44 protein-coding genes (2 of these 44 only partly in view) are annotated in these 57,671 nt (G+C 64.3%); 11 read left to right on the top strand and 33 right to left on the bottom strand.

Translation table 11 applies throughout. From position 1 onward, the window contains the following. Positions 1–309, bottom strand: partial view of a flagellar motor stator protein MotA gene (gene motA / locus ACNJX9_RS10175; protein ID WP_439408656.1) — the start only. 588 nt of this gene lie to the left of the window's left edge; only the first 309 of its 897 coding nucleotides appear in the window; its start codon is at positions 307–309; its stop codon lies off the left edge, out of view. 153 nt (positions 310–462) lie between these two features. Between motA and ACNJX9_RS10170 the strand changes: the two genes are divergently transcribed. The 4 genes from ACNJX9_RS10170 to ACNJX9_RS10155 all read left to right on the top strand — a co-directional run bounded on the left by ACNJX9_RS10170 (position 463) and on the right by ACNJX9_RS10155 (position 4,933). After that, positions 463–1,254, top strand: coding sequence for a DUF1217 domain-containing protein (locus tag ACNJX9_RS10170; protein WP_439408655.1), 792 nt, complete (start codon positions 463–465; stop codon positions 1,252–1,254). A 3-nt stretch (positions 1,255–1,257) separates the two neighbouring features. Next, a complete protein-coding gene (gene flgF / locus ACNJX9_RS10165; RefSeq protein ID WP_439408654.1) occupies positions 1,258–1,986 on the top strand; it encodes a flagellar basal-body rod protein FlgF in 729 nt (242 codons plus the stop codon). 48 nt (positions 1,987–2,034) lie between these two features. Continuing rightward, positions 2,035–3,360 carry a flagellar protein export ATPase FliI gene (fliI, locus tag ACNJX9_RS10160; protein WP_439408653.1) on the top strand — a complete coding sequence of 442 codons (1,326 nt, stop codon included), beginning with the start codon at positions 2,035–2,037 and terminating at the stop codon, positions 3,358–3,360. Positions 3,361–4,297: 937 nt separating this feature from the next. Continuing rightward, the gene (locus tag ACNJX9_RS10155) at positions 4,298–4,933 is read left to right on the top strand and encodes a MarR family winged helix-turn-helix transcriptional regulator (RefSeq protein WP_057742816.1); all 636 of its coding nucleotides are present in this window, start codon (positions 4,298–4,300) and stop codon (positions 4,931–4,933) included. 1,207 nt (positions 4,934–6,140) lie between these two features. Here the strand turns inward: ACNJX9_RS10155 and ACNJX9_RS10150 are convergent. Then, positions 6,141–7,205, bottom strand: a complete 1,065-nt coding sequence (locus ACNJX9_RS10150) for a ketopantoate reductase family protein (protein WP_439408652.1) — start codon at positions 7,203–7,205, stop codon at positions 6,141–6,143. A 358-nt stretch (positions 7,206–7,563) separates the two neighbouring features. On the opposite strand from ACNJX9_RS10150, the gene ACNJX9_RS10145 reads away from it, so the two are divergent. Further along, the gene (locus tag ACNJX9_RS10145; RefSeq protein ID WP_439408651.1) at positions 7,564–9,075 is read left to right on the top strand and encodes a helicase HerA domain-containing protein; all 1,512 of its coding nucleotides are present in this window, start codon (positions 7,564–7,566) and stop codon (positions 9,073–9,075) included. Between the two features lie 5 nt (positions 9,076–9,080). Here the strand turns inward: ACNJX9_RS10145 and ACNJX9_RS10140 are convergent, their stop codons facing one another. From ACNJX9_RS10140 to ACNJX9_RS10095, 10 genes are all read right to left on the bottom strand, one after another. Next, positions 9,081–10,103: a HoxN/HupN/NixA family nickel/cobalt transporter gene (locus ACNJX9_RS10140; RefSeq protein WP_439408650.1), complete on the bottom strand. Its 1,023-nt coding sequence runs from the start codon at positions 10,101–10,103 to the stop codon at positions 9,081–9,083. Positions 10,104–10,316: 213 nt separating this feature from the next. Next, positions 10,317–11,057: an ABC transporter ATP-binding protein gene (locus ACNJX9_RS10135; RefSeq protein ID WP_439408649.1), complete on the bottom strand. Its 741-nt coding sequence runs from the start codon at positions 11,055–11,057 to the stop codon at positions 10,317–10,319. Further along, entirely contained in the window at positions 11,054–11,902 is an 849-nt protein-coding gene (locus tag ACNJX9_RS10130; RefSeq protein WP_271621283.1) for an ABC transporter ATP-binding protein, read from the bottom strand. The genes ACNJX9_RS10135 and ACNJX9_RS10130 overlap by 4 nt, the downstream gene beginning before the upstream one ends. Continuing rightward, complete coding sequence (locus ACNJX9_RS10125; RefSeq protein WP_439408648.1) at positions 11,902–13,725, bottom strand: ABC transporter permease; 1,824 nt, start codon at positions 13,723–13,725, stop codon at positions 11,902–11,904. The genes ACNJX9_RS10130 and ACNJX9_RS10125 overlap by 1 nt, the downstream gene beginning before the upstream one ends. 53 nt (positions 13,726–13,778) lie before the next feature. Further along, complete coding sequence (locus tag ACNJX9_RS10120) at positions 13,779–14,930, bottom strand: ABC transporter substrate-binding protein (RefSeq protein ID WP_439408647.1); 1,152 nt, start codon at positions 14,928–14,930, stop codon at positions 13,779–13,781. Positions 14,931–15,000: 70 nt separating this feature from the next. Beyond that, positions 15,001–15,579: an alkylhydroperoxidase domain protein gene (locus tag ACNJX9_RS10115; RefSeq protein ID WP_057742801.1), complete on the bottom strand. Its 579-nt coding sequence runs from the start codon at positions 15,577–15,579 to the stop codon at positions 15,001–15,003. A 15-nt stretch (positions 15,580–15,594) separates the two neighbouring features. Beyond that, a complete protein-coding gene (locus tag ACNJX9_RS10110) occupies positions 15,595–16,194 on the bottom strand; it encodes a CMD domain protein (protein ID WP_439408646.1) in 600 nt (199 codons plus the stop codon). Positions 16,195–16,226: 32 nt separating this feature from the next. Further along, positions 16,227–17,261 (bottom strand): putative FMN-dependent luciferase-like monooxygenase, encoded by a 1,035-nt coding sequence (locus ACNJX9_RS10105; RefSeq protein WP_057742796.1) that lies wholly within the window; start codon positions 17,259–17,261, stop codon positions 16,227–16,229. 127 nt (positions 17,262–17,388) lie between these two features. Then, positions 17,389–18,183 carry a MetQ/NlpA family ABC transporter substrate-binding protein gene (locus ACNJX9_RS10100; RefSeq protein WP_439408645.1) on the bottom strand — a complete coding sequence of 265 codons (795 nt, stop codon included), beginning with the start codon at positions 18,181–18,183 and terminating at the stop codon, positions 17,389–17,391. Between the two features lie 144 nt (positions 18,184–18,327). Beyond that, entirely contained in the window at positions 18,328–19,770 is a 1,443-nt protein-coding gene (locus tag ACNJX9_RS10095) for an MATE family efflux transporter (RefSeq protein WP_439408644.1), read from the bottom strand. A gap of 146 nt (positions 19,771–19,916) precedes the next feature. Here ACNJX9_RS10095 and ACNJX9_RS10090 point away from each other — a divergent pair, with 146 nt between their 5' ends. Then, complete coding sequence (locus tag ACNJX9_RS10090; RefSeq protein ID WP_439408643.1) at positions 19,917–20,492, top strand: TetR/AcrR family transcriptional regulator; 576 nt, start codon at positions 19,917–19,919, stop codon at positions 20,490–20,492. 29 nt (positions 20,493–20,521) lie between these two features. On the opposite strand, the gene ACNJX9_RS10085 is transcribed toward ACNJX9_RS10090, so the two are convergent. Further along, a complete protein-coding gene (locus tag ACNJX9_RS10085) occupies positions 20,522–22,843 on the bottom strand; it encodes a molybdopterin guanine dinucleotide-containing S/N-oxide reductase (protein WP_439408642.1) in 2,322 nt (773 codons plus the stop codon). Between the two features lie 454 nt (positions 22,844–23,297). Here ACNJX9_RS10085 and ACNJX9_RS10080 point away from each other — a divergent pair, with 454 nt between their 5' ends. Both ACNJX9_RS10080 and ACNJX9_RS10075 read left to right on the top strand, forming a co-directional pair. Then, the gene (locus tag ACNJX9_RS10080) at positions 23,298–25,088 is read left to right on the top strand and encodes a peptide ABC transporter substrate-binding protein (protein ID WP_439408641.1); all 1,791 of its coding nucleotides are present in this window, start codon (positions 23,298–23,300) and stop codon (positions 25,086–25,088) included. Positions 25,089–25,616: 528 nt separating this feature from the next. Next, positions 25,617–31,853 carry an AAA family ATPase gene (locus tag ACNJX9_RS10075; RefSeq protein ID WP_439408640.1) on the top strand — a complete coding sequence of 2,079 codons (6,237 nt, stop codon included), beginning with the start codon at positions 25,617–25,619 and terminating at the stop codon, positions 31,851–31,853. A gap of 20 nt (positions 31,854–31,873) precedes the next feature. On the opposite strand, the gene arfA is transcribed toward ACNJX9_RS10075, so the two are convergent. From arfA to ACNJX9_RS10020, 11 genes are all read right to left on the bottom strand, one after another. Next, positions 31,874–33,418: an arabinosylfuranosidase ArfA gene (gene arfA / locus ACNJX9_RS10070; RefSeq protein ID WP_439408639.1), complete on the bottom strand. Its 1,545-nt coding sequence runs from the start codon at positions 33,416–33,418 to the stop codon at positions 31,874–31,876. A gap of 23 nt (positions 33,419–33,441) precedes the next feature. Further along, on the bottom strand, positions 33,442–34,284 hold the full coding sequence (locus ACNJX9_RS10065) for an ABC transporter ATP-binding protein (protein ID WP_057742780.1): 843 nt from the start codon (positions 34,282–34,284) through the stop codon (positions 33,442–33,444). Next, entirely contained in the window at positions 34,281–35,312 is a 1,032-nt protein-coding gene (locus tag ACNJX9_RS10060) for an ABC transporter ATP-binding protein (RefSeq protein WP_057742777.1), read from the bottom strand. Before ACNJX9_RS10060 ends, ACNJX9_RS10065 begins: the two co-directional genes overlap by 4 nt. Continuing rightward, positions 35,312–36,175, bottom strand: a complete 864-nt coding sequence (locus ACNJX9_RS10055; protein WP_439408638.1) for an ABC transporter permease — start codon at positions 36,173–36,175, stop codon at positions 35,312–35,314. The genes ACNJX9_RS10060 and ACNJX9_RS10055 overlap by 1 nt, the downstream gene beginning before the upstream one ends. Further along, the gene (locus ACNJX9_RS10050) at positions 36,175–37,179 is read right to left on the bottom strand and encodes an ABC transporter permease (RefSeq protein ID WP_439408637.1); all 1,005 of its coding nucleotides are present in this window, start codon (positions 37,177–37,179) and stop codon (positions 36,175–36,177) included. The genes ACNJX9_RS10055 and ACNJX9_RS10050 overlap by 1 nt, the downstream gene beginning before the upstream one ends. A gap of 65 nt (positions 37,180–37,244) precedes the next feature. Further along, on the bottom strand, positions 37,245–39,146 hold the full coding sequence (locus ACNJX9_RS10045; protein WP_439408636.1) for an ABC transporter substrate-binding protein: 1,902 nt from the start codon (positions 39,144–39,146) through the stop codon (positions 37,245–37,247). 776 nt (positions 39,147–39,922) lie between these two features. Continuing rightward, positions 39,923–40,990, bottom strand: coding sequence for a branched-chain amino acid ABC transporter permease (locus ACNJX9_RS10040; RefSeq protein WP_439408635.1), 1,068 nt, complete (start codon positions 40,988–40,990; stop codon positions 39,923–39,925). Between the two features lie 5 nt (positions 40,991–40,995). Then, positions 40,996–41,865: a branched-chain amino acid ABC transporter permease gene (locus ACNJX9_RS10035; protein WP_439408634.1), complete on the bottom strand. Its 870-nt coding sequence runs from the start codon at positions 41,863–41,865 to the stop codon at positions 40,996–40,998. A 1-nt stretch (position 41,866) separates the two neighbouring features. After that, positions 41,867–42,568, bottom strand: a complete 702-nt coding sequence (locus ACNJX9_RS10030) for an ABC transporter ATP-binding protein (protein WP_271621269.1) — start codon at positions 42,566–42,568, stop codon at positions 41,867–41,869. 3 nt (positions 42,569–42,571) lie between these two features. Next, the gene (locus ACNJX9_RS10025; protein WP_057742761.1) at positions 42,572–43,288 is read right to left on the bottom strand and encodes an ABC transporter ATP-binding protein; all 717 of its coding nucleotides are present in this window, start codon (positions 43,286–43,288) and stop codon (positions 42,572–42,574) included. 22 nt (positions 43,289–43,310) lie between these two features. Then, positions 43,311–44,639: an ABC transporter substrate-binding protein gene (locus ACNJX9_RS10020; protein ID WP_439408633.1), complete on the bottom strand. Its 1,329-nt coding sequence runs from the start codon at positions 44,637–44,639 to the stop codon at positions 43,311–43,313. 138 nt (positions 44,640–44,777) lie between these two features. On the opposite strand from ACNJX9_RS10020, the gene ACNJX9_RS10015 reads away from it, so the two are divergent. The 3 genes from ACNJX9_RS10015 (at position 44,778) to ACNJX9_RS10005 (ending at position 47,821) form a co-directional block, all read left to right on the top strand. Next, positions 44,778–45,587, top strand: a complete 810-nt coding sequence (locus ACNJX9_RS10015; protein ID WP_057742757.1) for an IclR family transcriptional regulator domain-containing protein — start codon at positions 44,778–44,780, stop codon at positions 45,585–45,587. 104 nt (positions 45,588–45,691) lie between these two features. After that, positions 45,692–47,278, top strand: a complete 1,587-nt coding sequence (locus ACNJX9_RS10010; protein WP_157083389.1) for a 4-hydroxyphenylacetate 3-hydroxylase N-terminal domain-containing protein — start codon at positions 45,692–45,694, stop codon at positions 47,276–47,278. Between the two features lie 57 nt (positions 47,279–47,335). Continuing rightward, positions 47,336–47,821, top strand: coding sequence for a flavin reductase family protein (locus ACNJX9_RS10005; protein WP_057742755.1), 486 nt, complete (start codon positions 47,336–47,338; stop codon positions 47,819–47,821). A 150-nt stretch (positions 47,822–47,971) separates the two neighbouring features. Here ACNJX9_RS10005 and ACNJX9_RS10000 read toward each other — a convergent pair whose 3' ends face one another. The 9 genes from ACNJX9_RS10000 to ACNJX9_RS09960 form a co-directional block, all read right to left on the bottom strand. Continuing rightward, complete coding sequence (locus ACNJX9_RS10000; RefSeq protein ID WP_439408632.1) at positions 47,972–49,759, bottom strand: FAD-dependent oxidoreductase; 1,788 nt, start codon at positions 49,757–49,759, stop codon at positions 47,972–47,974. Between the two features lie 35 nt (positions 49,760–49,794). Further along, on the bottom strand, positions 49,795–50,697 hold the full coding sequence (locus tag ACNJX9_RS09995; RefSeq protein ID WP_439408631.1) for an intradiol ring-cleavage dioxygenase: 903 nt from the start codon (positions 50,695–50,697) through the stop codon (positions 49,795–49,797). A 25-nt stretch (positions 50,698–50,722) separates the two neighbouring features. Continuing rightward, positions 50,723–51,847, bottom strand: coding sequence for a maleylacetate reductase (locus tag ACNJX9_RS09990; protein WP_439408630.1), 1,125 nt, complete (start codon positions 51,845–51,847; stop codon positions 50,723–50,725). Positions 51,848–52,015: 168 nt separating this feature from the next. After that, a complete protein-coding gene (locus ACNJX9_RS09985) occupies positions 52,016–52,879 on the bottom strand; it encodes a helix-turn-helix domain-containing protein (protein ID WP_439408629.1) in 864 nt (287 codons plus the stop codon). Between the two features lie 100 nt (positions 52,880–52,979). After that, positions 52,980–54,182, bottom strand: a complete 1,203-nt coding sequence (locus tag ACNJX9_RS09980) for an ABC transporter substrate-binding protein (RefSeq protein ID WP_439408628.1) — start codon at positions 54,180–54,182, stop codon at positions 52,980–52,982. Between the two features lie 146 nt (positions 54,183–54,328). Then, positions 54,329–55,267, bottom strand: coding sequence for an SDR family oxidoreductase (locus tag ACNJX9_RS09975; protein ID WP_439408627.1), 939 nt, complete (start codon positions 55,265–55,267; stop codon positions 54,329–54,331). A gap of 149 nt (positions 55,268–55,416) precedes the next feature. Then, entirely contained in the window at positions 55,417–55,716 is a 300-nt protein-coding gene (locus ACNJX9_RS09970; RefSeq protein ID WP_057743158.1) for a DUF1330 domain-containing protein, read from the bottom strand. A 104-nt stretch (positions 55,717–55,820) separates the two neighbouring features. After that, on the bottom strand, positions 55,821–56,897 hold the full coding sequence (locus ACNJX9_RS09965) for an alpha/beta hydrolase (protein ID WP_439408626.1): 1,077 nt from the start codon (positions 56,895–56,897) through the stop codon (positions 55,821–55,823). Between the two features lie 18 nt (positions 56,898–56,915). Further along, positions 56,916–57,671: the 3' portion of an acyl-CoA dehydrogenase family protein gene (locus ACNJX9_RS09960; RefSeq protein ID WP_439408625.1), read on the bottom strand. It continues 495 nt past the right edge of the window; only the last 756 of its 1,251 coding nucleotides appear in the window; its start codon lies beyond the right edge, outside the window; the stop codon is at positions 56,916–56,918.

The raw sequence follows: 57,671 nt of genomic DNA, 5'->3' as shown, positions 1-57,671 counted from the left end.
ATCGTCGATATGCGCCTCGACCTCATTGCGGCCCTTGCCGCGCAACTCGCGCATCAAGGCATGAAGCGCGCCGAGCAGGTCAAGGTAATAGCGCTGGCCGGGCACCGCGCCGGTGACGGCCTGCATGCAGGCGACCCCGGTGTCGACGACCGTCTTCCAGGGATTGGCCACGATGAAGGTGCCGACCGCGGTGCCCATGATGATCACGAACTCCCACGGCTGCATCAGCACGGCCAGGTGCCCGCCCATGGCGGCAAATCCGCCAAGCAGTGCTGCCACCGTGATGACAATCCCCACGAAACTGCCCAACGCGCCGCTCCATCACCGATCCCATCGGGAACATCTAGTCGGCCACGCTTGCGCGAAGCTGGCTTGGGCGTCCTTTCGGCCGCGCCAGCCCCGCGCAAGCAACTCGCGGCAGCTTGCGACGAGGTCGCAGCGGCGACCAGAGGGGCGCGTGCCATGCTATCCACCATCGCGGATTACACCAGGCTGACGACGGACATGAGCAAGTCGCTGACTCAGGTCGAGCAGCAGCCGGACGTGAGCCGCGACACCGCCTATTATCTTGCCAATATCGGCAAGGTGAAAAGCATCGACGATCTCCTGAACAACTATAGGCTCTACTCCTACGCGATGAAGGCTTATGGCCTCGACGACATGATCTACGCCAAGGCGTTCATGCGGAAGGTGCTGACCGAGGGCATCGCGACCTCCAACACCTTCGCCAACAAGCTGAGCGACAGCCGCTACCGGGAGTTCGCCGCCGCCTTCAACTTCGCAGCACTCGGCGCCGCCGCGACCCAGAGCACAGCGGCCACATCAGGCACGACCAGCCATTATGCCACCCAGACGCTGGAGCAGAACGCCGGCGACCAGAATGAGGGCCTTCGGCTCGCCCTGTATTTCACGCGCAAGGCTGCCTCGATCACGAGCCCCTACCAGATCCTCGCCGACAAGGCCCTGACCCAGGTGGTGCAGACCGCAGAGGGCTGGTCGTCGACGATCAGCTCGTCCGACATCGACATGCAGGCCAAGATGATCACGGACAAGATCAACCTCGCCGATTTCAAGGACCCGGCCAAGGTCACCAAATTCGTGCAGCGCTTCGCGGCGATGTGGGACGCGACCCGGGCCCAGAACGACAGCTCGACCAACCCCGCGCTGGTGCTGATCACCGGCGCCTCGACATCGTCGGCCAGTCTCGACACCGATATGCTCACGACGCTTCAGAATATCAAGTTCAACAGGTAAGCCATGCAATCGGCCCTCTATGTCGGATTGTCGGCGCAGGTCGCGCTCGAGAAGCGCCTCCAGACGATCGCCAACAACGTCGCCAACGTCAACACATCCGGCTTCCGCACCGATGTCGTGAAATTCGAGACGGTGCTCTCCAGGGCCGGCGCCAACCCGGTCGCGTTCTCCTCGCCCGGCGACAACATCATCTCCCGCGAGGCCGGCAACATCACCGAGACCGGCAACCCGCTCGACGTCGCCGTGGTCGGCCAGGGCTGGATCGCCTTCGCCGGCCCCAACGGCACGGTCTACACCCGCGACGGCCGCCTGCAGATCGCCGCCAATGGCGACCTCCAGACGGTGTCGGGTTTCCCCGTCATCGATTCCGGCGGTGCGCAGCTCACGCTCGACCCGAACGGCGGGCCGGTCTCGATCTCGCGCAGCGGTGCGATCACCCAGGACAACAGCGAGATCGGCACCATCGGCCTGTTCAATATCCCTGTCGATGCCACTCTCGATCGCTACGGCAATTCCGGCGTCACGCCCGACCGGCCAGCGACTGCCATCGCCGATTTCAGCCGCGATGGCTTCAAGCAGGGCTATGTCGAGGGCTCCAGCGCCAATCCGATGATGGAATTGACCAAGCTGATGTCGGCCTCGCGCGCCTTCGACAGCACCAACTCGCTGATCGACGGCACCGAGAGCACGCTCCGCAACGCAATCCAGACGCTGGGCGATCCTGGCAAGTAGACTTGAGAGGCGGCTTGCGCGTCGCGCGTAATTGGGTGGATGGTTTCCTTGAACGCTCTTCGGCAACTTGAGTGGGCGCTGCTCGAGCTCGAGCAGAGCACGCCTCTGGCAAGCGTCAGCGGCGCGATCTCCGAGATCGCGCCGACGCATTTTCGTGTCTCCGGCCTGTCGCGTTCGGTCAAGCTCGGCGAGCTGATCGGCGTCAATACCGGGGCCAAGCCCCAGATCGGCGAGGTGGTGCGGATCGACAGCGAGGGCATCGTGGCCAAGCCGTTCGACCGGCACTTCGCCGGCGGGCTCGGCTCGGTCGCCTATCGCATGCCGCCCCTGTCGTTCGCGCCGGATCCGAGCTGGAAGGGCCGCGTCATCAATGCGCTGGGCGTGCCACTGGACGGAATGGGGCCGCTCACGCCGGGGTCGAGGGCCGTTTCGGCCGAGGCGGAGGCGCCGCCTGCGATGAAGCGGGCGCGCGTCCACAAGCCGCTGCGCACTGGCGTGCGCGTGATCGACCTGTTTGCGCCGATCTGCGCCGGCCAGCGCGTCGGCATCTTTGCCGGCTCGGGCGTCGGCAAATCTACGCTGCTCGCCATGCTCGCCCGCAGCCAGGGCTTTGACAGCGTCGTGCTGGCGCTGGTCGGCGAGCGCGGCCGCGAGGTGCGCGAATTCATCGAGGACGTGCTCGGCAACGACCGCAACCGCGCCGTCACCATCGTCTCGACGGGCGATGAAAGCCCGATGATGCGACGGCTGGCGCCGAAGGCGGCGATGGCGGTGGCCGAATATTTCCGTGACCGCGGCGAATCGGTGCTTCTCATCGTCGATTCGATCACCCGCTTCGCCCATGCCGCCCGCGAGGTCGCGCTGGCGGCCGGCGAGCCGGCGGTGGCCCGGGGCTACGCACCGACCGTCTTCACCGACCTGCCGCGCCTCCTGGAGCGCGCCGGGCCCGGCGAGGACGGATCCGGCACCATCACCGGCATCTACTCCGTGCTGGTCGACGGCGATGATCACAACGAGCCTATCGCCGACACCATCCGCAGCACACTCGACGGGCACATCGTGCTCTCCAGGCACATCGCCGACCAGGCACGCTATCCGGCCGTGGACGTGCTGGCCTCGGTCTCGCGGCTGGCGCACAACGTGTGGGATCCCGAGGAGCGGGAATTGGTGAGCAAATTGCGCACCCTGATCGCCAAATACGAGGACACGCGCGATCTTCGCCTGATGGGCGGGTACCAAACCGGGCGCGATTCGGGGCTCGACCAGGCCGTCGACATGGTGCCGCGGATCTACCAGGCCATGCGCCAGGACGCCTCGGCGCCGCCGAGCGCCGATCCGTTCCGCGAGCTCAGGGATATGCTCAAGGGCGACTAAAGCCCGATGAGATCAGGATGAATCCTCATCGCGCTTTAGGTTATTGTTTGAGCATGATCTTTTCGGAAAACCGCTTCGCACTTTTCCGGATCATGCTTTAGCGGCACGGCGTGCTGCCCGCGCCGGGTCAGCGCCCCTCGCTCCTGACGAGGTGCTCCATGTCGTGGCACAAACTGCACAGGCGTTTGTGCGCTGGCGGTGTTAGCCGCCAATCTCAGCCGTCGGGATGAGATAGTCCTGAAAGACGACAAGCAGATGATGCTCCCCGCATAGTCTCAGCAACAACCGCCACGTGCACTCTCTGCAAGTTCCCCTGTTGCTGTCTTGGCAATTCCCGAAGCAGATCGCGGAAGTTGTGGATGACTCTCGTGGTGCACATCACCCGTCCTGCACAAGCTTCGATCAAACTGCACCAACGACAGACAGCAATATGCGTGCAATCCGCCCTGCGTAGAACTACGTGCATCCGGCTTGTTTGACTGTGTATTACGTTCACCTTCATGGGTCCCGACCAGCAGATTGACTTGAACAATACATTGGTCTGCAGCGACATCCGCTCTCGAGTAGTCTCACTACTTGATTTTGTTGAGAAGCTCATTCATCGTTTCGACGGAACAAAAGAAACGTCTGCGTGTGACTTGAACTCAGGGGCTTCGGTTGAGCAATTCCGATCCATCGTCCAAAGGTGACGGCAACTCGGGCTTGCGTTCGACGACCTTGTGGTTGGAATGGCATCGGCGGCACCGTTTCTTGCGCAGCATCCTGCGACGCTCATTGGTCCTGGGCGAATATCTCGCCATCCAAGCCTTTGTGTTGGGCATGAGGCATTCATCGGACACGGCTGAGCATCCGGCTTTGCGCGAGATATTCGTGCGCCATGGTGGAAAGCGGCTTCGGGGCGCCGCACACGCGATTCCCGGGGTGAGGTAGGAATTTTATGCCGTTGGCACGCGAAGCAGTCGAACTGCTGGTTCAGGCGGCCAGAGCCTGGTACTTCGAAGGAAATCAACACGGATTGCGCGATCGGGAGTGGATGGCGCTGCGCTTTCTCGGCCGCGCCAATCGCTTTTCGCGTACGCCATCTGCGCTCGCCGGCTTCATTGGCGCGACCAGGGCGACCGCGTCGCAGATCGTGAAGACGCTGGAGAGCAAATCCTTCCTGGTCCGGAAGCCGTCGCAGGAGGACAAGCGCTCCGTCGTTCTGGACGTCACGGCGCAGGGTGAGAAATGCCTGAACCAGCATGATCCGATCAATCACGTGTTGAATGCGGTCAATGCGCTCGGCACCGAGGAATGCATCAGGCTGCGCGACTCGCTCCGTGAGGTTCTCAATCATCTCGATGCGGCGCATCAGCGGCTCGATGCCAGCATCTGCCGCGATTGCATGTTCCTGGCCGAGCGCAACCCCGCCCCGGGCAAGGGCCGCGCCACCGCCGAGTTCATGTGCCGGCTGTACCGCGCCCCCGTCTCGCTCGAGGAGACCGAGCTGCTGTGCACCAGCTTCGAGCGCACCCGCGACCGCCCCAAGATCGAGGAGCATTTCGATCGCGCGCGCGTGGCAAGCCAGGGGTGACGGCGGGCGCGCTCTCTCCCCCGTCATTGCGAGCGCAGCGAAGCAATCCAGAGTCTTTCCGCGGAGGGATTCTGGATTGCTTCGCTGCGCTCGCAATGACGGAGTGTGTGGCAGCAGTATGGTTCTCCAAGTGACCCTGTCATTCCCCGCGAAAGCGGGGAATCCAGTACGCCGCGGCTTCTCGGCTCAATCATTGCTGTCTCGGACTACTGGATCGCCCGGTCCTAGCGCGCAATTGCGCACTGGCCGGGCGATGACAGCGAGTGTGTAGACGCAGCATGAGGCCACGGCATCGCTCGTCCGTTCGCAGGTGTCGTAGGGTGGGCAAAGGCGCCAAGCGCCGTGCCCACCATGTGCTTGTGGTGGGCACGCTTCGCTTTGCCCACCCTACGATAGCGTCGCCTGTGGCAAGCAGCTCCAATCGCAGACACGCCTTCGCCTCCTCGCGGCTCATGTCGCCCGAGCTTTGCTTGATCACCCTCTCAATCAAGAGGGCGCAGGGAAGACCGGGTGCCGGCTTGGCACCCGCGGTCCGCTGCGCGAAAATGTAGCGCAAAGAGACCGCACAGCAGCATACAGGTGAAGCCCAACACACGGCCTTCCCTGCGCGATGGGTTGACGGCTTATGCCGCGCTCTCCCGGGAGCCGAATTCCTTCTGGCCTCCCTCGCCCCGCGAATTGACGATGTGGCCAGCCCGGTTGGACGCTCCACACCTCCGCTAAGACTTGACCGTAGCGACGACGGCCGGGACCACACGGTTTTGCCGTACGCGCATTCGTTGGCGCCACAGGGTTCGACGGCATCGTGCACGTAGCCATCGAAATGTTGGCACGACGAACGAACAGCGCCGCTCATCCACACGCGGTCTCGGGCTCACAGGGACTACCCGCCCTGCCCGCACCCTCTCGTGCCGACGCTGCCGCGTCCACCGCATCCCCGGCTCGCGAAGCGTGACGACGTACGATCGCCCCTCAAGGTGAGCCGGGATGGACGATACATACGCTATTTCCGAATTTCGGTAAAGTGGAATATTTTTGCGGCGTAGGATTGACAGAGGGCGACACGCCGGCCTCGCCGTGTCATTCCGGGGCGCGCCTCTCGGCGCGAGCCCGGAATCCATTTCACAGCGTGACCTGGGGCCCGATGGATTCCGGGCTCGATGCTGCGCATCGCCCCGGAATGACGATGGGGAGAGTCCGTGAGCCGCTACTGCGCGCCCGATCCGCCCTGCACGATCTTCTCGTTCAGCTTCTGGTCGACGGTATCGACCGTGCGGTCGATCTCGGCATTGGGCGCGCCGAGCTGATGCGAGATCAGCTTCACCAGGAGGTCGACGCGCTCGATGAAGGGCGCTCCGCTCGCGACCGCGCGCGCGGCCGAGGAGGGCTTGAGCAGGCTCTCGGCGGCCTTGGCGTATTTCGCGAAGGGGACCTGGTCCTCCGGATCGGCGCCGAGCCGGCGGGCGATGGCGTCGACATGGTCGTAGATCGTCTGCGAGCGCTTGAGATCGCCATGCACGGCGTCGCGGATCGACTGCGGTTCGTTCGGCGTGATGCAGCGGTAATTGCCGGTGAGCAGCATCGACCATTTCGCCAGCGGCACGAACAGGGACGAGAACACTTTCAGCTTCACCGGCACGTCCTTGCCGTCGAGCGTCACGGCATCGATGTCGGCCTCGAGCTCGCGCAGCACCTTGTTGTGCGTCTCGTCGGCGAAGACCGAGGCCTTGAAGTTGGTGGGCAGGCCGACATGCAGCACGTTCGCCGCTTCCTCTGGCGGACGGAACGCCTGCGGATCGGGCGAGCACAGCGTCACCAGACCGGGCTCGAACCGCTCCCACACCTGCGCATTGGTGTAAGCCTCCTCCAGATCCATATCGGCGAGCGCCGGGATGCGCTTGAGATAAGGCAACGGCGGCATGTTCATGATCGACAGGCAGGGCAGCTTCGCCGCGGCGACCTTGACCATGAGCATGCGAACCGTGTGGTTGGTGTATTGCGGCTCCTGCATCGCAAGGCCAACAAGGTCATAGCGCGAGACGTCCACATTCTGCGGCGTCACCGCATCCAGCTTGCCCGGCAGGTCGCGCGAGAAGATCGCGCGGTGCACCGCTTCGTCGCGCAGCTTGATGCGCACCTCGGTGCCGTCGCGGTTGATCAGCTCCGCAGTCTTGGCGCGGCAGACCAGGGTCACGTTGTGCCCGGCCATCAACAGCTTGGTGCCCAGCAGGGAGCCGTAGGAAGCTCCCAAAATCAGTACGTTGCGCGCCATGTTCGTCCCCTCGATATCTTGTGTGATTTTTGGGCCCCGGTTGTGATCCGCGGGTGCGTTGCAGCATCTAAGGCAAACCGATCGGGGATGGCAACTGGGATAATGCATACAAGGAGGGAGCGAATATTCCGTCACACGGACCGGGCCGGCGGGTCAATTCTCGACCAATTACGGCTTAGCCGAAGTCTGGATGCAGCGCCGATCCCGCCCGCCGTTCCCGCCCGCAGGACTACGGCTTTCAAATCCCAGCAGAAATTCCGCCGTGGGCAACGCGGCGTGTTCCCGGCTGTTTCGCTCGACGCATCCCGCTTCGGTTGATAAGCCCTTGCCGCGAATGACAGGGCTTTGAGTCGGGGACATGACGGTTGCGATCGAGATGGGGCTGACCACGGCGGGCGCCGGGGCGGCCATGGACCTCGAGGAACTCCTGGCGACCCGTCTCCTGGTGCAGGGCAATTCCGGCTCCGGCAAGTCGCATCTGCTCAGGCGCCTCCTGGAGCAGAGCGCACCCTGGGTGCAGCAGGCCATCATCGACCCCGAAGGCGATTTCGTCACGCTGGCCGAGCGCTTCGGCCACCTCGTGATCGAGGCCGAGGATCACACCGAGCGCGGCCTGCAGGTTGCCGGCGAGCGCGCCCGGCTGCATCGCGTCTCCACCGTGCTCAATCTCGAGGGGCTGGACGCCGAGAACCAGATGCGGCGCGCGGCCGCCTTCCTCGGCGGCCTGTTCGACGTCGAGCGAGATCATTGGTACCCGATGCTGGTCGTGGTCGACGAGGCGCAGTTGTTTGCGCCTGCTGTCGCCGGCGAAGTTTCAGACGAGGCGCGAAAGCTATCGCTGGGTGCCATGACCAATCTGATGTGCCGCGGCCGCAAGCGCGGCCTTGCCGGCATCATCGCGACGCAGCGTCTGGCCAAGCTCGCCAAGAACGTCGCGGCCGAGGCCTCGAACTTCCTGATGGGCCGGACCTTCCTCGACATCGACATGGCGCGCGCCGCCGATCTGCTCGGCATGGAGCGGCGGCAGGCGGAGGCCTTTCGCGATCTCGAACGCGGACAGTTCATGGCGCTGGGGCCTGCGCTGTCGCGCCGCCCGCTGCGGCTGAACATCGGCCCGACCGAAACATCCCCGCGCAATTCGACCCCGCGGCTGATGCCGCTGCCCGAAGCGACGCTGGAGGATGCGCGCGCCGTGATCCTGGCCGCGCCGCCGCCGGATGCGAGCCGGCCGCAGCGCCGGCCGGCGCCCGACCTGCTGGAGCAGCTCCGCGCAGCCAAGGCGGCAGCGCCCGAGATCAGCACCGAAGAGGTCGAGGTGCCGATCAGCGCCGAGGAGCTCGCAGAACGGCGCGAGCGCCTCGATCGCACGCTGCGCGCCGTGCTGGCTGCGCCCGATGCCGGCTTCCGCGCCATCGGCGTGCTCTATCAGGAATTCGTGGTTCGCTGCCGCATCGAGGGCCTCGGCACGTCCGTGCCTGACCTCATCGAATTCCGTCGCATGCTGACGCATGCGCGCGCGGGCCTCGGCACCGACATCGCCGAGGACGATGCCTGGCAGGAGGTGAGCTTGCGCGCCTCGATCCTGCCCGACGATATGCAGGGCGTGTTCATGATGATCGCGCGCGCCGCCAAGGAAGGCTGGCCCTGCCCCGGCGATGCCGCGATCGCCCGCGCCTATGGCTCGCACTCGCTGCGCCGGGCGCAGCGTCTGCTCGGCTATATGGAGGAGCAGGGCCTGATCGTGGTCCAGCTCGACGGCGGCGGACGCAGGATCGTGACGCTGGTGGAATTGGCCTGGGCGACCGCGCCGGGCGATCCCAACGGCGACGACCAACCGGCCGAGCCGATAGCCAGCGCGGCGTCGGCTTGACGCCCTCAGGCCGCCGCGAAGATGCGGCGATAGAGCAGGCTCGAAACCAGCCAGGCGATCACGAACAGCGCGATCACGGCGAAGCCGACATTGGCAAGCGACGCGTTGAGACGATCGACCAGCGCCCACACGCCGCCATTAAGTCCGAGCCGGTCGCTGATCAGGCCGAGCGCCTCAATGCCGCCGATCAACAGCGCGACCGCGACGGATGCGCCTGTGATGGTGAGGTTGTACCAGAGCTTGCGCATGGGATCGACGAAGGCCCAGCGATAGGCGCTGACCATCAGCGCGGAATCGGCGGTATCGACCAGCGCCATGCCTGATGCGAACAGCGCGGGGAAAACCAGGATGTCGGCGAGCGAAGCACCGCGTGCCGCTTCGGTGGCGGAGATGCTGAGCAGGCCGATCTCGGTCGCGGTATCGAAGCCGAGACCGAACAGCAATCCGAGCGGAAACATGTGCCAGGGCTTCGTCACCAGGCGAAACATCGGGCCGAGCAGGCGCGCGAGAAAGCCGCGATGGCCGAGCAGTGCCTCCAAACCTGCGGAATCGTGGACGCCCTGCTCGCGCGCGGCGCGAAACGTCCGCCACAGGCGGGCGAAGATGGCGAGGTTGATCGCTGCGATCAGCAGGAGGAACAGCGCCGACACCGAGGTGCCGATCAGGCTGCCGACATCCTTGAGCAGGCTGTCGCCACCAAGGCTGACCACGCCAAGCGCCAACAGCATGGTTGCGACCACGACAACGGTGGAATGACCGAGCGCGAAATAGAGACCGACACTGCGCGGCGTATCGCCCGCCTGCATCTGCTTGCGCACGACATTGTCGATGGCGGCGATGTGGTCGGCATCGACGGCGTGGCGCAGGCCGAACACCCAGGCAAGCAGCGCCGTCGCCATCACCGCGGGCCGGTCACCGAACGCCGCGAAGGCCCAGATCCACGCGGCGATGTTGGCGGCGACGAGCCCGCCGAACAGCAGCACCGTTCCGGACTCAATCGTCCGCATAGACTTCGTCACGAAACTCATCCCGCCGCGCGCCTCATCGCGCCAACGGTATGATCTTTTCAGATAATTGTCACACTTACCAGCCCGACCACGTCGTCATGCCCGGGCTTGTCCCGGGCATCCTCGTTCTTGGCGGCAAAGAACGACGTGGATGGCCGGGTCATAGGCGAGCGGAAAGCGACGCCGTCCTTCGGACGGCTATGCCCGGCCATGACGATGTGGAGACAGCAGCGGCTACGCGGCCTCGGAGCCGCCGAGATAGGCGTCGCGAACGCGGGGATCGTCCTTCAGCGTGCGCGCCGGACCCGAGAGCACGATCTTGCCGGTCTGGAGCACATAGGCCTCGTGCGCGATCTCGAGGGCGAGGCTGGCGTTCTGCTCGACCATGAAGATCGAGACACCGTCCTGGTTGATGGTGCGGATCAATTCCAGCACGCGGTCGACATAAAGTGGCGACAGGCCCATGGTCGGCTCATCCATCACGATCAGGCGCGGCCGGCTCATCAGCGCGCGCGCCATCGCCACCATCTGCTGCTCGCCGCCGGACAAGGAGCCGGCGCGCTGCGACAGCCGCTGGCCGAGCTTTGGAAACAGCGTCAGCATCTTGTCGAGATCCTGCGCCACGACGTCGCGGTCATTGCGCACGAACGCCCCCATCAGGATGTTCTCGCGCACGCTCATGTCGGCGAACAGCCGCCGCGCCTCGGGCACCGAGGCGATGCCGCGGCGGACGATCTGCGGCGTGCTGAGGCCGATCAGCGAGGCGCCGTCAAAGGTCACCTCGCCCGAGCGCGGCTTCACCAGTCCAAGGATGATCTTCATCGTGGTCGACTTGCCGCTGGCATTGCCGCCGAGCAGGCAGACGATGTGGCCACGGCCGACTGATATCGACAGGTCGAAATGGACCTGGGCCTGGCCATAGAACGTGTTGACGTCAGTCAGTGCCAGCAGCGGTTCGGCTGCGCCCGTGGTCATGCCGCGCTCTCCTGCTCCGCCGCCCCTGCTAGCCCGTGGCCGAGATAGGCCTCAATCACCTTGGGATCGCTGCGCACCACCTCGCCCGGCCCTTCCGCGATCTTCTTGCCTTCGTCCATGACGATGACGCGATCCGAGAGCTGCATCACCATCTCAAGCTTGTGCTCGATCAGCAGGATGGTCAGCCCCTCTGCTTTCAGCTCGGCGACGAGGGCCTGCATTTCCGCGGTCTCGCTCGGGTTCATGCCGGCGGTCGGCTCGTCCAGCAGCAACAGGCGCGGTTTGAGCGCCAGCGCACGCGCGATCTCGACGCGGCGGCGGTTGGCGTAAGACAGGCTATAGGCCGGCTGGTCAATGCGCGGCAACAGGCGCTCGCCGAAGCGGGCGAGGATGGCTTTGACCTCTTCGCGCAGCCGCTCTTCCTCCTGCCTGACGCTCGAAGGGCGCAGCAGCGCCAGGCCCAATTCCAGCAACGGGCCGATCACAGGCACGGCCGGCTTCACGGCACGCAGGCGCGTGTGGGCGCCGATCAGGACGTTGTCCATCACGCTGAGATTGCCGAAGACACGGCCGAGCTGGAAGGTGCGCGCGATGCCTTGCGCGGCGAGCCGCTCCGGCGAGAGGCCGGTGATGTCCTGTCCCTCGAAGCGAACCTGGCCCGCATCCGGCCGGTCGAGCCCGGTGACGAGATTGAACAGCGTGGTCTTGCCGGCGCCGTTGGGGCCGATGATGCTGACGAGTCCACCCTTGGCGAGATCGAGATCTATGCCGTCAACGGCGGTGAGGCCGCCGAAGCGACGCGTCAGCCCGCGCAGGGACAACAACGGTGCGTGCGCTTCCGCCATCAGATCGTCCCCAACAGGCCCTGCGGCCTGAATCGCACGAGCAGCAGCAGCACGATGCCGTAGATCAGGATGCGGTACTCCGCCGCGATCCGGAACATTTCGGGGATACCAACCAGCGCCACCGCGCCGACGATGGCACCGACGATATTGCCGAGGCCGCCGAGGATCACGACCGTCAGCGCCAGGATGGATTGCTGCGTGTTGAAGGTTTCATGGTTGATATAGGAGTAAAGATGCGCGGCGATGCCGCCGCTGAGGCCGGCGGCGAAGCCGCCGAAGATGAAGGCGAGCGATTTGTAGCGGTTCAGGCTGAGCCCATAGGCACGCGCCGCGCTGTCGTCATCGCGAATGGCGCGAAAGCTGCGGCCGAGATGCGAGCCGAGCAGGCGCGCCTGCAGCAACGCGAGCACGACCATGACGGCGAATGCGAACCAGTAGACCGAGGCCGGGCTGATCAGATCGTAGCCGAACAGCGACAGCGGCGGGATGCCGGAAATGCCGATTGGCCCTCGCGTGACGCTTTCCCAGTTCAGGATCACCAACGACACGATCTCGCCGATGGCGAGCGTCGCGATCGAGACGTAGTGGCCGCGCAAGCGGAATGAGGGCGAGATCAGGATCGTGCCGAGCGCGGCGCTCATCAGGCCGCCGGCGATGATGGCAAGGCCGACGGGGACGTTGAGCGTCAGCGACAGCAGCGCGGAGGTATAGGCGCCGATCGCGAGCAGCGCGGCGTGTCCGAGCGAGACCTGGCCGATCGTGCCGGCGACCAGCGTCAGGCTCAGCGCGAGCATGCCGAGCAGCCAGGCGTTGATCAGGGTCTGGAGCACGTAGAACGACACCGGCAGCAGCGGCAGGATCGCGAACGCGGCGACCGCGACGGCCAAGGCCCAGCGCGGAATGCGCAACGGTCGGCTCGGCGCAATGAACGTGCCGGTGAGCGGCTCGGGCGGCGCCTGCCGGGCGCTGGCAAACAGGCCGTTCGGCCGCAGGACCAGCACGACGACCAGCAGCAGGAAGGCGAACAGATTGCGATAGCTGGTGCCGAACACGGCGACGCCGTAGCTCTCGACCAGGCCCAGCAGCATGCTGCCGACCACGGCGCCCGGCACGTTGCCGGCACCGCCGACGACTTCAGCGACGACGCCCTTCAGCGTCGCCTGCAGGCTCATCGCGGTGTCGATCTGGTTGTAGTACATGCCGACCAGCAGGCCGGAGACGCCGCCGAGCGCGGCCGCGATGCCGAACACGGTCTGATTGACGCGGTTGACGTCGACGCCCATCTGCATCGCGGCGTCGCGGTCCTGCGAGGCGGCACGCACCGCCCAACCGAGCTTGGTGTAGCGCAGGAACACGAATAGCAAGAGCGCGCTGGAGATGCCGACGCCGGCAATCAGGAGATCGAGCGGCCCGATCGTGCCGCCGCCGACCTGGAAGCGGACATCAGGCAATTGGCTCGGCAGCGCGCGCGGATTGGGCGAGAAGGTCAGCATGACCAATTGGTCGAGCACGAAGCTGATGCCGATGGTCGCCAGCAGCGGCGCGATCCGCACCGAGTTCTGCAGCGGCCGCAGGCCGAAGCGCTCGATGATCAACCCGACCAAAGCGGCCACCACCGCGACGAAGATGATGGTGAGCGGCAGCGGCGTGTGCAGCTGCACCACCGCGACCCAGCCGATATAGGCGCCGACGAGATAGATCGAGCCCTGCGCAAAGTTGATCAGCCGGCTGACGCCGAAGATCAGCGCGAGCCCGACTGCAACGAGGGCGTAGACGTTACCGACGATCAGCCCGTTGATGGTGTAGTCGAGCCAGGAAGACACGCAGGGTTCCTACTGAAGGGAGAGAGGCCGGAGCGAGAGCTCCAGCCAAGAGATCAGGTCGGTTTGCCGTCCCAAAGCGCGAACTTGCCGTTGCGGACGACGAGCTCGGCATTCATTGCGCCCTTGACGCGACGGGTGGCGACGTCGAACGTGGCGGTGCCAAAGATCACGCTCGGGACGTCCTTGACCTTGGCGAAGGCATCGCGGATCGCCTTGCGGTCGGTGCCGCCAATCCTGATCACCGCGGCCGCCATGTTCATGGCGTCGTAGGCGTAGGCGTTGAAGGCGTCGGGCTCCTGCCCGTTGTACTTTTTCTTGAAGCCGGCGATGAAGTTCTGCACCTCGGGCCGCTTGTCCTCCGGGAAGTAGCGTGTGCCGACATGGACGTCCTCGACGGCATCGCCGCCGAGCTCCAGGAATTTCGGCGAGTAGACGGAGCTGGCGGCGCAGATCACCTGCTTGAGACCGACCTGGCGGGCCTGGCGCGCGATCAGAGCGCCATCGGAATAATACGAGATCAGGACAAGGCCATCGGGATTGGCATCGCGCACCCGCACCAGGGTGGAGCGGAAGTCGCGCTCCTCGGCGATATAGCCTTCGGTGACGACGATCTCCGCGCCATATTCCTTGGCGGCGTTGTTGAAGTAGTCGCGACTGGTGCGGCCCCAATCGGTGTTGAGATGCAGCACCGCAAGCTTCTTCAGGCCGAGACTCTTCACCGCATAGCGCGCCAGCAGCGGCTGCTCGTCGGCCTGGCTGACCGACGTGCTCCACATGAAGTCGCCGCCCTTGGTGAAGTCGGGGTGCGAATTGGTGAATCCGAACTGCACGAGGCCGCCGCGCTGATAGATCGGCGAGGCCGCCATCGAGGCGGGGCTGGAGAAATCGCCGAGCTCAAGCACGATGCGGGGATCGGACACGAACTTCTGCGCGATCGCCACCGACTGGCGCGGATCGCTCTGGCTGTCCTCGAAGGTATAGGCAAGCTTGCGGCCGTTGATGCCGCCGGCGGCCGTGATCTCGTCCAGCGCGAGATCAAAGCCCTGCTTCCATTGCGTGCCATATTGTGCATTCGGCCCCGTCAGCGGACCGCTGACGCCGAGCAGGATCGGATCGGCGTCCGCGAAGGCTGCGCGCGAGAAGGCGGCGCCCGCCATCATGGCGAGCGAGCCTTTGACCAGGGTTCGGCGATTGATGTTGCTCATGTGCGGCTCCATCCAGTCAGGTGTTGAAAGCTCTAGTCTTACAAACAAGCAGCAAGTCTCGTGCCGGTGACTATTTCGAGGGCTCGCCCAGCGACAGCATCAGCCGGTTGGCCCAGTTGAAGAACGAGGCGCCGTTGATGACGTCGACGATCTCGGCATCGTCGAGGCCCGCACTGCGCAGCTCCCTGATATTGTCGGGGCCGAACGCGATCGGCGTCGACGCCAGCGCCACCGAGGCCTTGACCACGGCGTTCCAGCGCTCGCCGAGATCGGCCTTGACGCCCTCATCGAGCAGCTTCTGCACGTCGTCACGGCGCTTGGAATAGGTGCTGGCGAAGCGCGCATGCACCGAGGCGCAATAGATGCAACCATTGTAGCGCGAGGTCGCAGCCGCCGCGAGCTCGCGCTCGGCGCGCGGCAGGCCGTCGGCGACGTTGTAAAAGATGTCCTTGTCGGTCTTGGTGCGGGCTTCCAGCACTTCGGGGTCGCGCACCAGGAGACGAAAATATTCCGACTTGGCGCGGGCGCGATCGACGAGGCCGGCATAGTGCCGCTCGGTCAGCTCGGCCTCGGGCAGCGGCTCGATCCAGGAGACCCAGCCGAGCTCATCCTGGGTGAAGACATCAGGCGGATTGACGGTGGCGTTCATGATAGCGGCCTCCTCTTATGCGTTCACTGCTGCAAGCGTGCGCAAGCCGCTGACGACGCGCACCTGAAACGACAGGAACGCGACGAGTTGGGAGAAGGTGACGATGCCGGTGGTCGACCAGCCGGCCGCCCGCAGCGCCTTCATGTCGGCGGCCGCCGCATCGCGTGGCCGGAACACCAAAAGATGCCCATGTTCGAGCGCCGCGACGAGCCGGGGACCGAGCGCGGACTTGCTATCCGCGTCAACGCGATAAATCAGGCCTGCCGTATTCTCGACCGAGAGGGGGCCCGCCGGGAACGAGCCATACGGACCCGATGTCTTGCCCCGCGCGATCTCGGCGTCGATGGTCCTGACCAGAGCCGCGCCGCCGGCGGCCGCCGCAAGCTTGTCGCGATAGAAGCTGGCAACGGGGGATTCGCCGTGGAGCCCGGTCACGAAGGCCGCGACCGCGGCGCGTTCGAGCAAAGAGAATTCGCCGGCGTCGATCGGTTCGAACAAAGAGAGATAGCTCTTCTGCGCGTTCTCGCGCGCTTGCAGGCGCTTGGCGCGGATGGCGTCCAGCGCCGATCCCGGCTTGATGCCTGCAAGCGTGTCGATGATATCAGGCGTGCTCATCTTGGTGCCTCGTGAAATCCATCAAAGCCCGACTAGCCGGCGAGGGCTACTTCGGGCGCGGTCCTGGTCCAGCCCAGCGCCGGCGCGACCTTGTCGGCCACGAGCTCGATCGAGCGCAGCACGTAGGGGTGCGGCGCATCGACGGAATGGACCTGGAACACCAGATCGGTGATCCGCTCCAGCGTCGCGTCGGTACGCAGCGAGGCGATCACCTCGTCGGCGCCGCCGACATGGGTGTCGAACGCCGCGATCATTTCCTCCAGCGTCTCGCCCGGCGGAAGATGCCCGCTTTTCATGAATTGCGGCAGCGCGCGGCGCAGCCCGATGTCGGCGAGCCGCATCGCCTCGCGATGATCATCGGCGACGAACACGCTGCGCGAGGCCATGATGCGCGGTTCAGTGCCTGCTGGCAGCGCGGCGAGATAGGCGTCGATGATCGGGTTCTGGATCTCGGCCAGCGTCGCATTTGGCGCGTCCTTGGCCCGCGGCTGGGTGCGCGACAGCAACAGGCCGTCGCCGGCCTTGCCGGCGCGGGCGCCGCCCGCGACCGAGAACGTCGCCTGCCAGATGCGCTTGTCCAGTTGCGGCCGCTGCGGGTAGAGCGTGTCGCCGCCCTCGAGCGGCTTGCCGGTCAGCGCCTTGCGGACCACCTCGAGATTGCGCGCAAAGATCTCGTTGCGCTGGGCGCCGTCGAGGCCGAAGGCGGCAAAGGCCGACGGGTTCCCGCCGGTGCCGACCCCGAGCTCGAAGCGGCCGTTGCAGAGCAGATCGAGCACTGCGGCGTCCTCCGCCACCCGCACCGCGCTCTCCAGCGGCAGGGTGACGATGCCGGTGCCGAGGCGGATGCGCGAGGTCTGGGCGGCGACATAGCCGAGGAAGGTGAAGGGCGACGGCAGTCCGCCCTCGCGCTCGTGAAAATGGTGCTGCGCGATCCACGCGGAATCGAGACCGGCCTTCTCGGCGCGTACGATCTGCTCGGCGGCGAAGCGATAGCGCTCGGCCGGCGGGGCCTCATCGAGCAGTCGCGTGAAGAATCCCAGGCGTTTCAGATTTGCAAGACGTTTCATACGACCCCTGTCGGGCGAGGATGGATCCCGATGATGTCGGTTGCCGGCGCCGGAGACAAGCGGGCAAAGCGCAAGGCTGCCCGCCGGGATCGCACCCCTGCGCTAGACCTTTGGCTAAGCAGGCTGCCTACCAACTCGGCAGCACCGCGCCCTTGAACTTGGTGAGGACGAACTCCTTCACCTCGGGCGTGTGATAGCTGTCGACCAGGATCTTGACCCAGGGCTTGTCCTTGTCGGCGCTGCGCACTGCGATCAGGTTGACGTAGGGACCCTTGGGGTCCTCGCGCAGAATCGGATCCTTGACCGGATCCAGGCCCGCCTGGGTTGCATAATTGGTGTTGATCGCGGCGGCGTCGACATCATTGAGCGCGCGCGGCGCCTGCGCCGCGTCGACCTCGATGAATTTCAGCTTCTTCGGATTCTCGGTGATATCGAGCACGGTCGGCTTGAAGCCGACACCGTCCTTCAGCTTGATCACGCCCTTGTCGCGCAACAGCAGCAGGACGCGGCCGCCATTGGTCGGATCGTTGGGGATCGAGACCTTGCCGCCGTCGGGAATGTCGGCGAAGGCCTTGTGCTTCTTGGAATAGACGCCGATCGGGAAGTTCACGGTGAGGCCAACCGCCTCGATCTTGTAGCCGCGATCGGCCTTCTGGTTGTCCAGGTAAGGCTGGTTCTGGAACGAATTGGCCTGGATCTCGCCGGCATCGAGCGCGGCGTTCGGCACCACGTAATCAGAGAACTCGATGAGCTGGATGTCGAGGCCCTGCTTGGCGGCGATCGGCTTCACGGCCTCCAGAATCTGCGCATGAGGACCCGGCGTCACGCCGATCTTGATGGTCTCGGCCGAGCTGGCTGCCGACCACGCGGCGAGCACGGTAGCGAGGATCAGGGTGGGGCGAAGCGACATCTTGGTCTCCATAACTCATCGATGGGAACCGTATTCGCTTCTCCGCCGGGCGAAATCAATGAAATGAATATCCATATTGACCGCCGTCCGCGGGCAACACTTCTCCGTTCGCCGGCAAATAGGAAATGAACCAAATTGGGGCTGGTGCAAGCCTTCCTAGGCGCGCGGCTCGGCACGCCAGGTCGACGGCGACAGCATGATCCACACGCAGATCGCAGCGTAGGCGACAAGCGATACCGTGACCATGATGGCAAGCCCTGCCATTCCCACCCCGAAGCTTGCCACCGCGATCCAGCCGCCGCCGGCCGCAATCAGGATGCGTACGACGGAGCCGGCGAGTGGACCGAGCGCCCGGCCGGTGCCCTGGACCGCGAACGTCACGACAAAGCCGAACCCCAGCGCGGCATAGGCGGGCGCGACGATGCGCAGGTAAGTCATGCCTTCGCCCACGACGCCGGCGTCATGGCTGAACAGATGCAACCAGGCGGTCGGAACAATCGCGACGATCAGGCCGATCGAGCCGGTCATGATCATGCCCGCGGCGCCGCTGACCCAGCCGATCCGCTGCGCTCGCGCAATCTGGCCCGCGCCCATGTTGACGCCGACCATGGTCAGCGTCGCGGTGCTGAGGCCGAACAGCAGCGGGATCATGATGTAGTCGAGCCGCGAGGCGATGCCGTAGCCGGCAAGCGCCGAGGTGCCGAACAGGCCGACCGCGCCGGTGACGAGGATGACGGTGAGGTTGGTCAGCACGGCATTGAGCGCGGTGGGGATGCCGACCTTGAGCATGTCGCCAAAGATCTTCGTGCGCAGCGGCACGACGTGCAGCCGCAGCCCGGAGGAGCCCGAGGACATGTAGCGCAGCAGGAACAGCATCGCCGCGCCGTAATAGAGACCAAAGGCAATGCCTGCGCCGCCGATGCCGAGGCTCGGGACCGGGCCGAAGCCGAAGATCAGCAGCGGCGAGACCGGAATGGTCACGATCGCGCCGATCAACGTCACCAGTGCAGGCACCTTGACGTTGCCGGAGCCGCGCAACGCGGCGGCCTGGAGGTTGACAATCCACACAGGAATCGCGCCGGCGAACAGATAGCTGGAATAGGTGACGGCCGCATCGAGCGCACCGTCGCGGCCGCCGAGCGTTCGGAACAGCGCCGGGCCGCCGAAGTGCACGCCAAGCGTGAACACCCCTCCCGCGATGATCGCAAGCACGACGGCGTGGAACAGCGCCGCATCGGCGTCGTCGCGACGGCCCGCGCCGACTGCGCGCGCCACCGACGAGGCGACGCCCGAGCCGAACCCGCCATTCGACATCATGGTCATCAGCATGAAGATCGGGAACACCAGCGCGGCACCTGCCAGCGCATCGGTGCCGAGATAACCGACATAATAGGCCTCGGCGATATTCACCGCGGTCTGCGCCACCAGCACGGTCACGGTCGGCGCTGCGAGCTTGAGCAGCGTCGGCAGGATCGGCGCGGTCAGAAGCGCGGCACGGCGCTGGTCGGCGGTCGTCGCCACGGTGCGAGGCGGTGCCGCGCTACGCGCCGGGGCCTCCAGGGCGGACAAGGGCTGCGCGGCGACGTCCTCGACTGACATGGCTGAGGTCCTGTTCTGTTCCGGGGCTGCCGCGGCAGCCATTGCATTATGCTCATAATGTATTATTATGATCGTAATGCAATAGAGAACAGCTCACGATCCCGTGGCCGTGTCTTTGGGCGGAGGTCGGGAGGGAGCTGAGGACCATGCGCTACGATAAGGGACACAAGGACGAAACCCGCCGGCACATCCTCGAGGTCGCCTCCGCAAAATTCCGCGAGAGCGGGATCGCCGCGGTCGGCCTTGCCGGCATCATGTCGGAGGCCGGCCTCACCAACGGCGCCTTCTACACCCACTTCGCCTCCAAGGAGGAGCTGGTGCGGGAGGTGCTGACCGATGCCCTCACCCGCCGCGAGGAGCGGCACAAGGCCAATCTCGAGAATGGCGTCGCGGTCGAAACCGTGATCCGCGACTATCTCTCGACACGTCACCGCGACCACGCCGGCACGGGCTGCCCGACCGCCGCGCTGGTTGCCGAAATCGCGCGGCACCCCAAGGCAACACGCGATGCCTTTACCGACAAGGTCTCCGACCTCGTCGGGCTGATGGCGAAGCAGATCAGGCAAGGCAGCCCGGATGAGCGGCGGCGCAAGGCGATCACCATCTACTCGACCATGGTCGGCGCGCTGCAATTGTCGCGCGCCGTCAACGACAGGCAGTTGTCGGACGAGATCCTGGAGAATGCGGTGGACGCCGCGCTGACAATCGCGAACGCGCGCTGACGCGCTCGCATGTCCACCGCCCTGTGTGGCTACACCGGGTCGAACGCCCGGATCGGCGGCAGGTTGCCGGTGAACTTCTCCACCTCCACCGTGGTGAGCTGGCCGGTGCAGCCTTGCGCAAAGGACGAGGTGCCGACGTCGCGGGTGAGCACGTTCGGATTGCCGTGCACACAGAGCGGCGCGTCGTCCTCAGGGTCCATCGGGTCGTACCAGGCACCGGTCGGCAATTGCACGACGCCGGGCGCGATGCCATCGGTGACATGCACCGCGGCGAGGCACGCGCCGCGGGCGTTGAACAGGCGGATGACGTCGCCGTCCTTGATGCCGCGCGCATCTGCATCCCGCGGATTCATCCGCGCAACCTCGCGGCCGCGATGCTTTGCGCCCAGCGAGTGTCCGCCGAAATCGAGTTGGCTGTGCAGCCGCGTCACCGGCTGGTTGGCGACGAGAAAGCACGGCGCGCCGGGCTTGGGCATATCGCTCTTCTCGAGCCAGACCGGATGGCCGGGACAATCCGCATCGCCATGGCCGGCGATCTTCGCCGAGTAGATCTCGATGCGTCCGCTCGGCGTCGGCAGCGGATGCGCGACCGGATCTTCGCGGAAGCTACGCAACCTTCCGCCGTCGTCGGGCTGCTGCGGCACGACCAGGCTGCCGCGCTTCCAGAATTCCTCGAAACTCGGGGCCTCCAGCCCGCGCTTGGCGAGCGAGGCGCGGGTCGGCTCGTAGAGATGCGCCAGCCATTGCTGCGAGCTGCGCCCTTCTGTGAAAGGCTCGCGGGCACCGAGGCGATCGGCGAGATCGGCAAAGATCTCGTAGTCGTCGCGTGCCAGCCCAAACGGCTCGGCGATCTGGTGCATCGCGACCATCAGCGGATCGTTGCTGGAATAGCCGATGTCCTCGCGCTCCAGCGTCATGGTCGAGGGCAGCACGATGTCGGCATGGCGCGCGGTCGCAGTCCAGGCGAGCTCGTGCACGACCAGCGTGTCGACTTTCGCAAAAGCCTTGCGCAGGCGGTTGATGTCCTGGTGATGATGGAACGGATTGCCGCCGGCCCAATAGACCAGGCGAATGTCCGGATAGGTGCGCGTCTCGCCATTGTAGCGATAGGTGCTTCCAGGGTTGAGCAGCATGTCGGCGATGCGTGCCACCGGAATGAAGTCGCGGATGCCGTTACGCCCCTGCCCTAGCGTCGGCCCCGGCACGTCGTTGACGCGGCGGCCGTAATAGCCGATTGCGCCCAGCGAATAGGCGTAGCCGCCGCCGGGAAGGCCGATCTGGCCGAGCGCTGCCGCAAGCACCATGCCCATCCAGACCGGCTGCTCGCCATGCTCGGCGCGCTGCAGCGAATGCGAGACCGTAATGAGTGCGCGCTTGCCGGCAAGGCGCCGCGCCAGGGTCCGGATCGCGCTCGCGTCGACGCCGCAGATCGCGGCAGCCCATTCGGCATGCTTGGGCTGTCCATCGCTCTCGCCCGTGAGATAGCGCAGGAACACCGGCCAGCCTTCCGTGTAGCGATCGAGGAAAGCCTGGTCATGCAAGCCTTCGCTGACCAGCGTGTGAACCATGCCGAGCATCAGTGCGGTGTCGGTGCCTGGCGTGCATGTCATCCACTCGGCACCGGCCTCGGCCGGCAAATCCTCGCGCAGCGGGCTCATCAGGATGAACTCGCAGCCGCGCTTGCGCGCTGCTTGCATCGCACCGCGTTCGACATGCTTGCTGATCGAGCCGCCGGCCACCATCGAGTTCTTTAGCGCCATGCCGCCGAATGCGAGCACAATCTCGGTCTTTTCGGCGACCTGCTCCCAGGTGACGTTGCGCTTGGTGATGTCCTCATAGCCCGCCAGGATCTGCGGCAGCAGCACGGAGGACGCGCCGGACGAATAGGAATTCACCGAGCGGACATAGCCGCCCATGGCGATGTTGAGGAAGCGATGCACCTGGCTCTGCGCGTGATGGAAGCGGCCCGCGCTCGCCCAGCCATAGGAGCCGCCGAACACGGCGCCGGGGCCGTGCGTGTCGCGGATGCGCGCGAGCTCGTCGCCGAGCAGGTCCAGCGCCTTCTCCCAACTGACGGAGACGAATTCGTCGCGGCCGCGCCTGTCATCGGGCCCGGGCCCACGCTCGAGCCAGCCCTTGCGGATGGCGGGCTGCCCAATACGGACCTGATGGCGCAGAGCGCCGGGGAAATTGTCGATGATGCCGCTCGGATCGGGGTCGCCGCCATAGGCTCTCACCTCCAGCCCGGCCGCGCCATTGCGTGCGGAAAACACGCCCCAATGCGAGGTGTGCGGCTTGAAGCCATCCGACAAATCGAGGCCGGGGTCGGGGAAGCCAATCGTATCGTCCATCGCGTGGCCCTCAATCGCTGGAAGCGCCGCGCAGGCCGCTCCGGTTGCATCGTTCGCCAATATAGTGAGGCCCGCGCGTACAGGGCAACGGAATACCGATGCGCGGAACCGCGCGCATGGCCGCCTCCCGCGGACCGCAGCCCTTTTGAAGCACGCGGCTCCCAACCGCGTCATTGCGAGCGCAGCGAAGCAATCCAGACTGTCGCCGCGGAGGGATTCTGGATTGCTTCGCTGCGCTCGCAATGACGGAGCAAGGCGCACCGGCATCGATCTTCTGGCTGCGTTCGAACTTGGAGATGCGTCTTCTCGTTCTCTGGATTGACACTACCCGCGGTCCTGGCTCGGCATTTCGTCGCACCGCTTTCCACCATTGTCGGCATTGCTGCCCACACCACGATGCAACATGATGGCTGCGCCGGTGACGACTGTTGTTGTGGCAGGTGGAGGTCATCCGATGGACGAAAACGACATCCGCGGGCTCATCGCGGAGGTGAGGCAGGGCACGCTGTCGCGGCGCTCCTTCATGCGGACGTTGGCCGCAGCGGGGATCACGGCGCCAATTGCGAGCCAGATCCTGCTCTGGAACGACGTGGCGATGGCTAATGCCACACTGGCCTACAAGCCGACGAAAGCCGGCGGCGGCGGTCCGCTCAGGATGCTGGTCTGGCAGGCGCCCACCTTGCTCAATCCGCATTTCGCGCTGGGCACCAAGGACCAGGTCGCCTCACGCATCTTCTTCGAGCCGCTCGCCGGTTGGGACAAGGAGGGCAATCTCATCCCCTGTCTCGCCGCCGAGATCCCGACCAAGGCGAATGGCGGGCTGTCGGCTGACGGCACCAGCGTGATCTGGAAGCTGAAGCAGGGCGTGAGATGGCATGACGGCAAGCCCTTCACCGCCGACGACGTCGTCTTCACCTGGACGTACGCCGCCGACCTGGCGACGGCCGCCTACACTACCGGCTCCTACAAGGACATCATTGTCGAGAAGATCGACGACCACACCGTCAAGGTGATCTTCAAGGCGCCAACCCCGTTCTGGGCCGATCCCTTCGTCGGCTCGGTGGGCCAGATCCTGCCGAAGCATCATTTCGGCGACTATGCCGGTGCGAAATCGCGCGACGCGCCGGGCAATCTGAAGCCGGTCGGCACCGGTCCCTACAAATTCGTCGAGTTCAAGCCCGGCGATCTGCTGCGGGCCGAACGCAATCCTGATTATCACGTCAAGAACCAACCCTATTTCGACACGTTCGACATCAAGGGCGGCGGCGACGCAGTCTCTGCCGCGCGCGCCGTGCTACAGACCGGCGAATACGATTATGCGTGGAATCTGCTGGTCGAGGACGAGATCCTCAAGCGCATGGAGACCGGCGGCAAAGGCAAAGTCGAGTACACGACCGCAGGCGGCATCGAGTTCGTCATCCTCAACACCACGGACCCTTGGACCGAGGTTGACGGCGAACGATCCAACGCCAGGACGAAGCACCCGACGCTGTCCGATCCGGCCGTGCGGCGGGCACTCAACCTGCTGATTGACCGCGAAGGAATCCAGAAGTTCATCTACGGCCGCGCCGCCGTCGCAACGGCGAGCTTCGTCAACCAGCCGCCGCAGTTCAAATCGAGCAAGCTGAAATACGAATTCAACATCGAGAAGGCGAACAAGATTCTCGACGAGGCCGGCTGGAAGGTTGGTGCCGACGGCATTCGTACGAGGGACGGCAAACAACTGAAATACGTGTTCCAGACCTCGATCAACGCGCCGCGCCAGAAGGCGCAAGCCATCATCAAGCAGGCCTGCCAGAAGGCCGGGATCGAGATCGAACTCAAATCGGTCACGGCGTCGGTGTTCTTCTCCTCGGATGTCGGCAATCCCGACACCTACTCGAAATTCTACTGCGACATGGAAATGTACAATGCGACGCAACCCCAGCCCGATCCGGAGCGGTTCCTGAACCAGTGCGTCTCCTGGGAGATCGCGAGCAAGGACAACAAATGGCTCGGCCGCAACGTTTCGCGCTGGTCCGACCCGGAGGCCGACAAGGCCTACAAGGCCGCCCAGAACGAGCTCGATCCCGTCAAGCGCGCCGCGCTGCTGATCAAGGTCGATGAGATCTTCTGCGAGGCCAACATCTTCCTGCCGCTGCTCTCACGCTACATCGTCGGCGGCGCCGTCGATGGCCTGATGACTGACATCTCGGGGTGGGACGTCACGACGTGGAATATTGCGAGCTGGTATCGGAACACATAGGTTTTGTAGAGCGTGACGAAACCCATCGAAACACGATGGATTTCGCAAGTACTCTGCCCTCGTGATCCGGACCTGACGTTTTTCAGCTGGTCCGAGAGCTCGGGCGGCACCAAACGTCCAACCAATTGAGCGAACTGAATTGTCGCTTCAGCCCAGCACCGACGCTCGTTCTCTCCTCTAGGTTGCGATGTCACCCGCAGGAGACCTCTGTTACATGCCGACGTGCTCGAATGGACTTTGCGAAGTCTCGTCGGCCGTCCGTTGACGAGATTGAGGCAAATGATACGATTTAACGGTGCCCGGCCTCGCCGATCGGACCGGGTACCGGAATGACGGCGTGAGGGGCCAGCCTTATCGTGCCAAGCGTTGCACGTGCGTCCTGCCCTTCATGCGTCCCGCACGCGGAAACTAAAGCAACGATAACGGCGCGCGTTGCCGCATCGGAGCGGTCTTGCGGAGGATGAGGTGGGGACCGGGCGAGCCTGTTACGGTTCGGACCTGAACCCGGCGACGGCACGGTCTACGGATATGAATCTCTCATCATTTATGGGCACCGGCTGGGCCCACGGTCCGCAGGTTCTCTGCGACGAAGACGGGATTCTGCTGTGCCGCACCTCCCGCGAACGCATTGACGGTGAACGGCAGGTCGTGCTGGCCGTCGTTCCGGCCGCGGAACATCCAAGCCCGCAAAGCCTCGACCGGCTGGCTCACGAATTTGCGCTGAGGGACGAACTGGATGGTGCCTGGGCGGCGAAGCCGCTCGAGCTGCTGCAGGATCACGGCCGCACCATTCTCATCCTCGAGGATCGCGGCGGCGAGCCGCTGACCTGGCTGACGGACGCGCCCATGGAGACGGGCAGCTTCCTGCGTCTCGCGATCCAGATCGCTGCCGCGCTGGGCAAGGTCCATCAACAGGGCCTGGTGCACAAGGATATCAAACCGGCAAATATCCTGGTGAGCCGCAACAATGGCGGCGTGCATCTCACCGGCTTCGGATTCGCAACACGCCGCCCCCGCGAACGGCTGTCCGCGGCAGCTCACGAGCAGATCGCCGGTACGCTCGCTTACATCTCTCCCGAGCAGACGGGACGCATGAACCGCTCGATCGACTCGCGGAGTGATCTCTACTCACTCGGCGTCACGCTCTACCAGATGGTCACCGGCTCGCTGCCATTCGCCGCTGATGATCCGATGGAATGGGTGCATTGTCACGTCGCAAGGGAGCCCGATGCGCCGGTCAAGCGATGCAGCAACGTGCCCGGCACGGTGTCCAGGCTGATCATGAAGCTGCTCTCCAAGATGGCGGAGGAGCGCTACCAGACCGCCGGCGGCGCCGAGCGGGATCTGCAACGCTGCCTCGCAGAATGGGAGCTTCGGCGTTCCATCGACGACTTCCCGCTGGGCCAGCACGACACGCCGGACCGACTTCTCGTACCCGAGAAGCTGTACGGAAGGACATCCGAGTGCGAGACGTTGTTCGCCTCGTTCGAACGCATCGCCAAGAGCGGCGCGCCGGAGCTTGCGCTGATCGCCGGATATTCCGGCATCGGCAAGTCATCCGTCGTCAACGAGCTGCACAAGGTGCTGGTGCCGTCGCACGGCCTGTTTGCGTCAGGCAAATTCGACCAGCACAAACGCGACATCCCCTACGCCACGCTCGCCAAGGCATTCCAGGGCCTCGTCCGTCCTCTTCTCGGCAAACGCGACGCCGAGCTGAGCGAGTGGCGCCAGGCCCTGCTCGGCGCGCTTGGTCCAAACGGACAGCTCGTCGTGGACCTCGTTCCGGAGCTGAAGGCCGTCATCGGCGAGCAGCCGCCTGTCACCGAGCTGCCGCTCCAGCACGCGCAAAGCCGCTTTCACCGCGTGATCGAACAATTCATCGGCGTGTTTGCGCGGGCCGAACATCCCCTGGTGTTGTTCCTCGATGATTTGCAATGGCTTGATATGGCGACGTTCGAGCTGCTCGAGGACATCCTGACGCGGTCAGAGCTGAAGCACCTGATGCTGATCGGTGCTTACCGGGACAACGAGGTGGATTCCGCTCATCCCGTCATGCGCATGCGCGAGGCCATCAAGGCGCGCGGGCGAGGGGTGGTGGAGATCAAGCTCGCGCCGCTCGGTCGCAGGCACCTCGGCCAGTTGCTGGCGGACACGCTCCGTTGCGAGCCGAGTGACGCTGCGCCGCTGATCCAGCTCGTGCACGAGAAGACCGCAGGCAATCCGTTCTTCGCCATCCAGTTCATCTTCTCGCTGGTCGACGAAGGCCTGCTTGCGTTCGACCATAATGCCGTGCGCTGGGCCTGGGACCTCGAGCGGATTCACGCCAAGCGGTACACCGACAACGTCATCGACCTCATGCTGGGGAAGCTAACCCGGCTGCCCCTGGCGACACGCACGGCTCTGCAGCAGATGGCCTGCCTCGGAAATGTCGCCGAGGTGGCAGTGCTTTCGATCGTGCTCGACGCCTCCGATGATCAGGTGAACGCCGATCTGTGGCCTGCCGTTCGCCAGGAATTCGTCGAGCCGCAAGCTGGCGCCTATCGCTTCGTCCACGACCGGTTTCAGGAGGCGGCCTATGCACTGATTCCGGAGCAAGGACGGGCCGCGGCGCATCTGCGCATCGGCCGCTTGTTCGCAGCGAGAGTCGCGCCTGAAACGATCGAGGATGACGTCTTCGAGATCGTCAGCCAACTCAACCGCGGCGCAGCCTTGATCACGGCACCGGAGGAGCGCGTCAGGCTGGCGGAGCTCAATCTGCTCGCCGGTCGCCGCGCCAAGGCCGCAACGGCCTTCGCCATGGCGCACGCTCACTTCGCGGCCGGCGAAGCCATGCTGCCCGGGGATCGCTGGGAGCAACATTACACGCTCAGCTTCGCGCTGGCGCTGCAGCGCGCCGAATGCGAATTCCTCGCAGGCGACCACGCGACGGCGAACACGCGCCTCGCCGAATTGGCGGAACGAGCGGCCACCCTGCCCGATCTCGCGGCGGTCACCCGGCTGCGGATGGAGCCAAGCGATCGCAACGTCGAGACCGCGCTCGACTATCTGCGGCGCGTCGGCATCGACTGGTCCGCGCATCCAACGCCGGATGAAGTCCAGCGAGAATATCAGCGGATGTGGCAGGCGATCGGCGACCGTCCGATCGAGGCCCTGCTCGATCTGCCGCAGATGACTGATCCGGTCGCGCGCGGAACGATGGATGTCCTTACGGTGCTGGTTTCGCCGGCCTGGTACATCGATGAGGGCTTGCGACGCCTGATCATCGGACGCATGGCCAATCTGAGCTTGCAATACGGCAACTCCGATGCCTCGTGCCTCGCCTACATCGTGCTCGCCACCGTGCTCGGTCCCGACTTTGGCGACTACGCTGCCGGCTATCGCTTTGCCCGGCTCGGCCTCGATCTGGTCGAGACGCACGGACTGGACCGGTTCAAGGCCCGCGTCTATCTCGGCTTCGGCAGCTGGACGCGAGATGTGAGGACAGGACGCCCGTGGCTGAAGCGCGCCTTCGACGCTGCGCAGCAAGTCGGCGACGTGAACTATGCGAGCTTCACCCGCCATCATCACCTGACGCACCTTCTCGCTTGCGGCGATCCGCTTGCCGAAGTGCAGCTGGAGGCCGAAGCGGGGTTCGATTACGCACGCCGGGCGCACGTCGATCTTGCAGCGGATCGAATTATTGGGCAGTTGCAGCTCATCCGGTCGCTGCGCGGCCTCACCGCGAAATTCGGCAGCTTCGATGACGCCGACTTCAACGAGGCGCAGTTTGAACGTCGTCTCGAGACCGAGCCATACCTGGAGCAGGCCGGATTCTGGTACTGGACCCGCAAGCTGCAGGCACGCGTGCTTGCCAACGATCCCACCGCCATCGCTGCCGCAGCAAAGGCCGACAAGCTCTTGTGGACCTCGAAAGCCCTGTTCGATCGGGTTGACTTTCGCTTCTACGCGGCCTTGGCCGAGGCCGCGTGTTGCGAGGTCGCCATCCCAGCCGAACGAGCCCGGCATCACGACGCTCTGACCCGCCACCACCGCGAGCTTCAGCAATTGGACGAGATCAGCCCGGAAGACTTCGCCGACCGGGCCGCTCTCATCTCGGCTGAAATCGCCCGCGTCGAAGGTCGCGAGGTCGATGCGATGCGATACTACGACCGGGCGATCGCCGAGGCGCATGCAAACGGCTTTCCTCACAATGAAGCCATCGCAAACGAGCTCGCCGGACGATTCTACACGACGCGCGGCTTCGACAAGATCGCCAATGCCTATCTGCGCGATGCCCACTACGGATTTATCCGCTGGGGAGCCGAGCCAAAGGTCAGGCAGCTCGAACACCTCTATCCGCGCCTCCACGTCGCCGAAGATACCAGCTCCGGCAGCCGGCCGACCATCCAGCAGATGGACGTTACCACCGTGGTGAAGGCGTCTCAGGCCGTCTCAAGTGAAATCGAGCTGCCGAAGCTGATCGAGACACTGATGAAGATCGTTCTGCAGAACGCTGGTGCAGACCGCGGCCTGCTGATCCTGTCGCGGCACGACGACTTCCGTATCGAGGCGGAGGGCCAATCCAGGGGCGACGCGTTCACCGTCGCGATGCGTCAAACCTCGCTCTCGACACCGGATTGTCCGGAGGCCCTGCTGCGCTACGTCATTCGCGCGCAAAAGCCCCTCATCGTCGACGACGCAACGCGGCCCGATCCGCTCTACGGTGACGACTATGTGCGTCGCCGACACCCGAGATCCATGCTCTGCCTGCCATTGCTGAAACAAGCCAAGCTGATCGGCTTGCTGTATCTGGAGAACACGTTGACGACGCACGCCTTCACGCCGGATCGGGTGGTGGTGCTGGACCTGTTGGCGGCACAGGCCGCGATCTCTCTGGAGAACACGCTGCTCTATCGCGATCTTCAGGAGCGAGAGGCGCGCATCCGCCGGCTCGTCGATTCCAATATTATCGGCATCCTGTTCTGGCAGGGCAGCGGCGACATCAGCTACGCCAACGACGCCTTCCTGAACATGACCGGATATTCCAGGCAGGACCTGGTCTCGAAGGCCATCCGCTGGAACGACATGACCCCGGCGGAATATCGCGACGAAGACACGCAGCGGGTCGAACAGCTCAGGACATCGGGGCAGACCGCCTCGCGGGAGAAGGAGTTCATCAGGAAAGACGGCAGCCGCGTTCCTGTCCTGATCGGGTCCGCCTCGCTGGCCGGGTCGTCCGATCAGTGCGTCTCGTTCGTGCTCGACCTCACCGCGCGAAAGCAGGCCGAGGAAAAATACCGCCTGCTCATGGAGCAGGCGCATGACGCAATCCTGGTGCTTGACCAAAGCGGCCTCGTGATCGAGGCAAACCGCACCGCCGGTGTGATGCTGGGACGGCCGCGGGAGCAGATCATCGGCCTGCCGTTCCGATCCATGCTCGTTGCTGCCGACCCAACCGAGGTCGCCAGATTGCTGGCGCCGGATTCGACGGGTCTGCTGCAGCTTCGCCTTGGTGGCGCCGACGACAAGGGCCTCGATGTCGAAATGTCTGCCGCTCACGTCTCGACGGGCGGCCAGGAGCTGATCATCGTGATCGGACGCGACATCAGCCAGCGGCTGCGCCTCGAGCAGCAGTTGCGCCAGGCGCAGAAGATGGACGCCGTCGGCCAGCTCACCGGGGGCGTCGCCCATGACTTCAACAACATCCTGACGGTGATCACCGGAACCATCCAGATCCTGATCGACGATCTTGCGGATCGGCCTGACCTCGTCGCCATTGCACATATGATCGACGATGCCGCCACGCGCGGCGCCGATCTGACGATGCAGCTCCTCGCCTTCGCGCGCAGGCAGCCGCTGCAACCCCGCAACGTCGACGTCAACAATCTCATTGTCGATACCGCAAAGCTGCTGCGGCCAACGCTGGGCGAGCACATCGAGGTCGGCTCCACGCTGCAGACCGATTGCTGGCATGCGCTGATCGACCCGGGCCAGCTCTCGACTGCCCTGATCAACCTCGCCGTCAATGCCCGCGACGCGATGGCGGGCGGAGGCAAGATCTCGTTCGGCACCGCGAATGTGAGCTTTGGCCCCGACAATCCAGGACCGGACAATGCGCTCGGCGACTTCGTCCTGGTGACGGTGAGCGACACCGGCTCGGGTATTCCGCTGACAATCCGCGACAAGATCTTCGAACCGTTCTTCACGACCAAGGAGCTTGGCAAGGGAACAGGCCTCGGCTTGAGCATGGTGTATGGCTTCATCAAGCAGTCCGGCGGACATATTCGAATCGACAGCGAAGAAGGATCGGGGACGACCTTCAGCCTGTACCTGCCGCGCTCGACCCAGGCCGCAGCCTCCACACGCGTAGTGACGAAGGGCGAGCTGCAACGCGGCAGGGAAACCATCCTCCTGGTCGAGGACGACGAACTGGTCCGCAACTATGTCGAAGCGCAGCTGAAGAGCTTCGGCTATCGCACGATCGCGGCCCCCAATGGTCCGGAGGCCCTCGCTCTCGTCGACCTGGGCACGGCGTTCGATCTGCTCTTTACCGATGTCGTCATGCCCGGCGGCATGAACGGCCGCCAACTTGCCGATGCCGTGCTCCAGCGGCGTCCCGGCGTGCCCGTGCTCTATATGTCGGGCTATCCGGAAGCCGCCATGATGCACGACGGTCGGCTCGACCCTGATATCACCCTGCTGAGCAAGCCGTACCGGCCGGCGGATCTGGCACATGCCATTCGCCGGGTCCTGGAGTCGCGCGGACGTCCAGTCGCCGCGCAATAGGCAGTGTCCGCTCGCCAACCTCAGCCCGCCGACAGATGAACCACGTTCCATGAGGCCGGCGCGAGCACCGCACGCAACTGCGCGCCAACGATGCTCACGCCCCGCAACGGCTGAGGCTTCACCCGCGCCGGCGCGTCCCTGGTGTTCGTCGCCTGAAGATCGTCGTGACGCAATTGAAGGGCATCAGCCACGGCGAGCCGGCCGAAATTCCGTGCATCGATGCTAACCTCGATCTCCTGGTTGAGGTCGCGGTTGAGCATGAACAGCGAAACAGTCCCGGCCTCTCCCGCGACGGCAGCCATCTTGAGGTACGGCACATTGGCGATCGGAAAGGTCAGCTCCAGAGGTCCCCGGGGATCGTAGTAGGTGGTGTCGTAGGCGTCCGACTCGACCTGGATGCGTAGCACCTTGCCGCGACCGAAGCGGCTCATGTGCGCGAACGGGAAGAAGATGGTCTGGCGCCACGCGGCTCCGCCGGTCTCGGTCATGATCGGCGCGATGGCATTGACGAGCTGCGCCAGGCAGGCCGCCTTCACCCGATCGGCATGGTTGAGCAGCGAGATGCAGGCGCCGCCGAAAACCAGCGCGTCCTCCATCGTGTAGATCTCCTCGAGAATCGGCGGCGCCACGGGCCAGCCTTCCTTGACCCGATCGGCCCGGTTGCGGCGGGTTCGATACCAGACGTTCCATTCGTCGAAATTCAACATCAGGCGCTTGTCGGATCGACGTCGCGCCGCCGCGGCATCCGCCAATGCGACGACCTCGTCGATGAAGCGGTCCATCAGGTCGGGGCTGGCGAGAAAGGCCGCGCTGTCTCGCCGATAGTTGTTGAGATACGTATGCAGCGAAACGTAGTCGACATGATCGAAGGTTTGATCGAGCACCGTGTCTTCCCAGGTGCCGAACGTCGGCATGCTGCGCCCGCAAGAGCCGCAGACCGCGAGTTCGATCTTCGGGTCCACCCACCGCATCATCTTGGCGGCTTCGAGCGCCACCGGCCCGTAGGCGGCCGCGCTCTTGTGTCCAATCTGCCAAGGGCCGTCCATCTCGTTGCCGAGGCACCAGAACCTGACACCGTGCGGCTTCTCCCAGCCGTGAGAGCGGCGCAGATCCGACCAGGCCGATCCGCCCGGGTGATTGCAGTATTCCACAAGGTTGGCCGCGGCCTCGCCGCCCCTCGTGCCGAGATTGACCGCCAGCATCGGCTCGACATCGGCAGCCTTGCACCAATCCATGAATTCATTCGTGCCGAAGCTGTTGGGCTCGGTGCTGAACCATGCGAGGTCGAGCCGCACCGGCCGCTTCTCCGCCGGGCCGACCCCGTCTTCCCAATTGTAGCCGGAGACGAAATTGCCGCCGGGATATCGGATGATCGTCGGGCCAAGCTCCTTCACCAGGGCGAGCACGTCGCCGCGAAATCCCTTGTCGTCTGCTGTCGGATGGCCCGGCTCGTAGATGCCGCCATAGACGCACCGTCCGAGATGTTCGACGAAGGCCCCGAACAAGCGAGGATCGGTGCGAGCGATGGCAAAATCGCGATCCATCAGAACTCTAGCTTTTCTCATACCCTGCCTTCGAATGTCCTGGATCAAATGACTTGGGTCGTACCGGAGGCATTTGCGCCGCCGCCGGCAATTTGAGGCAACAGAGCGGCTTCGCGCAACTGGCGAGTACAGGGATGCCGCGGCGCCGTCAGCACGGCTCGCGCATCACCGCTTTCGACGACGCTGCCCTTCTGCATGATCAGGATACGATCGCTGATGTAGTAGGCGGTCGCCAGATCGTGCGTGATATAGATGATCGATATCCCCAGCTCGTCCCGCAACGTCCTGAATAGATTGACGATGGATATGCGCAAGGACGCATCGATCATGGAGACCGGCTCGTCCGCCACGATCAATTTCGGCTCGGCCAGCAGCGCACGGGCGATCGCGACCCGTTGCAGCTGTCCTCCCGACAACTCATGCGGGTACCTGCCCCCCACCTCTTTGAGCGACAAGCCCACCTTGTGCAGCGCCGCATCAACGGCCGTCGCAGCCGTGCTCCCCCCTGCCGCGGCGGCAAATCGACGCCGCGTCATAAGAAGATACCGCTCAACCCGCTTCAAGGGATTGAAGGATTCAAACGGATTCTGGAAGATCGGCTGCACCTTGTGCATGAACGCTATCCGACCTGCGCTGCCGCTGATGGCCGCAAGGTCGGTGCCGTCGAGCAGCAATCTGCCGCTGGTCGGCGTCACCATGTTCAGGATCATGCGGGCAAGGGTCGTCTTGCCGCTGCCGGATTCGCCGATGATCGCCAGGATCTCCGGCCGCCCGGCGGCGAGCTGGAGGCTTACCTTATTCACCGCAACGATCTCCTCCCGCGAGAATAGCCCTCCGCGGACGAAGGTTTTGCTGACGTCCCTGACATCGAGCAGCAGATCGTTCATGCCCCATCGTCTCCGTTGACGGCGAAGCATGCCACGCGATGACCGGCGCCCGCTTCGCGCATGACAGGAACCTCACGGCTGCAAATCTCGCGTGCGAGCGGGCATCGCGGATGGAAGCGACACCCCGACGGGGGATCGGCCAGATTTGGCGGCGCGCCGCCAAGCCCCGCGCGCGGCGCGTCCTCGCCGATGCGCGGAAGGCTCGCGATGAGGTTCTGGGTGTAGGGATGTAACGGGTTGCGGAAGATTTCCGCCGTCGCGGCCTCCTCGACCAGGCGCCCGGCATACATGATGGCGAGCCGGTCGGTGATATGCGCATGCACGCCCATGTCATGCGTGACGAACAGCACCGACGAGCCGGTTTCGCGCTGAATGCCGCGGATCATGCCCAGCACCTCCTTCTGCACCACCACGTCGAGCGCGGTGGTCGGCTCGTCGGCAATGATGAATCCGGGACGGCAGATCGTCGCCAGCGCAAGCGCCGCGCGTTGCCGCATCCCGCCCGAGAGCTCGTGGGGAAAGGCTGAAAGCACCGACGGATCGAGTCTCACGCGAGACAGATGGGCGACCACCTGTTGCTCGAACTGCTGTCGGCTGCCGCCGATATGCGGATAGGCGAAATCGGTAAAGGAGCATCGGATGCGACGCACCGGGTTCAGCACATTCATCGAACCCTGCATGATGTAGGAGAGATGCCGCCAGCGAATCCGCTCCACTTGCGCCGGCGGCGCGCGGTGCAATCCGCCATAGCCGGGCAGGAAGGCAAACTCCATGCTGCCGCCGACGATCTCGAGCGGAGGCTTGATCGCGCCTGCAATGCTCTTGATCAGCGTGGTCTTTCCGGAGCTCGATTCCCCGGCGAGACCGTAGATCTCGCCGCGGCGCACGGCGAAGCTGACACCGTCAACCGCACGGATGGCGCGCCTGACGCCGGCATGGCTGGTCCGGTAATAGGCCTGCAGGTCGCGAACGACGAGAAGCGGCTGGACATCCTGCTCCCCGTGCGGCTGCTCGACGCTCGCGTGCATCACGACGCCTCTCCCACGTTCCAGAGCCGGCTTCTCGGATCGATATGGGCGTTCACCGAGACCGCGAGCAGGAACAGCCCGATGAACGCCATGATCACCGCGATGGTCGGAAAGGCGATCCACCACCAGATGCCCGCAACCATCGCCGTGTGCTGGTTGGCCCAATAGATCATGCCGCCGATCGTCGGGATGTTGATGTCGGTGAAGCCGAGCACCGCAAGCGTCACCTCGAGCCCGATCGACCACACCATGTTGTTCATGGTCGTGGAGAACAGGATCGGCAGCACATAGGGCAGATGCTCCTCGGTCAGGACCTGCCGCGTGCTCATTCCGGAGAACAGGCTGGTCTGGGTGAACTCGCGTTGCCGCAAGCTCATCACCACCGAGCGGATCAGCCGCGCATCATAGGCCCAGCCGAAACAGGCCATGATCAGCGCCAGCATCAGCCAGGAGATGCGGTCGCGCATCACGAAATAGAACAGCACCAGGACCGGCAGCAGCGGGATGACGATGAAGGTGTCGTTCACCGACATCAGGGCGCGATCGATCCAGCCGCCCTTGTAGCCGCTGACGAGCCCGACCGCGAGCGCGACGAGGCGGCTGACCAGGGCCACCGTGCCGCCAAACAGCAACGTGTTCCTGATGGCGAAGCTCAACTGCCAGAACACGTCCTGGCCGCGCGACGTGGTGCCGAACCAATACGTCAACGACGGTGGCAGGTCGGGCGGCACCACGTAGACGCTGTCGGGTGGATAGGGCGAAAAGCTCGCCAGCACCGACAGCAGCAGGACGACGGCAACCAGCACCAGCCCGATGCGGAATTCGGCCCTGTAGCGCAGCAGGTCGCGGAGAAAGACGACCATCAGCTGACCTTCACCCGGGGATCGAGCAGCGGATACAGCAGATCGATCGCGAGCACGCCGACCGATACGCCGAGGATCGAGATGGTGGTGACGCCGAGGACCAGGCCGTAATCACCGGCATAGACGGCATCCACCAGCAGCGAGCCGAGCCCGGGATAGCCGAACACCTTTTCGGTGATCACGGCGCCGTTGAAGATGCCGCCGAGCGACATCGCAAGGCCCGTGACCTGCGGCACCAGCGCGTTGCGCATCACATAGGATGTCAGGACGCGCCAGGACCTCACGCCGGCAAGCTCGGCATAGACGACGTAGTCCTCGGCGAGGACATTGGCGACCAGCGAACGCATGCCGAGGAACCAGCTGCCCACGCCGATCAGGATCAGCGACAGCGCCGGCAGGATCGCGTGCTGCAGCACGCTCCAGACGAATTCGGGTGTCAGGGTCTGCGGCAGATTCATCGTCGCCCCGCCGCTGATCGGAAGCACCGGCCAGATGAAACCGAACAGGATCAGCAGCAGCATGGCCAGGATGTAATAGGGGATCGGATGAAGGCCCATGGCAATCACCCCCATCAGCTTCAACCCGCGGCTCTGCCGGTAATAGCCGGCGAGTCCTCCGAGCAGATTTCCAAGCACCCAGGCGATGAGGGTTGAAACCGTGAGCAGGCCCGCCGTCCAGGGCAGCGCGCGTCCGATCAGGGTGCCGACCGGGGTCGGAAATGCCGACAGCGACGGACCGAAATCGGCGCTCAGGATCCGCTTCCAGAACGCCAGATATTGCTGAACGGGCGTGCCGCCGAGACCATAGAGCTCACGCAGGGAGCGGCGCATCTGTTCGATCGCATCGGGCGCGGTGTTGCCGAAGGACGTCACCGCCGAGATCGATTGCTCGACGGGATCGATCGGCGAGGCATGCGTGATGACATAGGCGATGTTGATGCCGATGAAGACGACGAGCAGGAACTGCGCGAGCCGGCGGCCGACATAGCCGGCGTACCCGCTCATGGCAGCACCCGGGACGCTCGGCAAGGTCGCTCTGGCAGATGCGGTCGCCTAGATGTCATCGCGTCCTAACTTGCCGGCTTCAGCCGCACGAACATGTAACGCGAATTGCCCCAGTTCGGCACGGGATTGGTGTAGGGATTTTCCGATGTCGGAAAGCCGGTCCAGTAGGTCTGGTCCATCGCGGTGAACACGTTGTAGGCCATCAGCGAAATGGTCGGCATCTCCTTCACCGCGAGCTTGACGTAGTCCTTGCCGAGCTCGATCGACCTCTGATCGTCGAAGCCGACGGTGCGGATCTCCTCGATGATCTTGTCGAGCGCGGGATTGGACCAGCGCTGCCAGTTGCGCAGCGGCTGCGGCTTGCCGGGCTCGGCGACGAATTGCGAATGCCAGCTGTCGAGGAAATAGGACAGGTCCTGGTGGCCGCCCCAGGTCTCGACGCTCCAGCCGATGAAGCTGTCGAAATCACCGGCGGCACGCCGCGTCGGCAGCGTGCCTTGCGCGACGTCGATCTTGGCATCGATGCCCGCCTGCTTCCACAGCTGCACGATCATCGTTCCGGCCCGCGTCATCACCGGACGCAGATCGCCTTCGACCATGACACGGACGCTGAAGGGTTTTCCGTCGGGCGTGACCCAGGCGCCGCCGCGCTTGCTGAAGCCCGCCTTCTCCAGCAGCTCCTGCGCCGCGACCGGATCGGTCTTCCACCAGCCCCGCCCGAATGCCCTGGCGATCTCTGCCGGATCGGCCGGGATCTGTTCGCCCATGGACGGCCGCAGCATGTCGGCGATCTGCTTGCCGATGGTCGGGTCATACGGCTTGATCTTGCGCTTGCCGGTGTCGATCTCGAAGCTCTTGAGCCAGTCCTCCATCGGCGCGTGATAGGTGGCCGGATGGGTTCCGGTCGGGGGCACGCCGATCGCCGAGATGGTGGCAGCGCCGCGATAGGCCGCCATCGCCACGGCCTTGATGTCGATCAACAGCGCCAGCGCCCAGCGCACGTCCGGATTCTTGAAGTTCTCGTTCTGGGTGTTGAAGATGACAGCGGGAAGCGTCGGATCGGGATGGCCGTAAGGGAATCCCTTGAACCAGGCCCGCGTCGTCTTGCTCTGCTTGGCGAGGGCGAACATGCCTTCCGGCGCGATGTCGTGGATGACGTCGAGTTCATGGTTGAGCTGCGCGATCACCCGTTTGTCCGGCGGCCCGGGATCGACATAAGCGAGATATTTCGGACCCGGCTTGCCGAAGCGCGCCAGCGTGGTGCGTTGCCAGTCCTCGCGAAGCTGCCAGATGTACCATTTGCCGTCGGGATCGTAGCTGTGCAGCACATAGGCGCCGAGCGAGACCGGCTTGTTGAAGTCGAATTTGACGGGATCCTCGACCTTGTCGAACACATGCTTGGGCAGGATCCATATCGCGCCCCAGCGCACCGTGAAGTTGGCGTGGAAGCGTGAATTGGGCTTTTTGAGCTTGAACACGACGGTGTGGGCATCCGGCGCCTCGACGGAGGCGACGTTGCTCGTCAGGACCGCGCTGAAGCGCATCGCCGGGTTTTTGATCTGGGTGGTCACGGTTGCGACGACGTCGTCGGCGGTGAATTCGACGCCGTCGCTCCAGAAGATGCCGCTGCGCAGCTTGACCGTCATTTCGGTGAAGTCGGCGTTGTATTGCGGCTTGTCGGCGGCCAGCGAATTGTCCCAGACGCCGTCGAGGCCGCTCTCGGGATCGATGTACCACAGCGTATCAAGCGCGGCCTGCTGCAGCCCGTTGGACTGCGAATTGGCGTTGATCACCCAGATGTTGAACCAGCCGGCGTTCTTGACGGTGCCTTCCGGGTTTTCCAGGATCAGCAGATCCTTCCTCGGAATGTTTTGCGGAATTCCCTGCGCGTGACCGGGTTCCACCGATGCGAACAGCAGGGATCCCAGCACATAACCGGCCAGCAGCAACGGACTGATGCAGCGCATGATGTCCTCGCGGCGAATTTCGTCCCGGTGCCCGTGTTGAGGCGATGCTAGAGGCGTCGGAGTCCGGGGACAACAGGAATCTTGGACGGCAGCGTAACTGCGGACGCGCGCTCGCGTTCTCGCGGCGCATTTCGCCCGAGCCTTGCTCATCGTTCCGCCCTCGTAAATCCAAGAGGGAGCAGGGAAGACCGGGTGCCGACCTCGCACCCGCGGTCCGCTGCGCGAAAATGTAGCGCAAAAAGACCGCACAGCAGCATACAGGTGGTGCCGAACACTCGGCCTTCCCTGCGCAGTGGTTTGACGGCTTATGCCGTGCTCTCCCGGGAGCCGAATTCCTTCTGGCCTCCCTCGCCCGCAGATTGGCAGTGCGCTTCACCCGGTTGGGCTCCCCGCACCTCCGCAAAGGCTTGACCGTAGCGACGACGGCCAGGACCACACGGTTTTGCCGTACGCCGGGGTTCGCGAGTTCGCCGCATGATCGTCCGGCCGTGTCGACGTTGCCGGAAGCATGCCGGCGAGACGAACCTGACAGCGCCGTTCGTCCGCGCGAAGGTCTCGGGCTCACAGGGACTACCCGCCCTGCCCGCTCCTCTCGCACCCAACGCTGCCCGCGTCCACCGCAAGCCCGGCTCGCAATCAAGACGACTCGAGACCGCCCCTCAAGGATGAGCCGGGATGCGGCGATATATACGCTGTTTCCGAATTTCGGTAAAGTGGAATATTTTTGTAGGGAGGCGTTGACGGGATGGCGGGTGTTTTGCCCGACGGGTAGCCCATCATCGGCGCGAGGTGGTTAGCCGTCGCCGAATTGGAAAGATCGTTACATCGCGCCAATTTAAGATTAGGCCCCAGAGGCCGCGCGGCGCGAACAACATGATCAGGATTCCGAGCGTGCCCAGCAAGATGAGATACCAGGCGCCGAAATCGGCGAGATAGCGCTGCATCAAATAGAAGACGACGGCGCCGATGACCGGGCCTTCCATCGTGCCGATGCCGCCGATCACGACGATGAAGATGACGTAGGCAGTCCAATCCAGCACCGAGAAGGCGGCATCCGGCGAGATCCGCGCCTTCTGGAGATAGATCAACGCACCGATCATGCCGGTCATGGCCGCGGTCGCGACATAGACGGCGAGCTTGATGCGGTAGATATCGACGCCGAGACCCGCGGCGGCGGCCTCCTGGTCGCGGATTGCGCCGAGTGCGAGGCCACGGCGCGAGCGCAAGATGAAGTAGACGGCGGCGAGCGTGGCGACCACGAGCGTCAGCGCCACCCAATAGGAAACGATGTCGCGCGCCGCCGGCGTGCGCACGTCGAGCAATGCCCTCACCTGTTCGATGCCGGGCACGGATGAGGTAACCGATGACGTGAGCGAGGTGCCGGTGCCGCCGCCGAGCGGCTTGATCTGCGCGAAGACGAGACGATAGACCTCGGCCACCACCCAGGTCCCGATCGCAAAATAGGCACCGCGCAGGCGGAACACGATCAGCGCCGTCGGCAGCGCGCACAATGCGGAGATGACGCCTGCGAGCGGGATCGCAAGCAGCGGATTGAGTCCACCGATCAGCGTCAGCGCAAACAGGAGATAGCCGCCGAGGCCGACAAAGGCCTGCTGGCCTACCGAGATCAGGCCGGCATAGCCTGCGAGCAGGTTCCAGCATTGCGCCAGCGCCAGCATGTAGAACAGGAAGATGAAATCCTGAACCAGGGTGCGGCTGGCGACCATCGGCAGCAGCGCCAGCACCAGGACGATGAGGACGGCGATCGACGCGGCGATGCGCGGAGCGCCGCCCGCGGTTTCGATGCGGAAGGTCTGTGCGGGCTTCGCTGCGGAATCATCCATCGCGGTCAATCCTGCGCGCGCGGAAACAGGCCGCGCGGCCGCACCACGAGCACCGCGAGGAAGGCGAGATGGCCGGCCAGGATCTGCCACTCCGGGTCGATGCGCGCGCCGATGGTCTGGGCGAGCCCGAGCACGATGCCGCCTGCGAGCGTTCCCCAAAAGCTACCCAGGCCGCCGATGATCACGGCCTCGAAGGCGTAAAGCAGCCGCGCCGGGCCGATGGTCGGATCGAAGTTCGCCCGCAATCCGAGATACAGCGCCGCGACCCCGATCACGACGAAGGCAAGCCCCATCGCGACGGCGAAGATCCGCCTGTGATCGACACCCATGAGCTGGGCAACTTCGAGATCATCCGACGTGGCGCGAAACGCGCGCCCAACCGGCGTGCGGTAGAAAATGAAATTGAGCAGCACGATCACGGCAATGGCTGATAGCAGCGTCAGCAGCGGCACGACGCCGACCGCAATGCCGCCACCAAGCGGGATCGAGGCGGTCTCGATGGGGCCTGAACGCAGCCGCTGGCTGTCCGCGGAGAAAGTCTGCAGCAGGCCGTTCTGGATGATGATCGAGAGCCCAAAGGTGACGAGCAGCGGCGGCAGCAGATCGCGCCCGAGCGTGCGATTGAGCAATACGTGCTGGAGCGCAAAGCCGAGGACGAACAGGATCGGCGTCGCCACCAGCACGGCAACGAAGGGATCGAGGCCGAGTTTCGTCGCGACGACGAGGATCGCAAACGCGGCGAGCACGATGAGGTCGCCATGGGCGAGGTTGACGAGCCGCATGACGCCGAACATGAGCGACAGCCCGGCGGCGAACAGCGCATAGAGACCACCGAGCAGAACGCCTTGTATCACCGCGTCGATCCAGCCGGTCATCTCACGTCCCGAAATAGGCGCGGTGAATTTGGTCGCGCGTGAGATCGCGCGGGCGGCCGGTGAGCGACAGCCGTCCCTCCTGGAAGCAGTAGACGCGGTCGGCGACCTTCATCGCCTGCACGACGTCCTGCTCGACCAGCACGACGCTGGTGCCCTCCGCCTTTATTCTCGGCAGCGCGGCATAGATGTCGGCGATGACGATCGGCGCCAGCCCAAGGCTGATCTCGTCGCAGAGGAGAATGCGCGGATTGGACATCAGGGCACGCCCGATCGCGACCATCTGCTGCTGGCCGCCCGACAGGGTCGGCGTCGCCGAGGATCGCCGCTCCTTCAGGATGGGAAACAGGGCTTGGACGCGATCGAGTGTCCACGGTCCCGACGTCTTGCGGCCATAGCCGCCGATCAAGAGGTTCTCCTCGACGGTGAGCGAGGGAAACAGCCGGCGTCCCTCCGGCACGAGCGCAATGCCAAGCTTGACGATCTCGGCCGCGGGGCGAGCGCCGATCGGGTTGCCATCGAGCAGTACGCTGTCGGCCGAGCCGTGAATGAGTCCTGCGATGGACTTGAGGAAGGTCGACTTGCCCGCACCGTTGGCACCGATGATGGCAATGGTCTCACCCTTCTCCAGCGTGGTGTCGATGCCGTAGAGCGCCTGGAAGTCCCCGTAGAAGGCTGTGAGATTGTGCGTCTCCAGGAGGGCCATGGCTCAAGCCTCGATGCCGATATAGATCTGATGCACGTCGGGCCGCTGCATCACCGCTTTCGGCTCACCCTCCGCGATCTTGCGGCCGAAATTGAGCACAACCAGGCGGTCGATCACCGCGAGCAGCGCGTGCACGACATGCTCGATCCAGAGGATCGCGACGCCGGTCTTGCGGATCTCGCGGATGGTGGCGACGAGCTCGCCGCATTCACCCTCGGTCAGCCCGCCGGCGATCTCGTCGAGCAGCAGGAGTTTTGGGGCGGTCGCGAGCGCGCGCGCCATCTCAAGCCGCTTGCGTTCCAGCAGCGTCAGCGAGCCCGCCAGGGCGTTGGCACGCCTCAGCAGGCCGAGGCGCTCAAGAATCTCGCCGCAGGCCTGCGCGACCTCCCGCTCGGACTTTTGGCGACCATAGACCGCACCGACCAGCAGGTTCTCGAACACGGTGAGTTTTTCAAACGGCTGCGGGATCTGATGGGTGCGGCCGATGCCGGCACGGCAGCGCGCAGGCGGCGCCACACCGAGAAGATCACGGCCATCGAAGCGGATGTGGCCGGCGGTCGGCGTCAGGCCGCCGGCGATCAGGTTGAACAGCGTGGTCTTGCCGGCGCCGTTCGGGCCGATGATGCCGACAGCTTCACCGGGCGCGACGACGAGATCGAGAGCGTCGGCGACGACGATCGAGCCAAAACTTTTTCTTAAGCCCGTGACTTCCAGCAGCATGAGATATCAACGCGCGGCGCGATCAGGCGATGGCCTCCATCTGGCCGCCGACGGGAATCGCGGGTACCGTCTTGTTGTCGGTGATGACAATATCGTACTTGCCGTCCTTGAGCCGCCACTGGCCGCCGACCAGCGGAGTCTTGGCGACGTTCTTGGCGGCGAAGGGCGGCAGATTCGCACCGCCCCACTGCACCTTGCCGACGACGGTGTCGAGATTGGTCGCGGCGATCGTCGCGGCGATCGCCTTGCCGTCGCGATCCGGCGTGCGCTTGAGCACGTCGACCGCGACCTCGAACAGCGCATGCGCAAATCCGATCGGCTGGGTCCATTGCTTCTTGGTCGCAGCCTCATAGGCGCCGGCAAGATCCTTGGCGCTCGCGCCGGTCAGCGACGACTTGAAGGGATGGCTCGGCGACCACCACACCTCCGACGACAGATTGTGCCCGTCCTTGCCGAGCGCCTCGACCGCGACAGGGAACAGGATGGCTTTGCCGATCGAGGCGACCTTCGGCTTAAAACCTTGCTGAAGCGATTGCTTCCAGAAGGTCGTGAAATCGGGCGGCAGCACCACGCCGGTGATGATCTCGCAATTGGCGCCCTTGAACGCGCCGATCTGCGCCGAAAAATTGTCGGTGAGGTTCTGGTAGCGGCCGGGATCGGTGAGCTTGTAGCCGCCCTTGTCGAGCACCGGCGGAAAGCCGACGGCCTTGTCGCCCCAGGCGTTGCCGTCGCCGTCGTTGGGAAAGAGACCGCCGACGGATTTGTTGGTCGCAACCTGGCCCCACATGTTGGTGAAGACGGCGATGACGTCCTCGAGCCCCCAGAAGAAGTGATAGGTGTAGTTGAAACCCTTCCACGCCGGCGGGCCACCGCCTGGATTGGCCTGGCGGCCGATGAACCAGGGCTGCCACGGCGCCACGGTGGAGATGCACGGCACCTCCTCGATCTCGCACTGGGTCGAGACCGGGTTGGTCGTTTCCGGCGTCGAGGCCACCAGCATCAGGTCGATCTTGTCCTGGACGATGAGATCCTTGGCGACCTCGGCGGCGCGGTTCGGATTGGACTGGCTGTCCTTGACGATGACCTCGACAGGCACGGTGGCGTTGCCGATCTTGAGGCCGGCCTTCGCCGCTTCCTTGAACCCGGCAATGATGAAGTTGTCGGCCTCAGCGAACGCCGCGAGCGGGCCGGTCTGAGGCGAGACGTAGCCGAGCTTGATCGCGCGCGCCTGCGCGATCGCGGGCGCCTTCAGTCCCGTCGCGAGCACAGCGCCGGTTGCGGCCGAGTATTTCAGGAGCGTGCGGCGGTCGATGGAATGACGATGAGTCGAGCTGATCGTGCGGCAGGTCATGTGCGCGTCCTCCCCTCTGGATGCGCCGGATTCTCATCGTGGATCGATTGACACACGGGCCGGCGTTCGATATTCGAACATACGTTCGTATGTCGACCAGTGTCCGCCAGAGCTCAGATGGAGTCAACAGGCCAGCGAATGATGCAAGCTGCAACACCTGACAAAGGCGAGCCGAGCCATCGCAAGGGCGAGCCCGACGACAAGGAATTCATGACGACGCTGGCCAAGGGCCTCGCGGTGCTGGGCGCGTTCGGCCGGCACCGGCCCAGCATGACGCTGTCGGAGGCCGCCCAGGTCGCTGATCTCTCGCGCGCCACCGCACGGCGCGTGCTGCGGACGCTGACCCAGCTCGGCTATGTCGAACAGGACGGCCGTTCATTCTCGCTGGCGCCGCAGATCCTCGATCTCGGATTTGCGTATCTGTCGACGCAAAGCTGGATCGATCGCGCAACACCGCTCATGCGCGAGCTGAGCGAGCGGCTCGGTGAATCCTGCTCGGCGGCCATCCTGCAAGGCAACGACATCGTCTATGTCGCGCGCATGCCGGCCCGCAGAATCATGTCCGCGACGCTGTCGGTCGGCAGCCGCCTGCCAGCGCTGCACACCGCGCTCGGGCGCATCTTGTTCGGCTATCTCGATGAAGCCGAGATCTGGCGGCGGCTGAAGTCGCAGCGCATCGAGGCCTATACGCCACAGACCATCACCGATCTGCAGGCGCTGTTCGACCGCATCCGCGCCGACCGCGCGCAGCGTTTTTCGATCGTCGACGAGGAACTCGAGCGCGGCCTGCGCGCGCTGGCCGTCCCCGTGCTCGACCGCAGCGGCCAGGCGGTCGGCGCAATCAATCTGTCGACCCATTCGACGCGGACGACGCGCAACGAAATGCGCGAGCACTTTCTCCCCGAGCTCAACCGCATCGCCGAACAGGTCTCCGCGATGACGGTGTGATCGATCCCTTCCCCTTGCCAATTACGAGAGCCGGCCGTATCGTTTCGCCAAGTTCGGAATACGGACACTAGTTCGATAATCGAACATAATGGGGAGATGATGCGATGGCAGACAAGGCAGCGGCAATGGCGATCCCGCCGGAGCACATCGGCAACGTCAAAGTGACCAAGCCGCAGACCGGCGCGGAATATCTGGATTCGCTGCGCGACGATCGCGCCGTCTACATCTATGGCGAGCGGGTCAAGGACGTCACCACGCACCCGGCCTTCCGCAACACCGCGCGCATGACCGCCCGCCTCTACGACGCGCTGCACGACGACAAGCACAAGGACAAGCTGCTGCTGCCGACCGACACCGGCAATGGCAGCACGACCCACGCCTTCTTCAAGGCGCCGAAGTCGATGCAGGATCTGATCGCGGGCCGCAACGCAATCGCCGAATGGGCCAAGATCACCTATGGCTGGATGGGCCGCGCACCGGATTACAAGGCTGCATTCCTGGCGACCCTCGGCGCCAATTCCGACTTCTACGATCCGTACCAGGACAACGCCAAGCGCTGGTACAAATTCTCCCAGGAGCGCGTGCCCTTCATCAACCACGCGATCATCCACCCGCCCGTCGATCGCGACCGGCCGCCGAACGAGGTCGCCGACGTCTGCTGCCATATCGAGAAAGAGACCGACGCCGGCCTGATCGTGTCGGGCGCAAAGGTGGTCGCGACGGGATCTGTGCTGACGAACTACACCTTCGTCGCCCATCACGGCCTGATTCCCCTCCAGGACAAGAAGTTCGCGGTCGTCTTCATGGTGCCGACCAACGCGCCCGGCGTAAAGTTCATCTGCCGCACGTCCTATGAGATGAGCGCGAGCGTGATGGGCAGCCCGTTCGATTATCCGATCTCGAGCCGGCTCGATGAGAACGACGCCGTGTTCATCCTCGACAAGGTGCTGGTGCCCTGGGAGAACGTCTTCGTCTATGGGGACATCGAGAAGGCGAACAATTTCTTCCCGCGCACCGGCTTTTTGCCGCGCTTTGTCGTGCATGGCTGCACGCGGCTTGCGGTGAAGCTCGACTTCATCAGCGGGCTTTTGCTGAAAGCGACGGAGGCCGCCGGCACCAAGGATTATCGCGGCGTGCAGGCCAATGTCGGCGAGGTCATCGCCTGGCGAAACCTGTTCTGGAGCCTGTCGGATGCGATGGTCAGAGATCCAAAGCCGTGGATCGGCGACTATGTGCTGCCAAACATGGATCCCGGCAACGCCTATCAGATCATCGCCACCATGGCCTACACCAAGGTTAAGTATCTGATCGAGCAGACCGTGGCATCGGGCCTGATCTATCTCAACAGCCATTCCAGCGATTTCAAGAACGCCGAGATCCGCCCCTATCTCGATCGTTACTTGCGCGGCTCCAACGGTTACAAGGCCGAGGAGCGCGTCAAGCTGCTCAAGCTGCTGTGGGATTGCATCGGCAGCGAGTTCGGGGGGCGCCACGAGCTCTACGAGATCAACTATGGCGGCTCGACCGAGGAGATCCGCCGCTACTGCCTGTTCGGCGCACAGGCGAGCGGCAATGCCGACCGCTTCAAGGGCTTTGCCGAGGACTGCATGGCCGAATACGACCTCGACGGCTGGAAGGTGCCCGATCTCACCGACCCCGGCGAGCTCAGCTACCACATGATGAAAAAGTGACTCTTGCAGACGGAGCGGCAACGCCGCTCCGTCGCTTGCTCAAGGGACTGTCGTGACATGAACATGCAGACCATCGATCCCAAGCTGTTTCGCTCCGTGATGGGCGCCTTCCCGACCGGCGTCGCCATCGTCGCGACGGAATGGCAGGGCGATTTGTTCGGCGCGACCATCAACTCGCTGACATCGGTGTCGCTGCAGCCCTGCATGCTGCTATTCTGCACCAATGAGGGCAGCGCGACGGGTGCAGCGATCCGGCAACGCGGACTATTTTCCGTGAACATCCTCGGCCACCATCAGTCCGACCTGTCGGCGCGTTTCACCGGGAAGCTCAAGAACCGCTTCGACGATCTGGCCATTGCCTTCAGCACTGACGGCTTGCCGCTACTGCAAGGGGCCGCCGCTCAACTCTGCTGCCGGGTTGCCGCGGTGCACAAGGCGGGCGATCACGATATCATTCTGGGAGAGGTGCTCTCGGGCGAGGAAGCGACCTGCAATCCGCTGGTCTTTCACAAAGGCGCCTATGGGAGGTTTCAATGCAATTGAGCGCTCGACCGAGCCGTCGAGTTGCTTAGCCTTTCACGCCTGCAAACGCCCGTTCTGCGCCGGTGCGAGCAATTCCCCTGCCGCGAGGCAGCCGGTTTTCAAGCGGCTGCCGTTCATTCCGTTCTGAAAAACTATCCGGGCAGCCTCGCATCACGCGGCGACGGACTTCGCCTGCGCCTTCGCACTACGGCCGAGGATCTGGCCGAACACGTCGAGCAGCACGTCGGGGGCATTCACTGCCGCCTCTCTGGCGCGCCAGGCGACATACATGTCGGGACGCACCAGCACGCAGCCGTCCTCGTCGACTTCGCTCTGGCGGTACCAGTCGGCATAGATGTCGAGCGCATCGCAGCCTTGCGGGCCGATGGTGACGACATCGACCGGCAGGCCGTAGGCCTTCTCGACTGCGGCAGCCGCCGCCTTCCAGCCGTCGCCCCCGATCCCGGTGAGCAGCGTGAAACGGCCCTTGCCGACAAGATCGAGCGTCGATTTGCGCTGGCCCCGATGCTCGACCCAGACATGCGGCAAGTGCGCGCCGGGCCAGGTGGTGGCCTGATAATAAAGTTCGTGATCGCGGCTGAATGCCGGCATCGGCGTGCCGTCGGACACCACGGCGGTCGAGCCATAGCGCTGGTTCATCTCGACGCCGTGGCAGTTGAACTCGTAGCTCTTGATGGCGATGGCCTCATAGAGCTTCTTGCGACGCGCCTTGCCCGCGGCGGTCGGCGCCTTGCGCGCGGCGATCGCCTTGCGCGCCTCAATCGGATCGGTCGAGGCGACAAGTCCCACCGCCTCGAAGATCGGCGGGAACTCGCCGATGCTCTTGTTGGCGCGGGTCACGATCTGCTTGCCGACCGGCTGGCGCTCGGCCGAATAGGTCTCGAGCAGTGACGGAGCCGCATGGCCCTCGAGCACCAGCTTCAGCTTCCAGCACAAATTATAGGAGTCCTGGATCGAGGTGTTGGAGCCGAGGCCGTTGCTCGGCGGATGGCGGTGCACGGCATCGCCGGCGCAGAACACGCGGCCGGACGCGTAGTGGCCCGCATACATCTCGTTCACGGTCCAGGTCGAGGTCGAGCGGACCTTGACCTCCAGCGTCTCGTCGCCGACGAGATTGCGCACGATCGAGATCGCCTCGTCATTGCTGAGCTTGCGCTCGCCCTGCTCGATGTCGTAGCCCCAGATGATCAGCCATTCGTTCCAGGGCCGCACCATGCGGATCAGGCCGGCGCCGATGCCGCCGATCTCAGCGCCCGGCTGCAGCACCCAATAGAGGACGCTCGGCCTGTGCGCGACGTATTTGCTCAAGTCCGCCTGCACGATGATGTTCATGCTGCCGGCGCGGCCCATCTGACCCTCCATCGGCAGCCCGATGACCTCGGCAACCCGGCTGCGGCCGCCATCGGCGCCGATCAGATATTTCGCGCGGATCTGGTAGGTCTCGCCGGATAGCCGATCCTTCACCGTTGCCGTGACGCCGTCGGCATCCTGCACCAGGTCGACGAACTCGGTGTTGAAGCACAGCGAAGTGCCGCGCTGGCCGGCGGCCTCGATCAGGATCGGCTCGAGCAAATTCTGCGGCAGGTCGCAGATCCGGGTCGGGCTGGCGAGATCGTAATCCGCCTTGCGCGAGGGATGATTGCCCCAGGAATAGAGCCGGCCGAACTCCTCGCCGGCGAGGCTTTCGCAGAAAACGTTGTTGGCCATCAGATGCTGCGGCACCGCCTGCGCCACCGCCTTGTCCTCGAGGCCGAGATCGCGCAGCACCTCCATCGCACGCTGGTTGGTGATGTGGGCGCGCGGCGTGTCCGCCAGCCAGCCATATTTCGTCACCAGGATGTGCTTGACGCCGTACATGCCGAGCAGCGCCGCCGCCGTCGCGCCGGCCGGGCCGCTGCCGACGACAAGCACGTCGGTCTCAACAGGTTTGCTGGTCATCATCCTCTCCTTCGTCGCGTTGTTGGTTGCGATCGTCATTCCGCGGCCATCATCGGCCGGGGCACCAGCCCTGCGCCGGGCTTCATCTGGAAGTCGTAAGTCATCAGGTGCCACGGGCCGGAGACCCGCTCGCCGTTCGGCAGCGCTGCCTCGTTGCGCGGCTCGACGGGCGCGATGAGCTCGTCCTTGACGCCGAACACCACGTCGCTGCGCAGATATTGGTCGCCATCGAGGAAGACGTGTGTGATCAGCGGCTCGTAGCCTTCGGCCTTGACCAGGAAGTGCACATGCGCGGGGCGCATCGGATGACGCTGCGTAGCGGTGATGAGATCGCCGACCGGGCCGTCGATCGGGATCGGATAGCTGCACGGCAAGATCGTGCGGAACGAGAAGCGGCCGTCGGCATCGGTGACGAAGCGCGCGCGCAGCGACGGACCGTGGCTCGCGTAATCGGCCTTCTGCGAATCGTAGAAGCCGTCGTCGTCGGCATGCCAGACGTCGATCTCGGCACCGGCGAGCGGCTTGCCGGCGAGGTCGGTGACGCGGCTCTGCACGAACATCGCTTCACCGTCGATGCCCTCGGAGATATTGGCACCGTGCGGCTTAACGCGGTGCTCGCCGACATAGAACGGGCCGAGCACCGTGGTCTCGGTCGCGCCCTCGCGCTCGCGGTGATTGACGGCGTCGACCAGCATCGAGACGCCGAGCACGTCGGAGAGCAGGATGAACTCCTGGCGCAGCGGCGTGCAGGTCTGGCCCGTGCGGGTCAGGAAATCGATCGCCTGATTCCATTCCTCGAAGGTGAGTTCGGTGCGGCGCACCAGATCGTGCAGCGATTTCACGGTCTCCTCGATGAGGAACTTGAGCCGCTGGTTCGGCGTGTTGGCGAAGCTGCTGATCACCTCGTCAGTGAGGTTATGCTCGTTGAAATTGGCCATGGTGTTGTCCTTGGATCCCTGAGATTCACTCCTGCGCGGGCGCATCGCCGCGCCAGGCTGCCGCGATCAATTGCTCGATCGGGGCGCGATCAATCGGTCTTGGATTGGCATAGGGGTTGCGCACCGCCATCTCCGCGGCGCGTGCGATGCCGTCCTCGGGCATTCCGAGGTCGGCGAGCGCGCGCGGCAGCGCGAGCTGCCGGGCAAGGTCAAACAGGCCCTGCGGGGCATTGGCGCCGTGCAGCGCGCGCGCGACGCGAGTCATGGCCTCTGGCGCGGCGGTGGCGTTGTAGGCGGCGGCGTGCGGCAGCACGATCGCGTGAGTTTCCGCATGCGGCAGGTTGAACATGCCGCCCAGCACGTGGCAGAGCTTGTGATGCAGCGACATGCCGACCGCACCGAGGCAGATGCCGCATAGCCAGGCGCCATAGAGCGCATCGCGACGGGCGCCGGGATCGGCGGGCGCCACCATGATGCGCGGCAGCCCGCGGGCGAGTGCGGCGATGCCATCCTCCGCCATCAGCGAGGTCAGAGGATTGGCGTCGGGCGCATAAAGCGCCTCGACGGCGTGGGCGATCGCGTTCAGGCCGCTGGCGGCGGAGATGTGCGGCGGCAGGCCGATGGTGAGATCGACGTCGTAGATGACGGTATCAGGCACCAGATCCTGGGATTGCTGCGTGGTTTTGATGCCGTTGCTGGTCTCGCCAAGAATCGGCGTCATCTCGGAGCCGGCATAGGTGGTCGGCATCGCGATATGCGGCAACCCCGTGCGCAGCGAGAGCGCCTTGCCGAGTCCGACCGTCGAGCCGCCCCCGATCGCGACCAGGCCGTCGATGTCGCGGGACTCCACAATCGCAAGCGCTTCGTTGGTCACTTCGACCGGCGTATGCATGCGTGCGCCGGTAAACAGCCCGGCGAGCCTGTCACCGAGCCCCATGCCGAGCCGCCGCCCGAGGTCGTGCTGCTCGCTTGTGGTCAGCACCAGCGCCCGCTTGATGCCGAGGCGCTCTGCCTCCTCGCCGAGTCGCGCCGAGGTGCCGGCACCGAACAGGACGCGATATTGCTGCGAACAATAGGAAAACGCGCCCTCGCCGGCATCACCGGCCCTCGCAACGGACGCGCCTCCGGCGTCGGCCAGCGCGGTGGTCATGGCAATCCTCCCACGCCGGCGAACCGGCGATCTCATGTCGTTGGGAGGAAGCTAGGCGCGAGCTGCCGCGGCGGGCCTGCATGAAACCGAAGAAAATCTGCACAAAACCGGAAAAATTGCACAGGGCCGAATCGGGCCTTCGACCGCCGTGGCCGCCATCAGCGGAACCTATTGGCTGTGTCGGTATCGTCCGGGTGTAATGCCAGTAAAGCGGCGGAACATCCGCGTGAAATGCTCTTGATGGGAGAAGCCGCAAGCCAGCGCGATCTCGGCCAGACTCAGGGTCTCGTCGGCAAGCAGCGTCCTGGCGCGCTCTATGCGCAGATTGAGCACGTATTGATAAGGCGAGACGCCGTTGGTCGCCTTGAAAAGCCGCACGAAATACTCGGTGCTGCGGCCGCACAACTCCGCCAGCTGGTCGAGGCGGATATCGCTATCGATATTGGCATCAACGAATTCGCGAATGCGTGCCATCTGCCTGCCGCTGAGCAGGTTCGGATGCTTGCCGGCTTCCGTGCTCGGCTTGTGGAAGTTGATCGCCACGAAACGGTTGGCGATCGCTTGCGCGATCGGATCGACGAAGAGTGAGGAGGCCGGCAGACCACCGGTGATGGTATCACCGATCGCCGAGGCAAGATGCTCCAGCACAGCGTCCTGAACGCCGAGCATCGGCGCGAGGCCGCTGGTCGCGCCTGACGACCCGTCAGGGCCGGCGAACAGGTCGGAACGCAGATAGATATGGGTGGATTCCAGCGGTTCGCGCAGGAGCACGTTGCATGCATGGCCCGCCGGCAGGAAGAAAACGCCGCCGCGCGGGATGTGCCGGGCAACCGACTTGCCGTCCATCACATACGTGATGTCGACCGGACCGCCCCGATGTAACACCATCAGATTGTCTGAAAGTGCGTGGAAGTGCCCCTCAAACGGCCGTTCGCGCTGAACCGAGGCAAATGCGGACGACCAGCCGAGCCCTTCGCTCGAGCCGCGGAATTCGGCCTGGAAGCGGTTCAGGACGCCGTGCGTCTCCTGCACCCCAAAATTCGACGTTGCCTGCATCCGACGGACCAAGGGCTCGAGGCTTCGGTGCCGCGGAGTAAATCCCAACGGTCCTCAGTTTTCAATATAATCGACCCTACTTGGTCGAGAGCACCTCCCCGAAGCGCTCCCACTGCTTGCCGCTGAAGCGCATGAATTGCAGTTGCTCGACCGGCAGATGGTCACTCTCGCCGGTATTGACCTTGATGCCGGGCAGTAGCATCGGCAATTCCAGGTCCTTGATCGACAGCGCCTGCCGCAGGATGTTCTCGCGACTGAGGTCGTTGCCGGCGGCCTTGAGCACGTGCTCCAGCACCATGCCGTTGTTGTAACTGTTGACGTAGTTGGAATCGCGGATATCGCCGTCAGGCACGTATTTGGCCATGTAGTCGCGCCACCCCTTCACGCCGGGATCGTCCGCCCATGCCGGATCGAGCGGATCCTTGACATAGGCGCTCGAGATGATGCCGGTGCCGGCGTCGAGCCCGGCGGGCTCCATCACCGAGGACATCCATACCGACACATTGGTCAGGAACATGATCGGACGCCAGTTGATCTCGTAAGCCTTGCGGATCGCCTGCGCAGCGAATTTCGGCGTCGCGGCGATCACGAACGCATCCGCGCCGGTCGATTTGAGCTTCACGATCTGCGAATCGACCGTCGGCTCGGTCGTCTCGTAGGTCGCCGCCGTGACTGCCGTCTCGTAACGATCGCCGAGCACGTCCCTGAGCCCGGCGAGGTAGTCGCGACCGAAATCGTCGTTCTGCGCCAGCACCGCGAAGGTCGCGTCGGCCTTCTTCTGCAGCGCATAGCGCGCATACATGCGGGCCTCGTTGCGGAACGGCGCCATCACCCCCATCAGCGTCAGGGGAAACTGCGCGGGATCACCGAACTTCGAGGCGCCGGAGGCGACGAACAGCTGGGGCACCTTCTTAGCCGCCAGATATTTGGCGATCGCCGTGTTGTGCGCCGTCCCCATCGTCGAGAAGATGAACGAGACATCGTCGCTCTCAACCAGCCGGCGCGTCTGCTCCACGGTCTTGGGCGGCACATAGCTGTCATCGAGCGAGAGCAGGTTGACATTGCGGCCGTTGATGCCGCCGCGGTCGTTGACCATCCTGAAATAGGCGACCTCGCCCTTGCCGAGGATGCCGAAGGCGGACACTGGCCCGCTATAGGGCATCGTCTGTCCGATGCGGATCTCGGTGGCGGTGATGCCGGGCCCGTCTTCGGCTACAGCCGGCGCCGCGAGAACGGACCAGACCACGTACAGCCCTGCAGCTGCGATAGCGCTTCGCATCGACACCTCCCTGATAGGCCGCGCTGAGAGCGGCTGTTTGTCCGGATGATTGCTTCCCCCGATTCTTGCGACGTCTTTCGAATGACTCGGCTGCGAGCGGACGTCCAATGGAGATGGGCACGGTCCTCGCGCGCCGGATCGAAGTTCTAACCAATGCTCGCAGCCAAGCGCTTGGCCTCCGTCGTCGCTTGCCGGCGCATCGCTTCGAACTGTTGCCGTTTCGGATCGACGTCTCGATCGGTGGGGAACGACTGGAGTATCTCTCCGAAGGACTCTGCGACTTCGTCTTTGAATTCGCCGTGCGGAAGAATGTATGGCTCGTTGCCGACGATTCCTTCGACCACCCGTTCGCCTACGGCGAGAGGATCCATCCCGGCTTCCAACGGCGAACCGCCGGCCGCGAACGGGCCGCCCGCCGATTGAGCAGAAGCGGACGTGTTGAGGTGAAGCGTCGTGTCGACGAGATTGCTGCGAACCAGACCGGGACAAAGGAGCGAAACGCCGATGTTGTGCGGTCCGAGCGCCATACGCAACGACTCCGTCAGGCCGCGCACCGCGAATTTGGATGTCGAGTAGATGCCGCCGGGATTTGGAAGAGCGAGGATGCCGGCCATCGAGGAGGTGTTGACGATGTGACCACCTTCTCCGTGCGCCCGAATCCGGGGCACGAACGTCGCGACGCCGTTGACGACGCCCCCGACGTTGATGTTCATGACAAAATCCCAATCCGCGAAGCTCGCGTCTTCCATAGCCACGATGCTCGATACGCCTGCATTGTTGCAGAGTATGTGGACCTTGCCGAATACCTTCTCGGTCTCCGTCGCTGCCCGTGCCATTGACTCGCGGTCGGTAACGTCCAGACGGATCAGATGGTAGTTCTTGTTGGAGCGATCGAGGGCGGAAGCGGCCGCATCCAGATGCGATTGACGGACGTCCGCGATAACGACCTTCACCCCATGTTGCAGGAACGCGCGGGCCATTCCGAACCCGATCCCACTCGCGCCTCCCGTGATGAACGCGACCTTGTCTTCGATATCTTCCAATTGATGGTGCTCCTGATGCTTGCGCGCGCCCCTCGGCGTCATCGCGCCTCCTCGAGCATGAGCGAGAAGGTGGAGTGAAAGCCCCGCCGCTAGGCTACAGATACTGACCGGCATACTGTGAAACGAATTAGTGTCTCCACCTCCGGCTAGGCTCTTAATCGTAAGTTGCCAGACCCCGCTGCGGATCGCTGTTAGTCCTCGTGGCCCTCGATCATGACGAAATCGGAGGTGCTGGCTTCGTCGCGAATCTTGGCCGCAGCCTGATACTCCGGTGAGTCGTAGCAGGCCTTAGCTATTGCGTAGCTTTCGAACTCGATTACGACGTGGCGACGCCCTTGAAGTGCGTTGCCGTGCACTTCGCATGCGCCGTTTCGGACAAGGAACCGCGCTCCGTACTTCTTCAATGGTCCGGCGTTGGCCGCGATGTAGTCCTTGTAGCGCTCCGGGTTCGTGACGTTGATGTGACCGACCCAATATCCCTTCTTCGCCATCTCACACTCCTCTCGCGCTAACGGTCTGCTGACAAACCTGACCACCTCACTCGCACCTTCCAGCCGCTGCTTCACCACAAGTGCGGCGGCGCGAAAAATTGAAATTATCTTGGTCGTGACCCCACATATTCCGCGATCCACCTTTCCAGGAAGGCAGCGATGTCATCGCTGTTCCTTTCTTGCATCATCAGGTGGCCGTTGCCGCGCAGGCCGTGGTCCTCGAGCCGCAGATGGACGGCGCGCACGCCCGCCTGAACGAGATAATCGACGGTGCCGTGGTCGTGCATGGACCAGGCCGACGCCTCCGATGTCACGACAGCAACGGGCATCGATGCGAGGTTGGGAAGACGCCTCGCCGGCTCTTTCTGAACGAAGCAGTCCGCCAGCCCCGGCTTCGGAGACTTGCGGATTTCGCGCCGCAGCTCAGTTGGGCCTTGGACGGGCGGATCGAACGTCATCGGGATCGCAGTGAGTCCGTAAGAGAGGTCGCCCAGCCCCATTGGCAATTGGGCGAAAGGCGGCCCCATTGGCTCAACCGCGACAATGCCTTTCACCAGGTGCGGTCGACTATCGGCCACGAGCCAACCGAAGGGTGCCCCCATGGAATGGGTGAGCAGGATCGCTGGACCGATACGATCCAGCAATTCGGCGCCGGCTCGCTGCATCAGCAGCTGGGTCTGTGCCAAAAACACAAGGAACGGACCTTGGGTCGCGATGAATTGGTCCAGGGCTGGATCACCGACGACGCCGGAGCCGGGCCACTGACTATGCTTTTGCGCGTTCGGCCAGCTGTTCGGCTGCTTGCCGGGTGCGCTAAACAGCGTCATTGCAAATTCGTAGGTCAACGGAGGTGTCATGGGACCCAGAGCCTCCGGATGCAGGGGTGAGCGACCGTGCCCAGGGCGGTCGACGACATAGACCGCGTAACCCTGTTTCAGAAAGTAAGTGGCCCATCCAGGCCGTCCATCGGCAGTACCGAGAAAATCCGTTCCCTGCCCCCCACCTCCATGCACCATCACGATGGGATATGGATGCCGGATGTGCTCCGGGATCTGATATTGCACGAACATCTGGCCCGCAGCGATGGTGCCATTCGGTGTCTGCTGGCGCACCAAGCCGGTCCAGAAGAATCCCTGGTCTGCCAGCACCAACGGAGCAGGTTTTGCTTTAGTTTGGGTCACGTCCCCCTCCGACTTTCTTCAGAGATCCAGAAAACCGGTCGGCAGCCCGAGATTGCTGCGACCAATGTACTTCGCGAAGGTCATGTATTGGGAGGACATGTGTCCTCGATACATCTGGGCGTCGCCAAAGTATCGAAGCATCCTTGAGCCCTTCCGCGCCGCGGTCGACCCGGCGGTCTGGAACAAGAGTTCGATGGCTTCACAGGCAAGACGTGCGCCGGTCTGCAGCATTCCCCAGAGTCGCAAGTTTTCTTCCACGGAGGCTTGCAAACCCGTCTTCGCCCACCGCTGGCAGTACTCCATGTGCTTGCGCAAACCCTGGAGCAGCACGCCTTCGGCAGCATCCGTCAAAGCTATGGCGCGGCCGTAGTTGACCTGGAAATCAGTCTCGAAGGCGCGCTTGATGAAGGGGGGAACAAATGTGTTTTGCGAGAACAGGATATCGCGATATTCATCGATCGCCGCGCGCGCGGCACCGATGATAGGCGATGTCAGGGACGCGTGATAAGGACCCATGAGAACGCCGAGATACATCGGGTTGCCATGCAATCGCGTTCCGGGTGTACCCTCGGAGAGATCCTGCTTTACACCCAGCGCGTCGAAGAACGCGGTCATGTGCTCGGGCACGAAGATGTTGTCCAGCTTGACGCTGTTCGAGCCGGAGCCGCGCATGCCCAAGGTGCGGTCTCCACCCCAATCGCCCAGAATTGTGTATTGCCCCCGCGGCACAACGAAATGGAGCATTCGTGGCGGAAACGACGTTTGAAGCAACGT

This window comes from Bradyrhizobium sp. BLXBL-03 (assembly GCF_051853015.1).
Taxonomy (GTDB): Bacteria; Pseudomonadota; Alphaproteobacteria; order Rhizobiales; family Xanthobacteraceae; genus Bradyrhizobium; species Bradyrhizobium manausense.
Note: the sequence above shows the minus strand (reverse complement) of the source record. Positions and strands in the feature narration are given on the sequence as shown.

Excerpts from the sequence above, each read along its gene's own strand:
- ACNJX9_RS10170 (WP_439408655.1), top strand. The coding sequence starts at position 463 with ATGCTATCCACCATCGCGGATTACACCAGGCTGACGACGGACATGAGC.
- flgF (WP_439408654.1), top strand. The coding sequence starts at position 1,258 with ATGCAATCGGCCCTCTATGTCGGATTGTCGGCGCAGGTCGCGCTCGAG.
- ACNJX9_RS10155 (WP_057742816.1), top strand. The coding sequence starts at position 4,298 with ATGCCGTTGGCACGCGAAGCAGTCGAACTGCTGGTTCAGGCGGCCAGA.
- ACNJX9_RS10150 (WP_439408652.1), bottom strand. The coding sequence starts at position 7,205 with ATGGCGCGCAACGTACTGATTTTGGGAGCTTCCTACGGCTCCCTGCTG.
- ACNJX9_RS10145 (WP_439408651.1), top strand. The coding sequence starts at position 7,564 with ATGACGGTTGCGATCGAGATGGGGCTGACCACGGCGGGCGCCGGGGCG.
- ACNJX9_RS10140 (WP_439408650.1), bottom strand. The coding sequence starts at position 10,103 with ATGAGTTTCGTGACGAAGTCTATGCGGACGATTGAGTCCGGAACGGTG.
- ACNJX9_RS10135 (WP_439408649.1), bottom strand. The coding sequence starts at position 11,057 with ATGACCACGGGCGCAGCCGAACCGCTGCTGGCACTGACTGACGTCAAC.
- ACNJX9_RS10130 (WP_271621283.1), bottom strand. The coding sequence starts at position 11,902 with ATGGCGGAAGCGCACGCACCGTTGTTGTCCCTGCGCGGGCTGACGCGT.
- ACNJX9_RS10120 (WP_439408647.1), bottom strand. The coding sequence starts at position 14,930 with ATGAGCAACATCAATCGCCGAACCCTGGTCAAAGGCTCGCTCGCCATG.
- ACNJX9_RS10115 (WP_057742801.1), bottom strand. The coding sequence starts at position 15,579 with ATGAACGCCACCGTCAATCCGCCTGATGTCTTCACCCAGGATGAGCTC.
- ACNJX9_RS10110 (WP_439408646.1), bottom strand. The coding sequence starts at position 16,194 with ATGAGCACGCCTGATATCATCGACACGCTTGCAGGCATCAAGCCGGGA.
- ACNJX9_RS10105 (WP_057742796.1), bottom strand. The coding sequence starts at position 17,261 with ATGAAACGTCTTGCAAATCTGAAACGCCTGGGATTCTTCACGCGACTG.
- ACNJX9_RS10100 (WP_439408645.1), bottom strand. The coding sequence starts at position 18,183 with ATGGAGACCAAGATGTCGCTTCGCCCCACCCTGATCCTCGCTACCGTG.
- ACNJX9_RS10095 (WP_439408644.1), bottom strand. The coding sequence starts at position 19,770 with ATGTCAGTCGAGGACGTCGCCGCGCAGCCCTTGTCCGCCCTGGAGGCC.
- ACNJX9_RS10090 (WP_439408643.1), top strand. The coding sequence starts at position 19,917 with ATGCGCTACGATAAGGGACACAAGGACGAAACCCGCCGGCACATCCTC.
- ACNJX9_RS10085 (WP_439408642.1), bottom strand. The coding sequence starts at position 22,843 with ATGGACGATACGATTGGCTTCCCCGACCCCGGCCTCGATTTGTCGGAT.
- ACNJX9_RS10080 (WP_439408641.1), top strand. The coding sequence starts at position 23,298 with ATGGACGAAAACGACATCCGCGGGCTCATCGCGGAGGTGAGGCAGGGC.
- ACNJX9_RS10075 (WP_439408640.1), top strand. The coding sequence starts at position 25,617 with ATGAATCTCTCATCATTTATGGGCACCGGCTGGGCCCACGGTCCGCAG.
- arfA (WP_439408639.1), bottom strand. The coding sequence starts at position 33,418 with ATGAGAAAAGCTAGAGTTCTGATGGATCGCGATTTTGCCATCGCTCGC.
- ACNJX9_RS10065 (WP_057742780.1), bottom strand. The coding sequence starts at position 34,284 with ATGAACGATCTGCTGCTCGATGTCAGGGACGTCAGCAAAACCTTCGTC.
- ACNJX9_RS10060 (WP_057742777.1), bottom strand. The coding sequence starts at position 35,312 with ATGCACGCGAGCGTCGAGCAGCCGCACGGGGAGCAGGATGTCCAGCCG.
- ACNJX9_RS10055 (WP_439408638.1), bottom strand. The coding sequence starts at position 36,175 with ATGGTCGTCTTTCTCCGCGACCTGCTGCGCTACAGGGCCGAATTCCGC.
- ACNJX9_RS10050 (WP_439408637.1), bottom strand. The coding sequence starts at position 37,179 with ATGAGCGGGTACGCCGGCTATGTCGGCCGCCGGCTCGCGCAGTTCCTG.
- ACNJX9_RS10045 (WP_439408636.1), bottom strand. The coding sequence starts at position 39,146 with ATGCGCTGCATCAGTCCGTTGCTGCTGGCCGGTTATGTGCTGGGATCC.
- ACNJX9_RS10040 (WP_439408635.1), bottom strand. The coding sequence starts at position 40,990 with ATGGATGATTCCGCAGCGAAGCCCGCACAGACCTTCCGCATCGAAACC.
- ACNJX9_RS10035 (WP_439408634.1), bottom strand. The coding sequence starts at position 41,865 with ATGACCGGCTGGATCGACGCGGTGATACAAGGCGTTCTGCTCGGTGGT.
- ACNJX9_RS10030 (WP_271621269.1), bottom strand. The coding sequence starts at position 42,568 with ATGGCCCTCCTGGAGACGCACAATCTCACAGCCTTCTACGGGGACTTC.
- ACNJX9_RS10025 (WP_057742761.1), bottom strand. The coding sequence starts at position 43,288 with ATGCTGCTGGAAGTCACGGGCTTAAGAAAAAGTTTTGGCTCGATCGTC.
- ACNJX9_RS10020 (WP_439408633.1), bottom strand. The coding sequence starts at position 44,639 with ATGACCTGCCGCACGATCAGCTCGACTCATCGTCATTCCATCGACCGC.
- ACNJX9_RS10015 (WP_057742757.1), top strand. The coding sequence starts at position 44,778 with ATGATGCAAGCTGCAACACCTGACAAAGGCGAGCCGAGCCATCGCAAG.
- ACNJX9_RS10010 (WP_157083389.1), top strand. The coding sequence starts at position 45,692 with ATGGCAGACAAGGCAGCGGCAATGGCGATCCCGCCGGAGCACATCGGC.
- ACNJX9_RS10005 (WP_057742755.1), top strand. The coding sequence starts at position 47,336 with ATGAACATGCAGACCATCGATCCCAAGCTGTTTCGCTCCGTGATGGGC.
- ACNJX9_RS10000 (WP_439408632.1), bottom strand. The coding sequence starts at position 49,759 with ATGACCAGCAAACCTGTTGAGACCGACGTGCTTGTCGTCGGCAGCGGC.
- ACNJX9_RS09995 (WP_439408631.1), bottom strand. The coding sequence starts at position 50,697 with ATGGCCAATTTCAACGAGCATAACCTCACTGACGAGGTGATCAGCAGC.
- ACNJX9_RS09990 (WP_439408630.1), bottom strand. The coding sequence starts at position 51,847 with ATGACCACCGCGCTGGCCGACGCCGGAGGCGCGTCCGTTGCGAGGGCC.
- ACNJX9_RS09980 (WP_439408628.1), bottom strand. The coding sequence starts at position 54,182 with ATGCGAAGCGCTATCGCAGCTGCAGGGCTGTACGTGGTCTGGTCCGTT.
- ACNJX9_RS09975 (WP_439408627.1), bottom strand. The coding sequence starts at position 55,267 with ATGACGCCGAGGGGCGCGCGCAAGCATCAGGAGCACCATCAATTGGAA.
- ACNJX9_RS09970 (WP_057743158.1), bottom strand. The coding sequence starts at position 55,716 with ATGGCGAAGAAGGGATATTGGGTCGGTCACATCAACGTCACGAACCCG.